Origin of the sequence: Megasphaera sp. An286 (assembly GCF_002163455.1) — a bacterium.
Lineage (GTDB): Bacteria > Bacillota > Negativicutes > Veillonellales > Megasphaeraceae > Megasphaera > Megasphaera stantonii.
On the sequence record NZ_NFIY01000016.1, the window covers coordinates 1 to 57,671 of the forward strand.

General features: G+C 53.5%; 47 protein-coding genes and 1 other RNA gene (1 of these 48 running past the window's edge). 12 read left to right on the plus strand and 36 right to left on the minus strand.

What is annotated here, in order from left to right; all coding sequences use genetic code 11:
• Nucleotides 1-184: 184 nt before the first annotated feature.
• The 8 genes from glmS to B5F80_RS08060 form a co-directional block, all read right to left on the minus strand.
• Nucleotides 185-2,014 (minus strand): glutamine--fructose-6-phosphate transaminase (isomerizing), encoded by a 1,830-nt coding sequence (gene glmS / locus B5F80_RS08025; RefSeq protein WP_087478309.1) that lies wholly within the window; start codon nt 2,012-2,014, stop codon nt 185-187.
• A gap of 275 nt (nt 2,015-2,289) precedes the next feature.
• Nucleotides 2,290-3,645 (minus strand): phosphoglucosamine mutase, encoded by a 1,356-nt coding sequence (gene glmM / locus B5F80_RS08030; RefSeq protein WP_087478310.1) that lies wholly within the window; start codon nt 3,643-3,645, stop codon nt 2,290-2,292.
• On the minus strand, nt 3,638-5,245 hold the full coding sequence (locus B5F80_RS08035) for an FAD-dependent protein (protein WP_204246371.1): 1,608 nt from the start codon (nt 5,243-5,245) through the stop codon (nt 3,638-3,640). The genes glmM and B5F80_RS08035 overlap by 8 nt, the downstream gene beginning before the upstream one ends.
• A gap of 16 nt (nt 5,246-5,261) precedes the next feature.
• A complete protein-coding gene (locus tag B5F80_RS08040) occupies nt 5,262-6,173 on the minus strand; it encodes a CdaR family protein (RefSeq protein ID WP_239386332.1) in 912 nt (303 codons plus the stop codon).
• A 1-nt stretch (nt 6,174) separates the two neighbouring features.
• Entirely contained in the window at nt 6,175-6,987 is an 813-nt protein-coding gene (cdaA, locus tag B5F80_RS08045; RefSeq protein ID WP_087478312.1) for a diadenylate cyclase CdaA, read from the minus strand.
• Between the two features lie 146 nt (nt 6,988-7,133).
• Entirely contained in the window at nt 7,134-7,613 is a 480-nt protein-coding gene (locus B5F80_RS08050; protein ID WP_087478313.1) for an Rrf2 family transcriptional regulator, read from the minus strand.
• Nucleotides 7,614-7,745: 132 nt separating this feature from the next.
• A complete protein-coding gene (locus B5F80_RS08055; RefSeq protein WP_087478314.1) occupies nt 7,746-8,735 on the minus strand; it encodes an inorganic phosphate transporter in 990 nt (329 codons plus the stop codon).
• Nucleotides 8,728-9,357, minus strand: coding sequence for a DUF47 family protein (locus tag B5F80_RS08060; RefSeq protein ID WP_087478315.1), 630 nt, complete (start codon nt 9,355-9,357; stop codon nt 8,728-8,730). Before B5F80_RS08060 ends, B5F80_RS08055 begins: the two co-directional genes overlap by 8 nt.
• Nucleotides 9,358-9,729: 372 nt before the next feature.
• On the opposite strand from B5F80_RS08060, the gene B5F80_RS08065 reads away from it, so the two are divergent.
• From B5F80_RS08065 to B5F80_RS08080, 4 genes are all read left to right on the plus strand, one after another.
• Entirely contained in the window at nt 9,730-11,145 is a 1,416-nt protein-coding gene (locus B5F80_RS08065) for a PTS mannitol transporter subunit IICBA (protein ID WP_087478316.1), read from the plus strand.
• A 64-nt stretch (nt 11,146-11,209) separates the two neighbouring features.
• Nucleotides 11,210-13,309 (plus strand): PRD domain-containing protein, encoded by a 2,100-nt coding sequence (locus tag B5F80_RS08070; RefSeq protein WP_239386333.1) that lies wholly within the window; start codon nt 11,210-11,212, stop codon nt 13,307-13,309.
• Between the two features lie 13 nt (nt 13,310-13,322).
• Nucleotides 13,323-13,742 carry a PTS sugar transporter subunit IIA gene (locus tag B5F80_RS08075; protein ID WP_239386334.1) on the plus strand — a complete coding sequence of 140 codons (420 nt, stop codon included), beginning with the start codon at nt 13,323-13,325 and terminating at the stop codon, nt 13,740-13,742.
• Between the two features lie 62 nt (nt 13,743-13,804).
• Nucleotides 13,805-15,070 (plus strand): zinc-binding dehydrogenase, encoded by a 1,266-nt coding sequence (locus tag B5F80_RS08080; protein ID WP_087478319.1) that lies wholly within the window; start codon nt 13,805-13,807, stop codon nt 15,068-15,070.
• A gap of 91 nt (nt 15,071-15,161) precedes the next feature.
• Here B5F80_RS08080 and B5F80_RS08085 read toward each other — a convergent pair whose 3' ends face one another.
• From B5F80_RS08085 to B5F80_RS08115, 7 genes are all read right to left on the minus strand, one after another.
• On the minus strand, nt 15,162-15,806 hold the full coding sequence (locus B5F80_RS08085; RefSeq protein WP_087478320.1) for a cyclase family protein: 645 nt from the start codon (nt 15,804-15,806) through the stop codon (nt 15,162-15,164).
• Between the two features lie 107 nt (nt 15,807-15,913).
• Complete coding sequence (gene tpiA, locus B5F80_RS08090; protein WP_087478321.1) at nt 15,914-16,675, minus strand: triose-phosphate isomerase; 762 nt, start codon at nt 16,673-16,675, stop codon at nt 15,914-15,916.
• 34 nt (nt 16,676-16,709) lie between these two features.
• Nucleotides 16,710-17,891, minus strand: coding sequence for a phosphoglycerate kinase (locus tag B5F80_RS08095; RefSeq protein WP_087478322.1), 1,182 nt, complete (start codon nt 17,889-17,891; stop codon nt 16,710-16,712).
• Between the two features lie 83 nt (nt 17,892-17,974).
• Complete coding sequence (locus B5F80_RS08100; protein ID WP_087478323.1) at nt 17,975-18,997, minus strand: sugar-binding domain-containing protein; 1,023 nt, start codon at nt 18,995-18,997, stop codon at nt 17,975-17,977.
• 63 nt (nt 18,998-19,060) lie between these two features.
• Entirely contained in the window at nt 19,061-20,584 is a 1,524-nt protein-coding gene (gpmI, locus tag B5F80_RS08105) for a 2,3-bisphosphoglycerate-independent phosphoglycerate mutase (protein ID WP_087478324.1), read from the minus strand.
• Nucleotides 20,585-20,740: 156 nt separating this feature from the next.
• Complete coding sequence (gene gap, locus B5F80_RS08110; protein WP_087478325.1) at nt 20,741-21,769, minus strand: type I glyceraldehyde-3-phosphate dehydrogenase; 1,029 nt, start codon at nt 21,767-21,769, stop codon at nt 20,741-20,743.
• A gap of 138 nt (nt 21,770-21,907) precedes the next feature.
• Nucleotides 21,908-22,663, minus strand: a complete 756-nt coding sequence (locus tag B5F80_RS08115; RefSeq protein WP_087478326.1) for a YdcF family protein — start codon at nt 22,661-22,663, stop codon at nt 21,908-21,910.
• 243 nt (nt 22,664-22,906) lie between these two features.
• On the opposite strand from B5F80_RS08115, the gene ssrA reads away from it, so the two are divergent.
• Nucleotides 22,907-23,259: a transfer-messenger RNA gene (ssrA, locus tag B5F80_RS08120) on the plus strand.
• Between the two features lie 63 nt (nt 23,260-23,322).
• On the opposite strand, the gene B5F80_RS08125 is transcribed toward ssrA, so the two are convergent.
• Nucleotides 23,323-23,745, minus strand: a complete 423-nt coding sequence (locus tag B5F80_RS08125) for a rhodanese-like domain-containing protein (protein WP_204246372.1) — start codon at nt 23,743-23,745, stop codon at nt 23,323-23,325.
• Nucleotides 23,746-24,120: 375 nt separating this feature from the next.
• On the opposite strand from B5F80_RS08125, the gene B5F80_RS08130 reads away from it, so the two are divergent.
• Together B5F80_RS08130 and B5F80_RS08135 are read left to right on the plus strand one after the other, a co-directional pair.
• Entirely contained in the window at nt 24,121-24,762 is a 642-nt protein-coding gene (locus B5F80_RS08130) for a lactate utilization protein (RefSeq protein WP_087478328.1), read from the plus strand.
• Nucleotides 24,763-25,073: 311 nt separating this feature from the next.
• Entirely contained in the window at nt 25,074-26,597 is a 1,524-nt protein-coding gene (locus tag B5F80_RS08135) for a lactate permease LctP family transporter (protein WP_087478329.1), read from the plus strand.
• A 62-nt stretch (nt 26,598-26,659) separates the two neighbouring features.
• Here B5F80_RS08135 and B5F80_RS08140 read toward each other — a convergent pair whose 3' ends face one another.
• The 8 genes from B5F80_RS08140 to B5F80_RS08175 form a co-directional block, all read right to left on the minus strand.
• Nucleotides 26,660-27,256: a nitroreductase family protein gene (locus B5F80_RS08140; RefSeq protein WP_198643554.1), complete on the minus strand. Its 597-nt coding sequence runs from the start codon at nt 27,254-27,256 to the stop codon at nt 26,660-26,662.
• A 105-nt stretch (nt 27,257-27,361) separates the two neighbouring features.
• Nucleotides 27,362-27,937 (minus strand): histidine phosphatase family protein, encoded by a 576-nt coding sequence (locus B5F80_RS08145; protein WP_087478330.1) that lies wholly within the window; start codon nt 27,935-27,937, stop codon nt 27,362-27,364.
• Between the two features lie 128 nt (nt 27,938-28,065).
• Nucleotides 28,066-31,599 carry a pyruvate:ferredoxin (flavodoxin) oxidoreductase gene (gene nifJ, locus B5F80_RS08150; RefSeq protein WP_087478331.1) on the minus strand — a complete coding sequence of 1,178 codons (3,534 nt, stop codon included), beginning with the start codon at nt 31,597-31,599 and terminating at the stop codon, nt 28,066-28,068.
• Between the two features lie 193 nt (nt 31,600-31,792).
• Complete coding sequence (locus B5F80_RS08155; protein WP_087478332.1) at nt 31,793-32,959, minus strand: class I SAM-dependent methyltransferase; 1,167 nt, start codon at nt 32,957-32,959, stop codon at nt 31,793-31,795.
• 22 nt (nt 32,960-32,981) lie between these two features.
• A complete protein-coding gene (locus B5F80_RS08160; RefSeq protein WP_087478333.1) occupies nt 32,982-33,821 on the minus strand; it encodes a bifunctional 5,10-methylenetetrahydrofolate dehydrogenase/5,10-methenyltetrahydrofolate cyclohydrolase in 840 nt (279 codons plus the stop codon).
• Between the two features lie 13 nt (nt 33,822-33,834).
• On the minus strand, nt 33,835-35,817 hold the full coding sequence (locus B5F80_RS08165) for a penicillin-binding transpeptidase domain-containing protein (protein ID WP_087478334.1): 1,983 nt from the start codon (nt 35,815-35,817) through the stop codon (nt 33,835-33,837).
• The gene (locus B5F80_RS08170) at nt 35,814-37,238 is read right to left on the minus strand and encodes a tRNA nucleotidyltransferase (RefSeq protein ID WP_087478335.1); all 1,425 of its coding nucleotides are present in this window, start codon (nt 37,236-37,238) and stop codon (nt 35,814-35,816) included. Before B5F80_RS08170 ends, B5F80_RS08165 begins: the two co-directional genes overlap by 4 nt.
• 98 nt (nt 37,239-37,336) lie before the next feature.
• Nucleotides 37,337-37,771, minus strand: coding sequence for a MarR family transcriptional regulator (locus tag B5F80_RS08175; RefSeq protein WP_087478336.1), 435 nt, complete (start codon nt 37,769-37,771; stop codon nt 37,337-37,339).
• A 169-nt stretch (nt 37,772-37,940) separates the two neighbouring features.
• Here B5F80_RS08175 and B5F80_RS08180 point away from each other — a divergent pair, with 169 nt between their 5' ends.
• Together B5F80_RS08180 and B5F80_RS08185 are read left to right on the plus strand one after the other, a co-directional pair.
• Entirely contained in the window at nt 37,941-38,468 is a 528-nt protein-coding gene (locus tag B5F80_RS08180; protein WP_087478337.1) for a cob(I)yrinic acid a,c-diamide adenosyltransferase, read from the plus strand.
• A gap of 18 nt (nt 38,469-38,486) precedes the next feature.
• A complete protein-coding gene (locus tag B5F80_RS08185; RefSeq protein WP_087478338.1) occupies nt 38,487-39,746 on the plus strand; it encodes an amidohydrolase in 1,260 nt (419 codons plus the stop codon).
• A 110-nt stretch (nt 39,747-39,856) separates the two neighbouring features.
• On the opposite strand, the gene B5F80_RS08190 is transcribed toward B5F80_RS08185, so the two are convergent.
• Nucleotides 39,857-41,053 (minus strand): multidrug effflux MFS transporter, encoded by a 1,197-nt coding sequence (locus tag B5F80_RS08190; protein ID WP_087478339.1) that lies wholly within the window; start codon nt 41,051-41,053, stop codon nt 39,857-39,859.
• Nucleotides 41,050-41,727 (minus strand): HAD family phosphatase, encoded by a 678-nt coding sequence (locus tag B5F80_RS08195; RefSeq protein ID WP_087478340.1) that lies wholly within the window; start codon nt 41,725-41,727, stop codon nt 41,050-41,052. Before B5F80_RS08195 ends, B5F80_RS08190 begins: the two co-directional genes overlap by 4 nt.
• A gap of 183 nt (nt 41,728-41,910) precedes the next feature.
• Between B5F80_RS08195 and B5F80_RS08200 the strand changes: the two genes are divergently transcribed.
• On the plus strand, nt 41,911-43,092 hold the full coding sequence (locus tag B5F80_RS08200; RefSeq protein ID WP_087478341.1) for a cation diffusion facilitator family transporter: 1,182 nt from the start codon (nt 41,911-41,913) through the stop codon (nt 43,090-43,092).
• A 78-nt stretch (nt 43,093-43,170) separates the two neighbouring features.
• On the opposite strand, the gene B5F80_RS08205 is transcribed toward B5F80_RS08200, so the two are convergent.
• From B5F80_RS08205 to phnX, 4 genes are all read right to left on the minus strand, one after another.
• Nucleotides 43,171-45,453: a molybdopterin cofactor-binding domain-containing protein gene (locus B5F80_RS08205; RefSeq protein WP_087478342.1), complete on the minus strand. Its 2,283-nt coding sequence runs from the start codon at nt 45,451-45,453 to the stop codon at nt 43,171-43,173.
• The gene (locus B5F80_RS08210) at nt 45,450-45,917 is read right to left on the minus strand and encodes a 2Fe-2S iron-sulfur cluster-binding protein (RefSeq protein WP_087478343.1); all 468 of its coding nucleotides are present in this window, start codon (nt 45,915-45,917) and stop codon (nt 45,450-45,452) included. The genes B5F80_RS08205 and B5F80_RS08210 overlap by 4 nt, the downstream gene beginning before the upstream one ends.
• Entirely contained in the window at nt 45,917-46,699 is a 783-nt protein-coding gene (locus tag B5F80_RS08215) for an FAD binding domain-containing protein (RefSeq protein WP_087478344.1), read from the minus strand. Before B5F80_RS08215 ends, B5F80_RS08210 begins: the two co-directional genes overlap by 1 nt.
• Before the next feature lie 157 nt (nt 46,700-46,856).
• Nucleotides 46,857-47,624: a phosphonoacetaldehyde hydrolase gene (phnX, locus tag B5F80_RS08220; protein ID WP_087478345.1), complete on the minus strand. Its 768-nt coding sequence runs from the start codon at nt 47,622-47,624 to the stop codon at nt 46,857-46,859.
• 236 nt (nt 47,625-47,860) lie between these two features.
• Between phnX and B5F80_RS08225 the strand changes: the two genes are divergently transcribed.
• Together B5F80_RS08225 and B5F80_RS08230 are read left to right on the plus strand one after the other, a co-directional pair.
• Nucleotides 47,861-48,619, plus strand: a complete 759-nt coding sequence (locus B5F80_RS08225) for a DeoR/GlpR family DNA-binding transcription regulator (protein WP_087478346.1) — start codon at nt 47,861-47,863, stop codon at nt 48,617-48,619.
• 82 nt (nt 48,620-48,701) lie between these two features.
• Complete coding sequence (locus B5F80_RS08230) at nt 48,702-49,784, plus strand: BMP family protein (RefSeq protein ID WP_087478347.1); 1,083 nt, start codon at nt 48,702-48,704, stop codon at nt 49,782-49,784.
• 74 nt (nt 49,785-49,858) lie between these two features.
• On the opposite strand, the gene B5F80_RS08235 is transcribed toward B5F80_RS08230, so the two are convergent.
• The 6 genes from B5F80_RS08235 to B5F80_RS08265 form a co-directional block, all read right to left on the minus strand.
• Nucleotides 49,859-51,172, minus strand: a complete 1,314-nt coding sequence (locus B5F80_RS08235; RefSeq protein ID WP_204246373.1) for an L-serine ammonia-lyase, iron-sulfur-dependent, subunit alpha — start codon at nt 51,170-51,172, stop codon at nt 49,859-49,861.
• A 104-nt stretch (nt 51,173-51,276) separates the two neighbouring features.
• Nucleotides 51,277-52,539 carry a peptidase T gene (gene pepT, locus B5F80_RS08240; protein ID WP_087478348.1) on the minus strand — a complete coding sequence of 421 codons (1,263 nt, stop codon included), beginning with the start codon at nt 52,537-52,539 and terminating at the stop codon, nt 51,277-51,279.
• 27 nt (nt 52,540-52,566) lie between these two features.
• Nucleotides 52,567-54,132 carry an AbgT family transporter gene (locus tag B5F80_RS08245; RefSeq protein ID WP_087478349.1) on the minus strand — a complete coding sequence of 522 codons (1,566 nt, stop codon included), beginning with the start codon at nt 54,130-54,132 and terminating at the stop codon, nt 52,567-52,569.
• 210 nt (nt 54,133-54,342) lie between these two features.
• The gene (locus B5F80_RS08250; RefSeq protein WP_158099967.1) at nt 54,343-54,579 is read right to left on the minus strand and encodes a DNA translocase FtsK; all 237 of its coding nucleotides are present in this window, start codon (nt 54,577-54,579) and stop codon (nt 54,343-54,345) included.
• A gap of 627 nt (nt 54,580-55,206) precedes the next feature.
• Nucleotides 55,207-56,415, minus strand: coding sequence for a radical SAM protein (locus tag B5F80_RS08260; protein ID WP_087478352.1), 1,209 nt, complete (start codon nt 56,413-56,415; stop codon nt 55,207-55,209).
• Nucleotides 56,416-56,428: 13 nt separating this feature from the next.
• Nucleotides 56,429-57,671: the 3' portion of a radical SAM protein gene (locus tag B5F80_RS08265; protein WP_158099968.1), read on the minus strand. Its footprint extends 299 nt past the window's final position; the window shows 1,243 of its 1,542 coding nt (coding positions 300-1,542); its start codon lies beyond the right edge, outside the window; its stop codon occupies nt 56,429-56,431.

The window sequence follows — 57,671 nt, forward strand, 5'->3', positions numbered from 1 at the left end:
GACTCGCCCGGGCTTGTCAAGCACTTTTTTGAAGTTCTTTTCAAGCGAACCGGCTATCCGGCCTGCCGCGGCGTCCTGCCGCAACAGCTTGTTTAGTATATCCTCTTTTCGCCCTGTTGTCAAGAGATTTTTTATAAAAAAAAGAAAGCAGAGAGCAATTCTCTGCCTTCTTCGCCTTTATTACTTATTCTACGGTAACGCTCTTCGCCAAGTTTCTCGGCTTGTCGACGTCGTTGCCCCGGCTGACTGCAATATAGTAGGACAACAGCTGCAGCGGAATAATCGCCATAATAGGTACGACAAAATTATCCGAAGCCGGAACGGTAATCAACGTATCTACAGTCTTCCGTACTTCCGTATCGCCTTCCTGCACTACGCCGATGACATAGGCGTCGCGGGCCTTGACTTCCTTGATGTTGCTGATCATTTTTTCTTCCACGTCTTTTTGCGTAGCCAAAGCGATGACGGGAACGCCTTCTTCAATGAGGGAAAGCGTGCCGTGCTTCAATTCGCCGCCGGCATACGATTCGGCGTGAATATAGGAAATTTCCTTTAATTTTAAAGCGCCTTCCATAGCCAAGCCGTAGTCCATGGACCGGCCGATAAAGAAAACGTCTTCTTTGCCTTCGAAGGAACTGCACATCGCCTTGATTTCGTCAGCGCAGTCAAAAATCTTACGGCACAAATCGGGAACAGCCGTCAAGTCATGAAGAATGCGGGACTCTTCATCGGCAGTCAGCGTTCCGTTCAAACGTCCCATATACAGAGCTAGCAGCAGCAATGTTACAAGCTGCGTCGTATAAGCCTTGGTCGACGCGACAGCAATTTCCGGGCCGGCCCAGGTATAGGCTACCTGATCGGCTTCGCGGGAAATTGACGAGCCGACGACATTCGTAATCGCCAGGGAACGCGCACCTAAGCGCTTCGCTTCTTTCAGCGCAGCCAGCGTATCAATAGTTTCGCCGGATTGGCTGATGACGATGCACAGCGTCTTGCTGTCTGTCAGAGGATTTCTATACCTGTATTCCGAAGCGATATCTACTTCAACGGGAATACGGGCCAATTTTTCAATAAAGTATTTTGCCAGCAAACCAGCATGATACGCCGTGCCGCAGGCCGTAATCATAATCTTGCCGATAGACGTAACGTCTTCCGTCGTCCAGTTCAGTTCTTCAAACTGCACGTGCGAGCCGTCTTCGGAAATGCGGCAGCCCATCGTATCCTTAATGGCTTTCGGCTGTTCGTAAATTTCCTTGAGCATGAAATGTTCATAGCCGCCCTTTTCGGCTGCTTCCGCATCCCAGTTGACTTCAAAGACTTTTTTAGAAATGGGATTTCCTTCCAAATCGGTAACCCATACGTTGTCTTTTTTTACGATGGCAATTTCACCGTCATTCATGATATAGGTCTTGCGCGTATAGCTCAAAATGGCTGGAATATCCGAGGCGATATAGTTTTCGCCTTCGCCGAGGCCGACGATAAGGGGATTGTCTTTTTTGCTGCAAATGATCTTATCCGGTTCAAAACGGCTCATGAACACGAGGGAATACGAGCCGCGCAGCCGGACCAGCACGCGCTGTACAGTCCGCGTAAAGTCGCCGTCATACATGTCAGCGCATAAGTGGGCTACGACTTCCGAGTCCGTTTCCGACTTAAAGCGATAGCCTTTTTCCAGCAGCTCTTCCTTCAGCTCCATGTAGTTTTCGATAATGCCGTTGTGAACGATAGCGAAATTGCCGGCTTCATCCGTATGCGGATGAGCGTTGAGATCCGACGGTCCGCCGTGCGTAGCCCAGCGCGTATGGCCGATGCCGACCGTTCCGACGACAGGATGGGCCTTCACTTCTTCAGCCAGGTTCACAAGGCGGCCCTTCTTCTTGCGCACGGCAATAGCGCCATCATGATACACGGCGATGCCGGCAGAATCATATCCTCTGTACTCCAGCTTCGTCAAGCCGTCCATCAAAAAATCAGCTGCTTCTCTTCCTCCAATATACCCTACAATACCGCACATACATATAACCTCCTAGTGTGTGTATTTGCTTCCCACGACGACATTGTCCATTCCGTTGCCGCAATGCTTTTCCGCCATGTAACGACTGAAGCTGCCGAGAGGCATCCGCTGACATGTTCGATACTCCTCTTCCTCGTCCGCCCGCCGTTGCCGGCGGGCACTAGCGCTATCCATTTTACGAAGGATTTCCAAACGCCTGTAAAAAAAACAGGAATGAAGCGAACTTCATCACTTCATTCCCACATTCTAATATATTTTATCACCTAGGTCAATACCTACTTGGAGGGACCCATTTCATGCTCTACGACGACGGCAATATCGTCGACGATACGCTGAAGCTGTTCCAGGTCGGGCCCTTCCGCCATAACCCGAATCAGCGGCTCCGTGCCGGACGGACGGACCAGGATACGGCCTTCGTCGCCCAATTCCGCTTCTCCCGCTGAAATAGCCGCCATGATGAGATTGTTTTCTTCCCATCCCGATTTTGTCTGCACAGTCACATTCTTTAAAATCTGGGGATAACGGGTCATGAGGGCCGCTAATTCTGACAGCGGCTTATTCTGCTGCTTCATGATGCTGAGAAGCTGCACCGCCGTCAGCAGTCCGTCGCCTGTCGTATTATAGTCGAGGAAAATAATATGGCCTGACTGCTCGCCGCCTAAGGAATAGCCGTCCTTGCGCATTTTTTCCAGGACATACCGGTCGCCGACAGCCGTCGTTTCCGTACGGCATCCCATGTCTTTCAAGGCCTTGTGGAAGCCGATGTTGCTCATTACCGTTCCTACGACCGTATCCTGCTTCAAGCGGCCTTCTTCTTTCAGTTTCAGCGCGCAGAGCAGCATGATCTGGTCGCCGTCCATCTCCTGCCCCTTTTCATCGACGGCCAGACAGCGGTCGGCGTCGCCGTCATTGGCAATGCCGATATCGGCGCCGCAGCGCAGCACCGTTTCCTTCAAATCTTCCAAATGGGTGGAGCCGCAGTTGTCATTGATATTCACGCCGTTCGGCTCCGTATGAATGGCAATGACTTCGGCTCCCAGGCGCTTCAGGATTTCCGGTCCGATAGAATAGGCCGCGCCATTGGCACCGTCGTACACGACCTTTAAACCCGATAAATCTACATTTGTCGACTTGCATACGAAATCGGCATATTCCTGCTGCAAATCCGTCCACAAGGAAATCGTGCCGATGCCGGCGCCTACAGGCCGGCTCTGCAGACCGGCTCGTTCGTCGCGGAGCATGTATTCTTCAATCCGGTCTTCCATTTCGTCGGGAAGTTTGTACCCGTACCCGTCGAAGAACTTAATGCCGTTGTATTCAAAGGGATTGTGGGACGCCGAAATGACGACGCCGGCATCCATGTGATGGGTCCTTGTCAAATAGGCGACGGCCGGAGTCGGAATCACGCCGGCCATATAGCATTCGCCGCCGGCAGACGCGATGCCCGCTGCTAAAATGCTGGCCAGCATGGTGCCGGAACGGCGCGTGTCGCGGCCGATAAGAAATGTCGGATGTTCCTTATTTTGTCCAAAAATATACGCGGCGGCCCTGCCTAAATGATATGCCAATTCCGGCGTCAGGGAATCGTTAGCAATGCCCCGCACACCATCAGTACCAAACAATCTAGCCATTTACAACTACCTCCAAAGGTTGATATTTACGAATGATTTCATTTGCCGTTTCCAATCCGTCGAGAAAAGCGCTCATAATGCCGCCGGCATACCCTGCGCCTTCTCCCACGGGATACAGTCCCGCCGCATCGACGGCCATGCGGTCTTCGCCGCGCACGATGCGCACGGGAGCGCTGGTTCTCGTTTCCACGCCGGTCATGACGACGCCGTCGTCGTCAAAGCCGCGAATCTTGCGGCCGAAGTAGGGCAAGGCCTGCTCCAGCGTATGGGTCACGAAGTCCGGCAGCACGTTATGCAAATCTGTCCAGGTCACGCCAGGACGGTACGTATGCACCGCCCCTTCTGCCGGCGAGGAACCCTTGAGAAAGCTTCCTACGGTCTGCGCCGGCGCGCGGTAATTACTGCCTCCGGCCTTATACGCCAGCTCCTCGTACTGCCGCTGAAACTCGATGCCGGCCAGGGGCCCGCTGCCGACGTCGTCTGTCGTCACGTTGACGACTAAGGCGCTGTTGGCCACGCCGCTGTCGCGCCGATACAGGCTCATGCCGTTCGTCACAACCCGTCCTTCTTCAGACGCCGCCGCCACGACGGCTCCGCCGGGACACATGCAGAAGGAATAACACGACCGGCCTTCCGGGCTATGGTACACCAAAGCGTAATCAGCCGGGTCCAATCCCAATTCCGCCGCGTCGCAGCCGTATTGCCCGCGATCGATAACCTGCTGGTCGTGCTCGATGCGCACGCCGACGGCAAAGGGTTTCTTTTCCAGGACAACGCCTTCGTCGTGCAGCATGTAATACGTATCGCGGGCGCTGTGCCCAATGCCTAAGACGACGACATCCGTCTCATATTCATCCTCACCGTTGACGATAACGGCGCATACCCTTCCCCGTTCATCCCGGCGTATGGAAGTCACGCGGCTCTGAAAACAAACCGTTCCACCTGCCAATTCTATCATATGACGCATATTTTTTACAACGTTCCGCAAAATATCCGTCCCTACGTGGGGATTATAGGCATATAAAATTTCCGGCGGCGCTCCCGCATCGACCAGGGTCTGAAGGATATGGCGCAGGAGCGGATGATTCACCCGCGTCGTCAGCTTGCCGTCGGAAAACGTGCCGGCTCCGCCTTCGCCGAACTGCACGTTCGACTCGGGCCGGAACGTTCCGCCGTTCCAGAATTCTTCCACATGGGCCGTCCGCGTATCTACGTCGCAGCCCCGTTCAAATACGATCGGCTTATACCCGCCGCGCGCCAAGGCCAGCGCCGCGGCTAATCCCGACGGCCCCGTGCCTACGACGACAGGACGATGGCGCAGCACGACGTCGCCGGGCTGCGGCGGAACATACGCAGTTTCCGCAATCCGGCGGACATCCTTGGCGTCGCGGCAGCGCCGCCATATTTTTTCTTCGTCATGAAAGGCGACGTCTACCGTAAATACCAGATAAATATTCGGCTTCCGCCGCGCGTCTACAGAACGCCGCACGACGCAGATATGCTCTATATCTGCCGGGCTGCAGCGAAGCTTTTTAGCTACCAGCGCCTCTATGGATTTCTTCATAGGCACGCCGGTGCGGATATTCATTACCCTTAGCACGCAATTCGCTCCTTTACTATTCCACGTCTACGGCAACTTCGATCGTATCGGGTTCGAAGATGACGCCGTTTACAGGCGATACGATAATCTTCCATTTCTTATCTTGCTTCAAGCCTGAAATATCGATAGGCGGCAAGTCGATGCGGGACAAATTCTTGAGAATATTCGCGTCTCCCTTTACGGCAACCGTATTCGGATTTATTTTGATTTCTTTCAGCGATACAGACGGAGACACGTCCCCTTCCGTCGTCACGTAAACGGGAATGTCTTTCGTCACGGCATTATGACCGATGGATATGCGGATATTGCTCTGCCACGGCGTCATTTCCAGTCCTTCGACGCGGGAACCGTCCGCTGCCACCAGCCGGATAGGCGCCATGATAGAAAAGTCGTCTATCCTGTCTTCGATCGGAATTTCCACGACAGCCTGTTCCACTTGCTTGACAAGACGGCGAGCGCCGCTGATGACGACCTTTTCCGGCACGACCTTCAGGCTGCTGACGAAAATATCGTTCTTCGTCTGTCCTACCAAATGCGGCGTCAGTGCCAATTCCCGCACGGTGTATACGTCGACCATAATGTCAGCCGAGGTCATGCTCTGCTTTTTCAGCTCCGTCCCCGCCGGAATTTCTATGCGGACAGGGGCGCTCATTTCGCCTTCCTGGGCATCGGACAAATCAATATAGGCTTTAATATCCGACGGCCCTACGTTGATAATCGTGTTGCGCGGCCCGGACAGGCGTACGTAGACCGTCTTCGGCACGTTCGACGTAATGTACTGCGAGTCGAGGTTTTCCACGACGATCGGCACCGTATAGCTGCCTTCGCTCATGGGATTCTGTTCGTTAATGATAAAGAACCACAGCACGATCGCCATTAACAGACAAATAATCTTTAATTGCCATTTTTTGTCAAGCTTATTCATCATATCACGGCCTCCACTTGAAAATATTGGCTAAGCCCTGAGGCGTCTTGTTCAAGAAGGTCTTCAGCACGTTGCGCAGGGCGTTGCTGTCCAAGTGACGGTAAATATGACCGCCGTACGTATATGAAATAGAGCCCGTTTCTTCGCTGACGACGACGACGACGGCGTCGGCCATCTCGCTGAGGCCGATAGCCGCGCGATGCCGCGTCCCCAGCTCCGTAGACAAGGAACGGTCCGCCGTGAGCGGAAGCAAGCATCCTGCCGCCATGATGCGGTTTTCCCGAATAATGACAGCCCCGTCGTGAAGGGGCGTATTGGGAATAAATATATTTCCCAGCAGCTCCCGCGACACGACGCCGTCGATGGGAACGCCCGTATCGATGTAGTCGTTCAAGCCCACTTCCCGTTCAAAGACGATCAGCGCGCCGGTCCGCGTTTTGGACATCGAATCGGTAATCGCCACGATTTCATCGATAAGCCGCTCCAGCTCCTTGGCGTTCAGCACATGGCCCGACTGCAGAAACCGGCCTCTCCCGATTTGTTCCAGGGCACGCCGCAGCTCCGGCTGAAAGACGACCGGCAAGGCAACCAATATGACCGTCATGCCCTGCTGCAGCATCCAGTTGATGACGTGCAGATCCAGGACCCGGCTGACGACCGTCACGGCACCGAGCACCAGCAGCCCCTTGATCAGGGCCACGGCCCGTGTGTTGCGAATCAAAATGAACAGTTTATACAGCACAAAGGCGACAAGCAGAATATCCAATATGTCAAGCAGACGAAAGCTGCTGATAAACCCCTGAATAGATACGCTCATGTTATTTCTCCATTACGACAACAAACTAATCATGGTTAAGTAAATTCATTGTACACTATTTTTACTTCAAAATAAAGTCGCAGGCCCGTACAAAAACAAAGCCGCAGCCAGGAGCTCTTGTCTCCGCTGCGGCTTTTCCACATCAATTATAATTCGTTCGACGCCGCTTTTTCCAGCGGCCCGTCGCCTGCAGCTCCGCATGCTGCCTGAAGCTGCGATTCCTGGCGGGCGAGTTCGGCAAAATCAATGGCCTTCAATTTTGTTACCAAGTCCCGCTGGATATCGGCAAAGGCATTGTAAATAGAGCACATGCCGCTGCAGCCGCGGGAACACGAGCTGATGTCATGCAGACAGCGCTGCAGTTCCGTCTGGCCTTCTACGGCTTCGATGACGTCAAACAAGGTGATATCTTCCGGCGAGCGCTGCAGGGCAAAGCCCCCGTCGACGCCGCGGTACGATTTCATGATGCCGGCAGCCGTCAAATTTCTCATGATTTTTAATAAAAAACGCTCGGGGATATTTTGTTTTTCTGCTAAGGCAGCGCCGGTTATTTTCGTGCCCTCCGGCAGCGACGCCAGGTACAGCACCATGCGGAAAGCATAATCAGTCGCTTGATTTAATCTCATTACTCTAATCCCTCCTTGCATGTGTCTATTATACAATAAGTCACTAAAAAAGTGTAGTTTAAAATAAAAAAAAGAAAAGGTCCTGATGACGAATGCCTGTCATTCATCATCAAGACCTGTATTACATCGCCCTTACAAGGCGTCGATAATCAAAAAGATAACTGCCGACAATGCAGCACTGATCGGTATGGTAACGCACCAGGCAATGACCATGCTGCGGGCTACGCCCCAGTGGACGGCGCGAACCCGTTCGGCCGAACCGACGCCCATGATAGAGCCCGATACGACGTGCGTCGTACTGACCGGCAAGTGCAGGAACGTCGCGGAAAAAATAACTAAGGACGAATTCAGGTCGGCAGCAAAGCCGTTGATGGATTCCATCTTGAAGATCTTCGTCCCCATCGTGGAAATGATACGCCACCCGCCGGCAGACGTGCCCAAAGCCATGGACGTGGCGCAGGCCAGCTTTACCCACGTGGGAATTTCCATCGTATCGATGTATCCGCCGCTCAGCAGGGCCAGGGCGATGATGCCCATCGCTTTCTGGGCGTCGTTGGAGCCGTGCGAAAAGGCCATGAGGCTGGCCGACACGAGCTGCATCTTGCGGAACTGGCGGTTTAAGGCGATAGGCGAATACTTGCGGACAATCCAAAGGATGGCGATCATGACGAAATATCCTGTCGCCAAGGCGATGACCGGCGATAAGATCAGCGATAAGATGATCTTTTCAATACCGCCCATATCCAAAGCCGCCGGGCCTACGCTGATGCATACGGCGCCGATAACGCCGCCGATGAGCGAGTGGGACGAGCTGCTGGGTATACGGTAATACCACGTCGCGATATTCCAAATGATAGAGCCGATCAGGGCGGCTACGATGACTTCCAAACTAATCTGGGCCGGATTTAACACCAAATCCCCGCCAATCGTCTTGGCGACGCCTGTACTGACCATCGCGCCGGCAAAGTTCAGCACAGCGGCCATCATAATCGCATGGCGCGGCGTAATGGCCCGCGTCGACACGCTGGTAGCAATGGCGTTAGCCGTATCGTGGAACCCGTTGATATAGTCAAACAGCACGGCCAGCAGCACAATGGCCCATATTAACCAATGCTCAGGCATACTTTAAGACGACCTTTCTGAACGTAGTAACCAGATCTTCGCATTCGTCGGTAATATCTTCGACAGATTGAAGAACTTCCTTCCATTTGATGATTTCAATGGGATCTTTGCATTCCGAGAATAATTTGGCCATTTCCTTATGATACAAATCGTCGCAGTCCTGTTCCAGCTTCAGCACCTTGTGGCTGCGGGCTTCGACCTTGAGGTAATTTTTCTTTAAATCCTTCATGTAGCCGATGGATTTACAGATTTCCTTCATCGCTTTGGCCGTGATGACGGTCATCTGCTTAGCACCCTCCGTCGCCTGTCCGATTTGGTACATGCACATCTTATCCATGATTTCGCTGATATTGTCGATGACCGCATCCAATTCGTCAATAAGCTGCTGGATGTCTTCGCGGTCCATCGGCGTGATGAACGTTTTTTGCAGACGCTTCATGGTCTCCAATACGAGCTCGTCGGCTTCATCGGCCAGGGAATCGATTTTTTCCAGCGCTTCCTCTTTAGGAATCTGGTCGTTCATGGCCTGCCGCAGCAGATCGGCTGCCTGATAACTCAGCATCGCGTGCTGGTCTAATAATGCGAAAAACTTTTCTTCTTTGGGCTTTAAGTGGAATGCCATACTAATCAGTTCTCCTTGTCTGCAAACACATTTTTTACGTAATAATTACGCACTGTTTACCTATATTTTACATAGCTGTGTCTTTCTGCATTATACCATATACGACCTCATTATTCTAGAAAAGGCGTTGCCAATATGGCATATTCTACATGAATTTTTTTATAGGCGCAGCGGGCCGTCTTTGCGGGTGCACTGTCGGAGCGTTAAAAGATTTAAGGCTATGCATTCTCCAGATATTGTCATTTTCATGGGTGACAAAGTTACATTACTATTTGTTGCGTTTGCCCCATCCTGCCGATATACTTAAGCTATCAGAAACACAAGCAGTCCGGAATGCAGCGTGCGCACTGAATCACTTTAGGAGGTACAACAATGAAAGCAAAGATTCAATCGTTCGGCCGCTTCCTCAGCGGTATGGTCATGCCGAACATCGGCGCCTTCATCGCCTGGGGCCTTATTACGGCCATGTTTATCCCCTCAGGCTGGCTGCCGAATGAAAAGCTGGCCGCCATGGTCGGACCGTTCCTGACCTACGTCCTGCCCCTGCTCATCGCCTATCAGGGCGGCAAGGCCGTCGGCGGCGACCGCGGCGCCGTCATCGGCGTCATCGCGACGGTCGGCGTCATCTGCGGCACATCGTACACCATGTTCATGGGCGCCATGGTCATGGGTCCCTTGGCAGGCCTGGTCATCAAAAAGTTCGACGCCGCCGTAGACGGCCGCATCAAGCCTGGCTTTGAAATGCTGGTCAACAATTTCTCCGTCGGCATCATAGGCATGCTCTTATCCATCGTAGGCTTTTATCTCATCGGCCCGGTCATGGGTATCCTGCTCACCTTCCTGACAGCAGGCGTTCAGATTCTCGTCACCTACGGCGTCTTCCCCCTCATCGGCCTCTTCGTCGAACCGGCAAAGGTACTGTTCCTGAACAACGCCATCAACCACGGCATCTTCACGCCCCTGGGAGCCGAGCAGGTATCACAGGCCGGCAAGTCAATTTTCTACATGATTGAAACGAACCCCGGCCCCGGCGCAGGCGTCCTCATCGCCTACTGGCTGTTCTCTAAGGATAAAATGACGAAGCACTCCGCTCCCGGCGCGCTCATCATTCACGCCTTAGGCGGCATCCACGAAATTTCCTTCCCCTACGTCCTCATGAATCCCATGCTCCTGCTGGCTACGATCGGCGGCAGCGTATCGGCGTTGTTCTACTATTCGCTTCTCGACCTCGGTTTATCCGGCCCGCCCTCTCCGGGCAGCCTCATTTCGTACCTGGCAATGGCGCCTAAAGGATCTACGCTGTCCGTCATCATCGGCATTTTCATCGCCGCCGGCGTGTCCTTCCTCATCGCTTCGCCTATCATCCGCATGTCCGGAGCCAAATCGTCGGACTCCCTCGCCGAAGCCCAGCAGAAGATGAAAGCCATGAAAGCCCAGTCCAAGGGCATGGCAACGCCGACGGCCGCCGAAGTGCCGGCAGTCAACATGAAAGAAATTAAAAACATCGTCTTTGCCTGCGACGCCGGCATGGGTTCCAGCGCCATGGGCGCCGCCGTCCTGCAGAAGCGTCTGAAAAAAGCCGGCCTGACGGACATCAAGGTCAGCCACGCGTCCGTTTCGGAAGTGCCGAAAGACGCGCAGCTCGTCGTCTGCCATCAGGACCTGGCGGACCGGGCCAAAGCCAGCGCGCCCCAGGCCCGTCTCATTACGATTACCAACTTTATGGCCGCGCCTGAATACGCGACGCTCGTAGAAGAACTGGCTTCGGTCCAGCTCCCGCCGTCGTAAAAACCTGCCGTGTTATCGCACGGGGTTCCCGTCACGCAGAGGAGGTGATACTACGGAATTCACATTGCGCATCCAACAAATTTTGTCTATCCTGCTGCGGCATCAAGATTTTCTGCACGAACAGCAAATCGCCGACGAGCTGGCTATCAGCAAGCGCACGGTCCAGCGCGAGTTGGATTACATCACGACGATTCTCGCGCCGTACCAGCTGACGCTGACGCGCAAAAAAGGAGCGGGCCTCCTGCTGGCCGGCACGCCGCAGGCAAGGCAGCGCCTGGCCGACGCCTTAAACGCCTCGGGCCGGTCGGATTGGTCCGATAAAAGGGAACGGCGGCGCTACCTGTTGTTCGAACTGCTGCGGGACCGGACGCCAAAAAAGCTATACCATTACAGCCGGCTCCTGGGCGTCAGCGAGTCGACAGCCGCTTCCGATTTGGAAGCTCTTGGCCCCTGGCTGCGGAAAAATAATTTATCCATCTTGAAAAAGCCCGGCTTCGGCGTCGTCCTGAACGGTACGGAACAAAATTACCGCGAAGCCATGCGGCGCTTCATCAGCGAAACGGCTCCCGTAGACAAATTAAAAGAAATTACCGATCCCCACGCCGCCCTGGCGAAAGCCGTCATGAACGTAACGGACAACGGCATTTACCGCCTGCTCAACAGCCGCACGATCCAGCGCATCGACGCCCTGCTCGGACAGATGAACGAACCCAAGCTCCGCCAGTTCACCGACTCGGCCTATATCGGCCTAATCATCCATATCGCCATCAGCGTCGAACGCATGCAGCAGGGCAACGTGCCGTCAGACGAGCAATCCCTGCCCTTGGAGGAAGACGGCGAAGACCTGCGCCTGGCACAGCGCATTCTCCAGGCCATCGAAGAAGAATTTCACCTGCATATGCCCGAGCTGGAGCTGTCCTATCTGCTGCTGCACATCAAGGGCGCAAATATGCATTACACCAACGTGCCCGATGAAACGGTGCCGACAGACCTGAACGGCAAAAAACTGATCAACCTCATCGACGCCATGATAGACGCCTTCGATTCCCGCCAGGCCTATATGCTGCGCTGCGACGAAGAATTTATCCGCGGGCTCTTCGTCCACCTGCAACCGGCCATCGTCCGCCTGACCAATCATCTCAACATCATCAATCCCCTGCTGGACGATATCAAGGAAGAATACGCCGACACGTTTCAAAAATCCAGCCGGGCGGCCCGCGTACTGGAAAAGGCCATCGGCGTCGCCGTGTCTGAAGAAGAAATCGGGTATTTGACGATTCACTTCGGCGCGGCCCTGGAACGCATGAAGGGGAAGACGGCCTTTACGCGAAAGGTTTCCGTCGGCATCGTCTGCGCCAGCGGCTTCGGCGTCGCCCGCCTGATGATGACGCGGCTGCGCAACAAGCTGTCCGCCGCCGTCTCGCTCAAGACCTACGGCAAGGGCGACCTGACGCCGGAGGTCATCAAAGCCACGGATTTCTTCGTCAGCAGCCTGCCCCTGAACCGTCCGGATATCGACGCCGTCCGCATCTCGCCGCTCATCACCCAGTCCGATATGAGCCGCATCCAATGCAAGATCGAAGAATACGCCCACATCCGCAAGAGGGTCCATCGGGAAGAAGGCGAAAAACAGCCTGATGATTTCGTACAGGAGCTGGCAGAAGCCCACAAGTCAGCAGAAGAAATCGCCTATATCCTGAAAGGCTATGCCATGTATACTGCCGATGCGTCCCTGCCTTTCGACCAAGTCGCAGCCTGGCTCTGCAGCCAAGTCGCCGAATCAGAATCGCAAAGCCGGCAGCTGTATGAAGATATTATGAAACGGGAACATCTGAGCAGCCAAATCTTTCCCGACCAGGGCTTCGCCCTGCTGCACTGCCGGACCTGCGCCGTCAGCCACGCCGCCTTTTATACCTGCATGCCGTCGGAAAGCAGCTTCGCCGACCCATACTTTCAAGGCGTCGGCATGGTCCTGCTCATGACGATGCCTGCTGCCGGCCCTACCCGCCTGTACACGGACTTACTAGGCTTCATCAGCAGCTCCCTGGTCATAGACGACAGCTTCAACGAAGCCGTCCTAAGCCGCAGCGAAGGCCTCATCCGGTCCGAGCTGCAGCGCATCCTCAAATTGTATTTCAATACATTGCTCATAAAAATTACATAAGGAGAACATCATCATGGAAATTTTACAGAAAAAGAACATCATCCTCAACTGCCAGCCGAAGGCCAAAGAAGACGTCATTAAGGAAATCGGCAAGATTTTCTGTGAAGACGGCTACACGACAGAAAAATATACCCAGGCCATGCTGGACAAGGAAACGGTCTTCAATACGGCCATCGGCAACAGCGTAGCCATTCCCCACGGCATCGAAGAAGGCAAGATCGAAGTGCAGCACGCCGGCTTGGTTATCATGACCTTTCCCGAAGGCACGGACTGGAACGGCACGACGGTAAAATTGGTCATCGGCATCGCCGCCGCCGGCGACGAACACGTCGATATCCTGAGCAATATCGCCGTCACCTGCTCCGACGAAGACGACGTAGAAGACGTCGTCCACAGCTCCGTCGACGAAATCTATAACATGTTCGCTAACTAAGAGGTCAACGTATACTCATATACAGCACCATATATAAGCATTATACTCAGGAGGTATATACGATGAAAACAAAAGCAGTCAGAATGTACGGTACGAGAGATTTGCGCCTGGAAGAATTTGAACTTCCGGAAATCAAGGACGACGAAATTTTAGCCAAAATTATTACGGACAGCATCTGCATGTCTACGTATAAATTAGTCGAACAAGGCAAAAAGCATAAACGGGCTCCCCAGAACATCGACACGAACCCCATCATTACGGGCCACGAATTTGCCGGCGTCATCGTCAAGGTCGGCAAGAAATGGCAGGACCAGTTCAAGCCGGGCATGCGCTTCGCCCAGCAGCCGGCGCTGAACTACAAGGGCAGCCTGGCTTCGCCGGGATATTCCTATGAATTTTTCGGCGGCGACTGCACGTACTGCATCTTCCCCCACGAAGTCATGGAATTAGGCGCTCTGATGCCCTACGAAGGCGAAAGCTTCTTCGAAGCATCCTTGGGCGAACCGATGAGCTGCATCATCGGCGGCTACCGGGCCAACTACCACACGAACAAGCACAATTATAATCACGCTATGGGCACGAAAGAAGGCGGCAATATCATCATCCTCGGCGGCTGCGGCCCTATGGGCTTAGGCGCCGTCAGCTACGGCATCCGCTTTGAAAACAAGCCGAAACGCATCGTCGTAACGGACATCGACGAAAGCCGCATCAATCGGGCGAAAGAAGTCATTTCCCCCGAATACGCCGCCCAGTACGGCGTCGAACTCCACTACATCAATACCGGAGCCATGGACGATCCCTATGAAGAGCTCATGAAGATCACCGACGGCCATGGCTACGACGACGTCTTCGTATATGCGCCGGTCCGCGCCGTCGCCGAGCTGGGCAACAGACTGCTGGCCTTCGACGGCTGCATGAACTTCTTCTCCGGCCCGACGGACAAAAACTTCAGCGCTGAAATCAACCTGTACGACTGCCACTACACGAGCACCCACATCATGGGCACGACGGGCGGCAACAACGACGACCTCATCGAAGCCAACAACCTGGCTGCCAAAGGCATCATCAACCCGGCCGTCATGGTAACGCACGTCGGCGGCATCGACAGCATCATCGACACGACGCTGAACCTGCCGCATATCAAGGGCGGCAAAAAGCTGGCCTATACGCAGTTCGACATGCCGATGACGGCTATCGAAGATTTTGCCAAATTAGGCGAAACAGACCCGTTCTTCCTCGAACTGGACGCATGCTGCAAAGCCCACAACGGCCTCTGGAACGCCGAAGCGGAAAAAATGATCCTGAAACACTTCAACGTAGAACTCTAACCGTTCACCTTCTCTTTTCTCTTCATCCGGCAGATTCTACGAATACAATAATCCCCTCGCGCAGGCCTCTTTCCTGCCGAGGGGATGTTTTTTATTCGAACCAGGCGACAGCCCGGACGGGCGAGCCGTCGCTTTGACGTATCTTTAACGGAAAGCATCCGAACCAAAATAAGTCGCTGCCGCACAGATGAAGATTTTTCAAATTTTCTATATTGATCATTTCCCGGTTCTGAAACAGCTTCCTGTGCCGCGTCAGCTCTTCGTCGCCTATGGGGTCGATGCCGAACGTATCGAATCCGATGCCTTTATAGGGCCCGGCGACGACGTATTCCAATACGAAATCGTCTATGCAGGGATAGTCGCCGAAGTATCGGGGCGTCCCCCAATAGGCATCCCAGCCCGTGTGAAACAGGAGGAAATCCGCCTTTTCTGCCTTGTCTCCATAAGGCCGCAGGCAATCCATGGTAATCGCCCCGCCTTCCTTTATGCGGCGGCAGTCGACGACCAACGCCTTGCCGATAAACTGGCCCGCATCATACTGATCTAGCGTCGTGCCGCCGTCCCATACGTGAGCCGGCGGATCTGCGTGGGTACCGACGTGCGTGCAGATAGAAATCTTCGTTTCTCTGAAGCCGTCCGTTTTGCAGGTACTTACCGTCTGCAGGGACGGCTCTTCCGTTCCCGGAAACACGGGCATGTGCTCCCGTATGGTATGAGTCAAATCGATAACCTTCATAATAAAACGCCTCCTCGCTATGTCTATAGTATTCATCATACTATGAAACGGCGCAAAAAAAATACCGTCGGCAAGGTCTGCCAACGGTATTTTCGCGCGAAATGCGATTATTTTACAACGGCGTTGTCGATGATAGCCATGAAGTCGTCGACTTTCAGGCTGGCGCCGCCGACGAGACCGCCGTCAATATCGGGAGAGCCCGTCAATTCGGCTACGTTGCCGCCTTTTACGCTGCCGCCGTAGAGGACGGACACGCTGTCGGCAACGTCGGCGCTGTAGAGGGCAGCGATTTTCTTGCGGATAATGGAGCAAACTTCCTGAGCCTGCGCGGCCGTAGCCGTCTTGCCCGTGCCGATAGCCCAAATCGGTTCGTAGGCGATGACGACCTTCGCCAAGTCGTCGGCGCCGATGCCTTCGAGGGCCTTTTCAATCTGTCCTTCAATCCAAGGCTGCATAATGCCTTCTTCGCGCTGTTCCAGCGTTTCGCCGCAGCATACGATAGGCGTAAGGTTATGAGCCAAGGCGGCTTTCGTTTTCTTATTGACCGTTTCGTCCGTTTCGTTGAAATACGTACGGCGTTCGGAATGGCCGATAATGACGTGGGTTACGCCGATATCGACGAGCATAGCCGGAGATACTTCGCCCGTAAAAGCGCCGCTTTCTTCCCAATGCATATTCTGCGCGGCTACGTGAATCGGCGTGCCTTTCGTCAATTCCACAGCCATCGGCAGATACGGAAATACGGGAGCAACGACGACTTCGGCTTTGACGTCCTGCGCTACGCGGCCGACGAGGCCCGTAATCGTTTCCTTGGCGTCCTTGCCAGTATGATTCATCTTCCAGTTGCCGGCAATAATAGTTTTTCTCATGAGAGCATCCTCCTATCTGAAATATGATGGTATATTATTTATCGCTCAGCGATTCGACGCCGGGCAGTTTCTTGCCTTCGAGATATTCCAGGGACGCGCCGCCGCCGGTGGAAATATGGCTTATCTGATCGGAAAGACCCGTCTTGTTGACAGCCGATACGGAGTCGCCGCCGCCGACGATAGATACGGCATCCGAAGCAGCTACGGCTTTCGCAACGGCTTCCGTACCTTTCGCGTAGTTTTCCATTTCAAATACGCCCATAGGGCCGTTCCAGACGATAAGTTTCATAGAAGCTAATTCTTTGGCAAAGAGTTCCTGCGTCTTCGTGCCTACGTCGAGGATCATCCAGTCGGCCGGCACGTCGGCAACGTCTACGACCTTGTGGTCGGCGTCGTTGTCAAAGGCAGCTGCTACCATGACATCGACGGGAAGGAGAAGCTTCGTTCCCTGTTCTTGAGCCTGGGCGATGAGGCTCTTCGCCAGATCGATTTTATCGGCTTCGACGAGGGATTTGCCGATGCCGTAGCCCTGTGCGGCCAGGAACGTATTGGCCATGCCGCCGCCGATGATCATGAGGTCGACCTTCGGCAGGAGATTGGAAATGACTTCGATTTTATCGGAAACCTTCGCGCCGCCGATAATCGCCGCAAAGGGATGGGCCGGATTGTCTACGGCGCCGCCGATGAAGCGGATTTCCTTTTCCAGCAGGAAGCCTGCAGCCATAGGCAGGTACGCCGTAATGCCGGCAACGGAGGCATGCGCCCGGTGGCAGCAGCCGAAGGCGTCGTTTACGCCGACTTCAGCCAATTCGGCGAGCTGGCGGGAAAATTCGGGATCGTTCTTTTCTTCTTCCTTATGATAGCGAAGGTTTTCGAGAAGCAGGACTTCGCCGGGCTGGAGCGCTTCGGCCATGGCTTTCGTTTCCGGGCCGACGCAGTCCGGAGCAAATTTTACGGGGATTCCCAGTAATTCGGAAAGGCGTTCGGCAACGGGTTTCAGCGAATACTTGGGAACGGCTTCTCCCTTCGGACGGCCGAGATGGCTGGCCAGGATGACTGCCGCGTGATGGTCGAGCAGATACTTAATCGTCGGCAGCGTTTTCTGAATGCGCGTGTCGTCCGTAATACGGCAGTCGCCGTCGAGGGGCACGTTGAAGTCCGCTCTGACGAATACCCGTTTGTTGTCCACTGTAATATCTGTAATTGTCTGTTTCATGGAAAAATCCTCCTCCATATCGTAACGATATATATATATATATATACTCGTCAGCGTCTGCTAGACGCTGGAAAAACCTCGTATTAAATCATTTTCATCATCTTTTCTGCCGCGCCTTCGTCCGTCACGAGGATGCCCGTCCGGCACGTGCGCATGACGGCTACGATCGCCTCGGCCTTGCTCGCTCCGCCGGCCACGGCGATGACGTGGGGATGATGCTTTATATCTTTCAAGGAAATACCGATGTTGTTGCTGCCGTACAGGATGCGCCCGTCCAGGCTGCAGTAACAGCCCAGCGATTCGCCGCGTGCCCCCAGCGTTTCCAGTGTCTGCCGCTGATGCTCCGTCATGCCCCGCTGCTTGGCCATCTTATCGGCGCGGCCGATGCCGAAGACGACGACCTGGGCCTGGGAGGTCATGGCGACATTTTCCCTGGCCTGGGCGTCCGACTCGAACATCAGCCGCAGGGCCGATTCGCTTACGCCTTCAGGCAGGTGAATCATGCGGTACGAGCTGTGCGTCTTGGCGGCGACAGCAGCCGCGATATAGTTCGCCTGAAATTCCACGTGGTTCCCCATGCTGCCGCGGGCCGGCAGTATGGTCGCGCCGGCGTTGCTTTCCGGAAGCATGCGGGCGATTTCCGCCATGGTCGAGCCGCCGCTGATGGCCACGATGCTGACGCTGCCGAGCAAATCGTTGAGCAGCAGCGCGCCCTTGCGCCCCAGCTCCTCACAGGCCGTCTTATCCGTATCGCTGTCTCCGGGAACAATGTACACGTTCTTCAAGCCCAAGGCCTGCCGTATCTGCCGCTGCATATCGTCTAAATTGTTCAGGCGCAGGAAGCATTCCAATAAATCCGGCATGAGGGCCTTTCCTTCCGGCTCCATGGAAATGCCCATGGTCGTAAACCGTACCAGCCCGCTGCGCCGGAGCACGTCTACATGGGAGCGCACCACCCGTTCGGACAGCCCCGACAGGCCGGCCAGGGTGCGCCGTCCTACCGGTTCTGCGTCGGAAATATGACGCAGCAGCAAATATCGTTCTTTAATCGTCCCCATGATATCAGGCGCGATTTTTTGAAAGATACTGAGCGTGTCTTGTTCCATCTTTACCTCCATCTAAAGACATTTGCTGCTTCGCCGATACAACCACTGTGTTCATCGGCGGCATCAAAGGTCGATCAAGCATTTTCCCGTCATATCGGCGGGAATGGCCATGCCGGCCATCGTCAGCAGCGTCGGCGCGACGTCGGCTAAAATGCCGTCGTGCAGCTTGGCGTGCTTATAAGTTTCGCTGACTAAAATGCACGGCACGTGGTTCGTCGTATGAGCCGTATAGGGCGAGCCCGTTTCCGGATCAGCCATCTGTTCCGCGTTGCCGTGGTCGGCGATGATCAGCAGCTGGCCGTCGACAGTCTTCAGGGCGTCTACGATGCGGCCGATGCACGTATCGACGGTTTCCACCGCCTTGACGGCGGCTTCAAACACGCCCGTATGGCCTACCATGTCGGCGTTGGCAAAGTTGAGCATGATCATGTCGTATTCGCCGCTTTCAATCCGTTCGACGACCTTATCCGTGACGATGGGAGCATTCATTTCCGGCTGCAGGTCGTACGTAGCGACCTTCGGCGACGGCACGAGAATTCGGTCTTCGCCGGCGTTGGGCGTTTCTTCGCCGCCGTTGAAGAAATACGTCACATGGGCGTATTTTTCCGTTTCGGCAATGCGCAGCTGCGTCTTGCCGGCCTTGGCCAGCACTTCGCCCAGCGTATTGGCTATGGTTTCCTTATCATATACGACGTGAACCGGCAAATCGTCTTCATAGCGGGTCATCGTAGCGAAGTACACGTCTAATTTCTTCGGCCGGTCAAAGCCGTCGAAATCGTCGCAGACAAAAGCCGTCGTAAGCTGGCGGGCCCGGTCGGGGCGGAAGTTGAAGAATACCACGCTGTCGCCGTCTTCTACAGGATGTTTATGAATAACCGTCGGAACGACGAATTCGTCGGATACGTCGGCAGCGTAGGAATGCTTCAGGCACGTCTGCGCGTCCGATTCTTCATGGCCCTGGCCCAGCGCGACGGCATGGTACGCCTTTTCTACCCGATCCCAGCGCTTGTCGCGGTCCATGGCGTAATACCGGCCGCTGATCGTCGCGATTTCGCCGACACCCAGCTCGGCGCATTTATCTTCTAATTCCTGCAAGTATTCGCCGGCGCTGCGGGGCAGCACGTCGCGGCCGTCGAGAAAGGCATGGACATATACCTTGCGGAGGCCGTACCGCCTGGCCATTTCCAGCAGGCCGAACAAATGCTGCTCGCTGCTGTGCACGCCGCCCGGCGATACGAGGCCCAGCAGATGCAGGGCCGAATCGTGTTTCCTGACGTTTTCCATGGCTTCGACAAGAGCGGGCTTTTCAAAAAACGCGCCTTCGCGGATATCCTTGGTGATCTTCGTCAGGGCCTGATAGACGATGCGGCCGGCGCCGATATTCAGATGGCCGACTTCGGAGTTGCCGATCTGGCCGTCAGGCAGGCCTACGTCTTCACCCGACGCGCCTAAATGAGCGTGAGGATATTCCTTCCAGAGAGCCGGCAGGACCTTTAAATCGGCCTGCGCCACGGCGTTGTCCTTTTGGATATCGCTGCAGCCGAATCCATCCATAATCACCAGCATTACAGGTTTCTTTTTTGTCATATACTTCTATCTCCTTCTTTACCTTTACAGCCCGGCTGTGAAGAAAAGAAAAAGCAGGGAAATTCGCAATCCCTGCCTTTTCATTGTATTTCTATTTCGGTCTTGAATATTTGTAACGGGAGGCTGTTTACCCGTCGGGAAATGCGTCGCTACAAATTAGTTTTTGCTGTTGTAGTCGTTCATGACGGCAATGAGGTCAAGAACCTTGTTGGAATAGCCGATTTCGTTGTCATACCAGGAAACGACTTTTACGAATGTATCTGTCAAAGCGATGCCGGCTTTCGCGTCGAAAATAGACGTGAGCGTGCAGCCGAGGAAGTCCGACGATACGACGGCGTCTTCCGTGTAGCCGAGGATGCCTTTCAGTTCGCCTTCGGAAGCTTTCTTCATAGCGGCGCAGATTTCATCGTACGTAGCCGGTTTTGCCAGGTTGACCGTGAGGTCGACAACGGAAACGTCCAGCGTCGGAACGCGCATGGACATGCCTGTCAATTTGCCGTTCAATTCAGGAATAACTTTGCCTACGGCTTTCGCTGCGCCCGTGGAGGACGGAATGATGTTGCCAGCTGCAGCACGGCCGCCGCGCCAGTCTTTCAGGGACGGGCCGTCGACAGTTTTCTGCGTAGCCGTCGTGGAATGTACCGTCGTCATGAGGCCTTCTTTAACGCCGAACGCGTCATTGAGGACCTTGGCGATCGGAGCCAGGCAGTTTGTCGTGCAGGAAGCGTTGGAAACGATCGTCTGGCCTTTGTATGTATCGGTGTTTACGCCGCATACGAACATATCAGCCTGACGGCCGTCTTCGCCCTGTTTGGAAGGAGCGGACAGAACGACGTATTTAGCGCCGGCCTGGAGGTGTTTTTCAGCCAAATCCATGGTGAGGAAGCGGCCTGTCGATTCGACGACGTATTCAGCGCCGACTTCGTCCCATTTGAGGTTTGCCGGATCCATTTCAGCCGTTACGCGGATAGCTTTGCCGTTTACGATAAGGCGGCTGTTTTCAACGTCGGCTTCAATCGTGCCGTCGAACTGGCCATGCATCGTGTCATATTTGAGCATGTATGCCATGTAGTCTACAGGGCAGAGGTCGTTGATGCCTACGATTTCGATATCGTCGCGAGTCTGGGCAGCGCGGAAAACAAAGCGTCCAATACGGCCAAAACCATTAATACCAACTTTAATCATTGTCGATACACTCCTTTTTACAAAACCTATTCAAATTGACTAACTCGTTTAATTCACCTTACACCCATAGTATGCCACACTGGGTACATTTTTGCAATAGCTTGGGCGAAATTTGTCCCGATATTTTTTTCACCGTAATTATTGCAGCCCAGCCCTGGCCGCCGCCAAGCCGACATACTCTTTTATAGCCAGGCAGGAATCGGCCAGCACGCTGGCCTGGGGAACAAAGGAATAGAGAGATATTCCCGTTCCGGCGCGGTAATCGCAAGGATACGGCGTGATGTCCAGGCCTTCGCGGCGGAACAAATAGGCCGCCCGCTCCATATGAAAGGCACTGGTCACGACGATAGGGCGACGCCAGCCGTTGGCCTCGCAGATGGCTTTGGAAAAAGCGGCGTTCTCCGCCGTATTGCGGCTCTCTTCATCAGTATAAATCATAGATTCCGCCGCACCCAGGGACAGCAGCATGCGCTTGGCGACGGCGCTCTCACTGGCGTCGTCGGGCATCACCTTCCCGCCGGACAGCAGCAGCGGAAGGCCGAGGGCACGATGCAGGCGCAGGGCCGTTAAAAACCGATTGGCCGCAGCGCCGCTCAGCTGTCCTTCTCCATCTACATCGGGCACGCCGGCTAGCACTCCGCCGCCCAGCATAATGATGACGTCGCCGTCCAGCGCCTGCGCCGCAGGCTGCTCATACTGCTGTTCCAGAGGCCGCAGCAGCCAATTTGACACCGGCGCAATCGACAAGGCGTACAATACGAGAACGACGGCGGCCAGCCATTTGACGCCTGCCGACTGGCGGCGCCGCTGATACGCGGCAAGAAGCCCCAGGGCCAGGACAATGCCGCCCAGCGGCAGCAGCCATGAATAGATCCATTTGACAATATATAACAAAGGGCCGTCCCCTTTCCTTTAAGCATTTTATTAGAATACGCTTTTTAACACATTTATTATAGCATAAATTACGTATTTTTCCCGTAAAGCCTCCGTAAAAATCAACATATTTTCTGCAACTAGTATATATTTTATTTGCAAATCTTTCAAGACTCTTTGCCGCATACTCTTTCTGTTTCGCCGCCTTGTCAAAAATAAAGAATTGTCAGAACCCATAGGGTATGATATACTATATGAATCCATGGGGATGTAAAGGTTTCGACGTGGATGGTTGTATCATGAATAGCGAGCCGGCGTTTCATCAGGCCGCAAAACGGTGAACCTTTAAATTAAACGCAAAAGAACAAAACTTTGCTTTAGCTGCCTAATCGCGGCTAACGTCTCTTGCTGCTAATCCTGCGGGCAGTTTGCAGACGTCACTTAGCGGGATACCCTGCGGCATGGGTCTGGCCGCCGCAGTGGGAAACTCACAGGCTGGAACAGCGTAGTTTGTCCTTGTACGACAACTGTTTGAGACAATAAAACAAGGTCTGCGCTCGGAGAAGTTCATGGGGCGGCATTTACGGACAGGAGTTCGACTCTCCTCATCTCCACCATACCAAAAAAGCTGATTACGGGGATCATACACTGTAATCAGCTTTTTTATTTTCCTATTTTGATTATTTTACGACCTCATAGGGCCAGTCCATGATGCCGCCGATGCTGTAGACGTTGGTATAGCCCTGTTCTGTCAGCGCCGCTGCCGCGCGGCCGGCGCGCTTGCCGCTGCGGCAATATACGAAGATTTCCGCGTTTTTATCCGGCAGGACCTTGGCGACGGAATCAGCCTTCGCTTCAATCTGCTCTACCGGCAGCAGCACGGCGGAAGGAATATGGCCTGCCACATATTCTTCCTGAGTGCGCACGTCGACGACGACGAGATTTGTCTGCTGATCCATCTGCAGCTTTGCTTCTTGCGGCGTCAGCGTCCGATACGGGACGGCTGCCGCTGCCGCAGAAGCCGCGTTTAGCCCATCAGCGGCAAGGCAGGCCGAGGCCGCTGAAAATGCTGCGATAGCAATACATACCAATAGTTTTTTCATGTTCATCACTCCTTGTGCATCAATATATCTATTATTATAAAAAGTATAAAATTACTATGTCAACGGCAAAACGGCTCCTTCTCATCAGATACGCCGATACCGCACTGCGCAGTTACGCCCGTTGCCGCCATGCAAAATGTTTGTCGACCTCTTTCCTCCCATTGCCAGCATCATGGTATCGGTCCATCCTACTAAAAACACGACCAGTGGAACTTCGCTTCGCAGCCGTCTCAGGAAACTATCGACGCAACGCGCGCATTGCCGCGCAGCATCAAAAATTTACGGAATTCAGACAAATATCTTCATTGCCAAGAATAAAAAAATAGGCTACTCTTAATATATACAAAAGGTATGTATTAAGAGGAGGTTATTATTATGGATCGATCCGATATGATGTACGTAATGTACGATAAGAAAGGCCCGAAAGTAGCGGAAAACTTTGCTAAGCGCGGATTTGAAGCCTATTACTGTCCCACCAAGGAAGAAGCGCTGCAAAAAGCGCTGGCCCTCATTCCGGCAGACCACGTCGTGTCCTGGGGCGGTTCCGTTTCTATTAACGAAATCGGCCTGCGGCCCTATGTGCTGGAGCACTACCAGGTCATCGACCGTGACGCCGCCGGCTCGCCGGAGGAACGAGTCGAGCTGATGCGCAAGGCTCTGCTCTGCGACACCTTCATCATGGGAACGAACGCCGCAACAGAAGACGGCCAGCTCTATAATATCGACGGCAACGGAAACCGCGTCGCCGCTCTGGTATACGGCCCGAAACAGGTCGTCGTCATCGTCGGCATGAACAAGGTCGCGCCGACCATGGAAGACGCCGTCGTCCGGGCCCGCACAGTGGCCGCTCCCATTAACAAACAGCGCTTCGCCGCTCCGACGCCGTGCATCGTCACGGGCATGTGTGCCGACTGCAACAGCGAAGGCAGCATTTGCAACCAATTCGTCCGCACGCGCCGCTGCAGCCCAGCCGGCCGCATCAAAGTCATTCTCGTCGGAGAAAACCTCGGGTTTTAATTATCCTGCGTCCCTTTGGATGCTGCAAGCCGCCATGTCATTGCACATGGCGGCTTTTTTATATTCCCTGCTAGCATACCTATGACAAATGCGTATACCTCCTTTTTTATCCATGCCATTTATGAATCGTATTATGTATTGATTAATTCTATAAATCTATAGTAGAATATAGTTATTGTTTTCACGAATAGTTTTTCATTTTTATCTATGCGAATAACGAATGAAACTATATTTTAAGCGTGAAACGCATTCCTATCTCTCCTTATTTAAGGGAAAAATTTCACATACTATAAGAAAGGATGGAACGTATTATGCTAACCTTCGTATTAGCCTTGTCTCCTATTTTATGGCTCATCGTTTCTCTGGGATTTCTCAAAATGCAAAGTTTTAAGGCCTGTCCTATTGCCTTGCTCCTCTCCTTTGCCGTAGCGCTTTGGTATTATCATCTGCCGGCGCTCCATGCCGGCACGGCGGCTTTAGAAGGCGTCGCATTAGCTTGCTGGCCTATCTTATTAGTCATCATCGCCGCTATTTTTACATATAATTTGACGTTATATACAAAATCCATGGACATTGTAAAACACATGCTGACGACGGTAAGCAAAGACCAGCGCGTCCTGGCGCTGCTCATCGGCTGGGGATTCGGCGCGTTCATGGAAGGCATGGCCGGTTTCGGCACGGCTATTGCCATTCCGGCCAGCATGCTCGTCGCCATGGGCTTCAATCCTGTAAAGGCTATTTTGCTCTGCCTGATTGCCAATTCTGTACCGACGACATATGGTTCTATCGGCATCCCGGCCAGCACGCTGGCAAATTTGACCGGCCTGGACCCTGTCCAATTGTCTACTTACATCAGCTTGCAGCTCTTGCCTCTCAACATCATCTGTCCATTTCTCATGGTCATAATCGTCGGCGGCTCCATCAAGGCCTTAAAAGGCGTAACGCTGCTGACGCTGCTGTGCGGCTTGGGCCTGGCTGTGCCGGAACTGCTCATTTCAGCTGTTGCGGGTCCGGAGCTGGCCGTTATGATTTCATCTGTCGTCATCATGGGCATCATCGTCCTGTACTCCAAATACCGTCCTTCCCAGGATGAAACGTACCACATGGACATCCATCCGGCCCACGTACCCTTGCACGGCGGATTCTTAGCCTGCCTGCCCTTTATCCTCATCTTCGTCTTCCTTCTGCTGACTTCTAAATTCGTCCCTGTCATCAACGTTCCCTTAAGCGCTATCAAAACTTCCGTCGTCATATATACCGGCCCCGGCGCTTCTCCTTATACCTTCGTTTGGTTAGCTACGCCGGGCGTGCTTATTTTCCTGGCTGCATTTATCAGCGGATACATACAAAAGGCTTCATTCAGCGAAATGTTCTTTGTGCTGCTTCAAACGATCCGCGGCCTGCGCAATACGATCATCACCATTATCGCCGTTATCGCCACGGCTAAGGTCATGGGCTACAGCGGCATGACGTCGGATATCGCCAGCACGGCCGTCGACGTAACCGGCAACTTTTATCCCTTCATCGCTCCGATTATCGGCTCTGTCGGCACCTTTATTACCGGCTCCGGCACGTCGAGCAACGTATTATTCGGCAACTTGCAGACCGATGCCGCCAAAGCTATCGGCGCCAACGCGGCCTGGCTGGCAGCGGCAAATTCTGCCGGCACATGCGTCGGCAAGATGATCTCGCCGCAAAGCATCGCCATCGCCGTAGGCGCTATTTCCCTAGTAGGAAAAGACAGCGAAATCCTCAAAGCTATTATCAAAGTATACGTTCCGTACGCCATTATTTTAGGCTGTATCGTATATTTCGGACAACTCTTTATTAGCTAACTGAACAATACAAAAAAACGCATTCGCAGCAACCGTTGCGAATGCGTTTTTTATATGGCGTCTTATCTTAGAATCTTCACCCGTTCTTCTACAGGGACTTTTTGAATCGGCTTCGGAGCTTCCAACACCTGTCCGAAGGGCATCTGGGCGATGAGCTTCCACGATTCCGGCGCATGGACGAGCTGTTTTACTTCGTCGTCAATGAGGGGATTATAATGCTGTATATTTACGCCCAATCCCAAATCAGCCAGGGCCGTCCAGACAGCAAACTGCATCATGCCGTTAGCCTGCTGGGCCCAAACGGGAAAATTATCGGCGTACGTCGGAAATTGCCGGGCCAGGTCATCTACGATGGACGTGTCGTCAAAAAACAAGACTGTCCCATAGGCCGCGGCGAAGGAATGGATTTTTTGTTCTGTCGCGGCAAAATTGGCCGGCGGCACGATAGGACGCAGCGTATCCATCGTAATATCCCATATCCTGTCGTGCACGGCGCCGAGGGCCACGACGACCTTGCCGGACTGCATGTTGAATGCCGACGGGACCTCCCGTACCACCGTCTGAATCGTCTCTACAATCTGCCCTTCTGAAACGGGGATTTCTTTCCCCAAAGCATAATTCGTCCGTCTCTGCTTAACGGCATCTATAAAATTGGCCATGCCGATCATCTCCTATCATGATTTTCAAGCAATAATAATTATTCTTTACTATTGATTTCATCATATCATGGGAGACAGCATAAAACAACACTATGATAGTACATTTTACATGAAGATTTCTATGATTTGTCCGTTGCGGACCGGCTCGCTCCGCCGGAACGAAGCCATGCACTGCTCTGCCGTCCATTGCGGATGCTCATACGCCAGAAGGAAATTGCGTATAAACTGCGCATGAGTAAACAGGAGGATAAATTGCTCAGGCCGCCGCTGCAGGAGGCTTATCGTCGTCTGAATCCGCTCCATAAGCTGCCGGTAGCTTTCGGCGCCTTCGCCGTCGACATAGTCGGGGTCCAGCTTCCGCCAATAGGCGATGACCCGGGGACGCCGCTGGGCAAAGGTCGTGCCGACGCAGGTCGCCGGCGCCAGATACACAAATTCATGAATGCAGTCCCAAATCCCCGTATGGGCCTGTGGAAACCGTCCAATCGTCGGCATCGCCGTCTGCTGAGCCCGCAAAAAAGGAGACGTGACGATTAACTCGGGAGCCGACGGGATGGCAAGAGCCAGCTCCTGGGCCTGCTGAAGCCCCTTTTCCGACAACGGGATAGCCGCATGGTCCTGCGTCGGTTCGCCGGCATTGGCAATACTCTCGCCGTGCCGGATAAGCCAAATTTTTTTCATACGTATCACCAGCCTTTTCTTGTATGTATTGTACCATGAGAAGCCATAAAATGAAACGAGCTGCCGCGACACCTCGTGCATCGCGGCAGCTCCGTCGTCACAGATACTATACTCTAAGGATCGTCGAGTTATTTATCTGCTAATTCTTTATAGATTTCATACTTCTTCTTGGCAAATTCTTCGGCCTTGGCGAACAGTTCGTCGGCAATATCCGGGAAGGTCCGGGTCAAGGCAGCGTACCGCGTTTCACCCATGAGGTATTCGCGGAACGATTCCTTCGGTTCCTTCGAGTCGAGGATGAAGGGATTCTTGCCTTCTTTTTCCAGCGAGGGGTTGTACCGATACAGGTGCCAGTACCCACAGTCTACGGCCCGCTTCATTTCTTCCTGGGCGTTGCCCATGCCGCCGCGGATGCCGTGGTTGATGCACGGCGAGTAGGCGATGATGATGGAAGGCCCGTCGTAGGCTTCCGCTTCCTTGATGGCCTTGATAAGCTGGTTCGGATCGGCGCCGAGAGCGACCTGGGCGACGTAGATATGGCCGTACGTCATGAGCAGGCGTCCCAGATCCTTCTTGTTGAACTTGCGGCCCGACGCGGCGAACTGCGCCACTGCGCCGACAGGCGTAGCCTTGGACGACTGGCCGCCCGTATTGGAATATACTTCCGTGTCGACGAGCATGACATTCAGGTTGGCGTTCATAGCCATGACGTGATCCAAGCCGCCGTAGCCGATGTCGTAGGCCCAGCCGTCGCCGCCGTACATCCAAATCGTCTTTTTGATGATATGTTCTTTATGGGCTAAGATGTATTTCTGCAGATCGGCAGCTTCGCCGGTCAGTTCAGCTTCGCTCAGCGCTTTAATATATGCGCGGCTGATGCCTTCCGTGACTTCGCCTTCGTTTGCAACACCGATGGAGTCGAGCCATGCCTGAATCGCGTCGTGCAGCGCGCCGTCCGTCAGCGGCAGAAGCTGTTCCGATTTGATGCGGATATCGTCGCGCTGCTGCGTCATAGACAAGGACATGCCGAGGGCAAATTCAGCGTTGTCTTCAAATACGGAGTTGGACCAAGCCGGACCGAAGCCTTCACTGTTCGTCGTATAGGGAATGCTCGGCATCGCAGAGCCCCAGGCCTGGGTACATCCCGTCGCGTTGGCTACGAGCATGCGCGGCCCAAACAACTGGGTCAAAATCTTCATGTACGCCGTTTCCGCGCAGCCTGCGCAGGCGCCGGAGAACTCGAGGAGAGGCTGGTTGAACTGGCTGCCCTTGACGGAGAACTTATCGAGGCCCGTATCCTTCGGCGCAATCGTCTGGGCGTAATCCCAGTTTGCGCTTTCATGGCGCTGCGTGTCGAGAGGCTTCATGACCAGCGCTTTTTCCTTAGCCGGGCAGACGTTGACGCAGGTGCCGCAGCTGTAACAGTCGAGAGGCGATACCTGCATGCGGAATTCATACCCTTCCAGGCCTTTGCCGACAGCCTTCTTCGTCGTAAAACCGGCCGGAGCCGCCTTCTTTTCATCGGCCGTTACCAAGTACGGGCGGATGGCAGCGTGCGGGCAAACGAGAGCGCAGCGGTTGCACTGGATGCAGTTTTCAACGATCCATTCCGGCACGGTCGAAGCAATGCCTCTCTTTTCATATTTCGTCGAGCCCAAGGGATAGGAACCGTCGGCATACTGTACAAATTCGCTGACGGGAATCGTATCGCCCAGCTGGGCGTTCGCCGGTTCGACGATTTTCGTAATGAAATCGGGCAGGCCGCTTTCGGCTTTCGGCGGATCCGCCGGCAGGTCCTTCCAGCTTCCCGGCACGTCGACGGCGACGAGGCCCGTAATGCCCCGGTCCACGGCGGCCTGGTTCATGGAAATGACGGCTTCGCCCTTTGCCAGATACGTCTTGGCGATAGCTTCTTTCATGTAGCGGACGGCGTCTTCGATAGGCAGGATCTCCGTCAGCTTGAAGAAGGAAGCCTGCAGAACCGTATTGGTCCGGTTGCTGCCGAGGCCGATTTCTTCGGCGATCTTCGTCGCGTCAATCGTGTAGAAGCGCAGTCCCTTTTCGGCTATCTGCCGTTTTACCTTATTGCTCAGATGCTGGTCTAATTCTTCGGGGCTCCAGCTGCAGTTCAGCAGGAAAATGCCGCCGTCTTTTACTTCGCTGACGATGTCGTACGAATCCATGTACGCCTGTTTATGACATGCCAGGAAATCAGCCTGCTTGATGTAATAGGTTGAGCGGATTGGATTCTTGCCGAAGCGGAGATGGGATTTCGTCACGCCGCCCGATTTCTTCGTATCGTATTCAAAATAGGCCTGAACATACATATCCGTATTGTCGCCGATAATCTTGATGGAGTTTTTGTTCGCGCCAACTGTACCGTCCGAGCCGAAGCCCCAGAACTTGCAGCTTACCGTGCCCTGGTCGTCAATCTGAATGGGTACGTCCGGCAAGGACAGGTGCGTTACGTCGTCGATGATGCCCAAGGTGAAGTGCTTCTTCGGCTGCAGCGATTCCATATTGCGGAATACGGCGTGAATCGACGCCGGCGGCACGTCCTTGGACGACAAGCCGTAGCGGCAGGCCATGATAGGAATGTAGCGTCCCGTATGTTCTACAGCAGCGCAGACGTCTTCAAACAGCGGTTCGCCTAAGGCGCCCGGTTCCTTCGTCCGGTCCATAACGGTAATGGAGCGAACGGTTTCCGGCAAAGCCTGCATGAAGTGTTCCAGCGAGAAGGGGCGGAACAGGTGTACCTGCACGTAGCCGACCTTCTTGCCCTGGGCATTCAGCGAATCTACGACCTCCTGAATCGCACCGGTAACGGAACCCATGGCGACGACGACGTGCTCTGCTTCCGGATCGCCGTAGTAGTTGAATAATTTATACGTACGGCCTGTCAGCTCGCTGATCTTGTCCATATAGTCTTCTACAATGTACGGAAGGCGGTCGTACCAGGAGTTATTGGCTTCGCGGGACTGGAAGAACATGTCCGGGTTGGTGACGGTGCTGCGGATGACCGGATGTTCCGGATTTAAGCCGTGATGCTTGAAGTCATACAGGGCGTCTTGATCAATCAGCTTTTTCAATTCGTCTTCCGGCAGCATGCTGATTTTCTGGATTTCATGAGACGTGCGGAAGCCGTCGAAGAAGTGCATAAAGGGAACGTGCCCCTTAATCGCCGACAAATGAGCCACTGCCGCCAAATCGGCGCATTCCTGCACGCTGGCGCTGCACAGCATGGCCCAGCCCGTATTGCGGCAGCCCATGACGTCGGAATGGTCGCCGAAAATAGACATGGTATGAGTCCCGACCGTACGGGCCGCCACGTGGAGGACGACGGGCTTCAATTCGCCCGATAAGCGGTGCATGACAGGAATCATGAGCATGAGGCCCTGAGACGCCGTAAAGGACGAACACAGGCTGCCCGTTTCCGACGCGCCGTGAACGGCGCCGATAGCGCCGGCTTCGGACTGCATTTCTACCAGCCTGACCGGCTGGCCAAACAAATTCTTTCTTCCGTTAGCCGCCCATACGTCGACATGCTCCGCCATGGGAGACGACGGCGTAATAGGATAAATCGTAGCTACTTCCGTAAAAGCGTATGCTACATCAGCCGTTGCTTCATTTCCATCTACGGTTTTAATAATCTGCTTAATCATATAGTACACTCCTTTTCTGATAAACAGCCTCACAATAGATTTCGCGAAATTCGTATAACGTTTAACTTAATTACAGTATAATCTCATTTATTATAAAAGTCAAGCATAGGACATTTGCGTTTTATACATGCATAAGCATAAAAAATGCGCTTTCCTTCACATAAAGAAAAGCGCATTTTTTATGCTTATGAAATTAATACCAGCGAGTCATGGGCAATTCGTTGTTGACGCCCTTGGTCATCAGCACTTGATGCAGGTCGATGTTGCCGATGTAAAACGCCGCGGCGCAGCCGCAGAGATACAAATCCCACATGCGGACAAATTCTTCGCCCCGTTCGGCTGCAACCTGATCATGGACCTTCTGGAAATTATCATACCAGCACATGAGGGTCTTGTAATAGTGACGGCGCAGGCTTTCGACGTCGATGACCCGGAAATCGCAGTTGTAGGCAACGTTGATGATTTCACGCAGCGACGGCAAGGTACCGCCGGGGAAAATGTACTTGCGCATCCAGGGATTGCCGACGCTTTCGTCGAGGCCGCTGATGTAATGGAGAAGGAACAAGCCGCCGTCCTTCAGCAGGTGATCCGCCGTTTCCATGTAGATGGAATAATTGGAACGTCCTACATGTTCCAGCATGCCGACGCTGACGATGCGGTCATAAGTCCGGCCTTCTTTAATCAGGTCGCGGTAGTCGATCAGGTCGATTTGCACCTGCCCCTGCAGTCCCAGTGCTTCAATGCGTTCCTGCCCCTTTTTCCACTGTTCGTGGCTCAGCGTGCAGCCATAGCCCTTTACGCCGTATTTCTGCGCCGCTTCGATGAGCAGGTAGCCCCAGCCGCAGCCGATGTCGAGGAGGCTCATGCCCGGCTGCAGATGCAGCTTTTCCAAAATATAGTGGACCTTATTGTGCTGGGCCTGTTCGAGCGTATCGTCTTCCTGCTTGAAATAAGCGCAGGAATAGCTCATGGACGGGTCAAGCCATAATTGATAAAAATCGTTGCCCAAATCGTAGTGAGACGAAACCTGCTGCTTCTGATAGGACTTAGATTCCGGCGTATATAAAATCCGCTTCAGCGCGCTCTTGTCCAGGGAAAACTGGCTGGTCTGGCTCAAAATGCACTGCAGGGCCGTGAACAAATCGCCTTCGATTTCCAAGTCCTTGCGCATATACGCTTCGCCCAAGGCCAGGGACGTAGAGGACAGCAGCTCGCGCTTGGGAATATCCTTATGAATGACGACGTTAAATAAGGGCTGACCGCTGCCAATGGTATACTTTTTATCATGCAGTTCTACTGTAAAGCAGTACTTGTCAAACCGATGTAAATAATGAATTAAAAACGTATCCAAAATATGCATTTCTTCCACCTCACTTCAAATCTTACATGCTGTGCACCGTTCCGCCGATAACGTTTGCCAAGACCATCATGGTCGTCACCGCTCCGACGCCGCCAGGTACGGGAGTCACCGCTCCGGCTACGCCTGCAACCTCGTCGAAAGCAACGTCGCCTACGGTTTTGCCGTCTACGCGGTTGATGCCGACGTCGATGACGACGGCTCCCGGCTTAATCATATCGGCCGTAACCAGCCCGGCCTTGCCTACAGCGGCGATGACGACGTCGCCCCGTCTCGTCACGGCTTTTAAATCCGCCGTGCCCGTATGACACTGGGTGACCGTAGCGTTGCGGGCCAGGCACAGCTGAGCCAAAGGCTTGCCAACGACGGCGCTCCGGCCGATGACGACGACTTCCTTGCCGGCCAACTCGACGCCGTAATAATCCAGAATCGCCATGACGGCCTGGGGCGTGCAGGGCACAAAAGCCGGCCGCCCCGTAAATAAGCGCGCCACATTGCAGTCCGTAAGACCGTCTGCGTCTTTGTCCGGACGGATCGCGTTGACGACGCGCTGGGCGTCGAGATGCGGCGGCAGGGGCATCATGAGCAAGATGCCGAACACGGAACTGTCAGCATTGCACTGTTCTATACGGGCGATTAGATCCTCCTCCTGCACCGCCGCCTCATATTGATACACATCTGCCTGTAATCCGACGGAACGCGCCGTCTTCTGCATAGACGCGGCATACATAGCCGACGGCTTGTCGCCGCCTACTAAAAAGATAACCAGTTTCGGCTGGATGTGCCCCTTCTGCAGCTCAGCGATACGGCGCTCTATACGGCTGCGGTGAAACGCAGCCACTTCCTTTCCGTCCAACAGCTTCACATCCACTCCTCCTTTAACGCATAAATGTTACTGTGACATTGTTCCCCGGAGGAACGTAGCTTCCTCCCTGCGGAACCTGATATACGGCATGTCCCGTGCCGTTCGGTACGAAGCCAAGGCCGGCCTCGTTCAGCCAGTCGTTGACTTCGCGGCTGTCCCAGCCTATAAAAGACGGAAGCAGGACGCCTTCATCAGTCCGATGAATCGGCGGTATGTCCCGCGTCTTCTTCGGCTCGCGCGGCTTCTTGCCCGCTTCTATCATCCATGCTACAGGCTGGGACGGGCGGATGCCCTTGATGCGGACGATGTCCGTCATCATCTCCTTAAATACGGGAGCTGCCACTTCCGCCCCGTAATAGGCCCCTTTCGGATTATCTACGACGATGAGGACGACGTACTGCGGATCTTCCAGCGGGCCGAACCCGACGAAGGAACCGATATACTGCCCTTCGGCGTACCCGCCATGCACCGGGTCCAGCCTCTGGGCCGTACCGGTCTTGCCGCAGAATTCGTATCCATCAATCTTCGCCGTCTGGCCGCCGCCGGAAGAAATTTCCTCCGCCAATATCTTGCTGATTAACGAAGCCGTTTCTTCCTTAATAGGCCGCCCGACTTCCTGAGGCTCCGTCTTTTGGTATACGCTGCCGTCGGGATTGTCGATTTCCTTGATAATAAAAGGCTTCATCATATGGCCGCCGTTGGCGATGGCTCCGAAAGCCTGCACCATCTGCAGCGGCGTGACGGCGATACTCTGGCCGATAGCCATAGTCGCTTCGTCGACTTCGCTCATATCGTCGGCATCAAACAGGATGCCCGACCCTTCGCCGGCCAGCTCGATGCCCGTCGCCTTGCCGAAGCCGAAGCGCTTGGCGTAGTCGATCATCGTCTGTCCGCCTGTGGTCAGCCCCATTTTAACCATACCTGTATTGATAGAAAATTTCAATATATCCTTTACCGTAACGTCGCCCAGGCCCTCTTCGTCCCAGTTCTGAATCGTCCGGTCGGCAACCTGAATATACCCGACGTCGTGATATACGCGGTTTACATCCCATTTTCCCGAATCGATAGCCGCGGCGGCCATAATCGGCTTGAACGTCGACCCCGGTTCGTACAAGTTGACGACGGCCCGGTTGCGATACTGTTCGGCGCTTCCCTTGCCGAATTCGTTCAAATTATACCCGGGCCGGCTGGCCATAGCCAGGATTTCGCCGGTCTTGGGGTCCATGACGATGACTGCCGCGCCTTCGGGACGGCTCCGCTCCATGATGCCGTCCAGACTTTTTTCCGCCAGGAATTGAATCGTACTGTCCAGCGTCAGCCGGACAGACCGTTCCTTGTCGGGCAGTATCTTTTCCAGGGCCGAATCAAAAATAGGAATGTTATTTTTATCGGTCATGAGCCGGAAGGTCTGCACGTTGCCCCGTATTTCTTCATCCAAAATCATTTCGATGCCGTCCAGGCCCTCGTCGTTTTCCCCGACGAACCCGATGACCTGCGCGGCTAAGCCGTTATTGGGATAAAAGCGGTGGTTTTCGTCGATAAACCGCAGCCCTTCCAGCTTCTGCTCCTTGATGACCTGGGCCGCGCCTTCGTATTTTTCGTGGTCCATAGTCCGCTCCAGCCACACGAAAGCCGTATCCTCTTCCAAGGCCTTTCGGATGTCCTCCTCCGGCATGCGCAAATACGGCGCCAGCATGCGGGCGATATCGGCAGGCGGCTTATTGAGCATCGTCGGGTCGGCGTATAAGGATTTCGCCATTTCGCTGATGGCCAGCACCTTGCCGTTGCGGTCAAAAATCGTGCCCCGCGGCGACTGGAGCTTTCGATCCGTTTCGGCCTGGCTGTCGGCCATCTCCGTGAGCTCTCCCCGCTGGACGACCTGCAGATATACGAGACGCATGCTGATAAAAGCGCAGAATACAAACAGCACCAATACGCACGTTCCTATACGTTTTCGAATCTTTTTGTATTGCTTGATATCCTTATCTTCCGTCATGTACTATCTCCAGTATGGCGCTTGAGCCACTTCTCCGCCGCCTCAGCCAGTACGTCGGCGTCATTCTGCAATTCCTTATTCTGCACGCGCTTGAGCAGGACGCGCAGGCATTCTCCCGTCCGGCGGCCGCAGGTGTCCGGTATGCGCCGGTCGTAGCGCAGATCCTTCGTGCCGACCGGCATCTGGCTGGCTAACAAGGCCATGTACTCGCCGAACGATTTGGTGCCGCTCGTATCGGCTTCCCGATGGCCGCAGCCCAGGACGTCGCCGCAGGCTACGGCCGTCGCCTGCCGAACGGCTTCCATCAGCTCGTCCGTCCGGCGAAATGGCCCTTCCAGCGCTTCGCGCCGCAGCCATTTATCTACGTCGCCCTGCCCCGTATTGGCAAAATAATGAAATTTCATATGGGTCTTTACCAGCCAGGCTACCCGCTTGGCAAAATCCGGCGGCTTGCGCCACCTCAGCAAAACAGCCTCGGCCACTTCGGCACCCTTGGCATCGTGGCCGTAGTCCGTATAGCGGCCTTTGTGAACGCCCCGTATTCCCGGCATGCCCTTGGCGACATCGTGGAAAAAGGCTCCGTAGCGAATAGTCAAATCCGGCGGCGTATGGGCCACGACGGCCAGCGTATGAAACCAGGCGTCGAACAGGTGAAAGGGACGCGACTGGGGCGTCGACGGCAAATGGCTGCACTCCGGCAAGATGGGCACGTCTTGATACGCGCCGTTTTCCCTGCGCCGGCAGCTGCAGGCGCCGAGACCGGTCCGCACCAGCACGTCCAGTCCTTTATAAGCCGCCGGCGTCGTCATGAGGCGGTCGATTTCGCCGACGACCCTCTCGACGGACAGGCCGGCAACGCGGTGAAATGCCTCAGGCATCGCTTGTATCAGTTCTTTATCGGGAAGGAAATCAAGCTGCCCCGTAAACCGGCATGCCCGGAACAGGCGCAGCGCGTCTTCCTGAAACCGCCGCCGCGCGTCGCCGACCGTAGCCAGCCGTTTCTTGCGGATGTCCTTCTGCCCGCCCGTATAGTCGTAAATATGGCCGTCCTTATCCATAGCCAGGGCGTTAACGGTAAAGTCGCGGCGCAGCACGTCCTCGCGCAGCGTCGAAGCATACCAGACCTGCTCGGGACGGTGGGCGTCGTCGCCGTAGGCCTCGCCGCGAAAGGTTGCCGTTTCGATCGTCATGCCGTCGACGACGAGGACGACGATGCCGAAGCGCTCGCTTTGTATCTCCGCCGTATGCCAGCCCCGGGCCGCTGCAACGGCCCGTATTTCCTCAGGCCGGGCCGACGTCGTCACGTCGTAGTCATGAGGCCTTCGCTTCATGAGCAAATCCCGGACGGCGCCGCCGACGATATACGCTTCATACCCGGCTTCGTTCAACGCCTCCAACACGCTGCGTACGACAGGTTCCACAGCCGACGCCCCCTTTCCATTAGTCCTGTTAATTTATGTATTATACCACGATTACACCTTGATGAGTAGCTTAGAACGGAATCCGGCCCAGGCAGTCCTCAATACCGTTCATCCCATTTTTTCTGATTGCGGATAATCTTGTGGAACACGTTCATAAAGCACCGGCGTTCCTCGTCGGATATTCCCTGCCAGCCCTGTCCGTCGATATCCCGCATGACCGACCGCACCCAGGCGGCCTTTTCCTTTCCCGCGTCCGTCAAATAAATGCGGGCGCACCGCAAATCGTCCTGATGAAACTCCTTGCGGATGAGTCCGATCTTTTCCATGCGCTTCAGCAGGCTCGTCACCGTCGACTTATCCAATACGCAGCCCCGGCTGATTTCCTTTTGGTTGCAGCCGTCGTTGGAGCTTAAAAATTCCAAAATCTTAGGCTGTCCCGGCATCAGCCCGCTGTTCGTCGTTTGCTTCACGATTTCCCTATTGGAGCGATAAAAGCCCAGCATCAAGAGAACGTGCAGTTCGTTTTCGTCCATAAAGCCTCCTCTTGTAAAAATGTAATTAAGACATTATAGAATTCTTTTCCCTATTTGTCAAAATTACCTGCAAATTTCAGCTATGCTTTTTTCTATGAGAAAATAGCGTAATATGCTATACTGGAAACTATAAAATTTTATTCTTGACTATCCTATGAGGAGACCTGTTATGGACACCGGATTGATTCATATATATTGCGGCGACGGCAAGGGGAAGACGACGGCCGCCGTCGGCCTGACTATCCGCTGCGTCGGGCGGGGAGGCCGCGTCGTATTCGCTCAGTTTCTCAAAACCAGAGAAACAGGCGAGCTGGCCGTCCTGCAGCAGCTGGACGCCGTCACGGTGATGCGGGGCGAAGGCCCTTCCAAATTCACCTTTCAGATGACGCCGGACGAGCTAGAAGAGACGAAACGGCAGCAGCGAGCCCTGTTCCATGAAATCGTCGAGCACTGCCGCCGGGAAACGCCGGACATGCTCGTACTGGATGAAGCCCTGCCGGCGTGCCGTCTGGGACTACTCCCGGAAGACGAACTGCTTTCCTTCCTCCGTACCCGGCCCGATACGCTGGAAGTCGTCCTGACCGGCCGCGACCCGTCAGAGCGCCTGCTCGCCCTGGCCGACTACGTATCGGAAATCTGCAAGCGCAGGCATCCCTACGACAGGGGAATTGCAGCCCGTGCCGGCATTGAAGAATAACCCAAAGGAGTGTTGACCATGCATCATATATTACAAGCAGTACAGCAAGAAGCGGCTGAATTGACAGCCATCCGCCGCCGCTGCCACGAACATCCCGAGCTGTCCCGTCAGGAAACGCAGACGATGGCCTATATTCAGGAAAAGCTTGCCGAATACGGCATCGCCAGCCGCCATATAGAGCACGGCGGCATCCTCGGCTGGATAAACGGCCAAAATCCGGGGAAGACCCTGCTCCTGCGCGCCGATATCGACGCCCTGCCTATCGAGGAAAGCGACTGCAACCTGTCTCAGCAGCGCAGCTGCCGGTCCCATACCCCCGGCGTCATGCACGCCTGCGGCCACGACGGTCACATCGCCATGCAGCTCGTCGCCGCCAAACTGCTGAACCAGTGGAAGGACCGCTGGAACGGCAAAATCATCCTCATGTTCGAGCAAGGTGAAGAAGAATCGGGCCCTTTGGCCTATCTCCTTCACTATATAGAAGAAAAAAGCGGCTGGCACATCGACGCCTGCTATGCTACCCACGTGCGCTGGGACATTCCGACGGGAAAAATCGCCGTCTGCCGCGAAGCGCCCATGGCCGGCGGCTTCGGCTTCGAAATCAGGATCAATGGCCACGGCGGCCACGGCTCCCGTCCTGATTTGGCCCAAAGCCCTATCGACTGCTTCCACGCTTTTTACAGCGATCTGCAGGCCCTGCGCATGCGCGTCGTGCCGCCCCTGAGCGGGCTTACCGTATCCATCGGCTCACTCCACAGCGGCAGCGCCCTCAACGTCATCCCCAATGACCTGACCTTTGCCGGTACGTGCCGCTTCTTCAGTTACGACCAGGCCGGCAAACGGTTTTACGAAGAATTCCTGCGCATCCTTGACAACGCTTGCCGCACCTACGGCTGCACCTACGATATCCTGCACATGCCCAAGCCCTTATTTGAGGTACAGAACAACCCGGTCTGCGCAAAACTCGCCGAACAAGCCGTCGCTTCCTATATCGGCCCTGGTGCCCTGGCTGACTGCACGCCCTGGATGGCCTCGGAAACCTTCGCCATCACAGCCCGCCTCTACCCCGGCGTCCTGACCTTTACGGGCATTGCCAACGCCGACAAAGGCTGCGGTGCCAACCACCACACGCCGGAGTTCGACCTCGACGAAGATGGCTTGATCTATGGAACCACAGCCTGCGTAGGCTACGCCTTGGACTACTTGACCCAGGCACCGGATATTTCCTTCACGCGGCCTGACGAGCCGCTGGAAGTCCTCGCCTCGCGGAATATCTAATACAATTTCACTGCATCATCATAAAAAGCTGCCGCTGAAGAAAATCCATGTTTTCTTCAGACGGCAGCTTTTGCTGCATTGCGGTTCTATTAGTTATTTCTTGTACGGCTTTACCATTCATTCTTATGAGCCGGATAAATCAGCCCGTAAAACGACAGCAATGCCCCCAGTTCTCCCACTACCATGACGACGCCCATGGGAATGGCCGTATAACTGCCGGCAATGCCGACAACCGGGGCCATGACGGCTCCCGATATCATGGAGAAGAAGCCGATGAGGGCCGACGCGCTGCCGGCGTTGCGGCCCTGGGACTGCATGGCCAGGGAAAAGCTGCTCGTCCCCAGAGCCGATAGGGTTGACACGGTGATGAAGAGGACGACGACGATTACAGGCAGCGGCGCCTGCGCAAAGAAAGAAGCCAGCAATACGGCGCTGCCGACAACGGCAATCCACAGCGACGCCCGCAGCGTTTTCCAGTCGGCTACCGTGCCGGCCAGGCGGCCTGTCAACGCGCCGCTCAGCATGAGGCCGATGCCGTTCGTGCCGAAGATGAGGCTGAATCCCTGCGGAGACACATGATATACATTTTGAAACACGAAGGACGACCCCGATATATAGGCGAAAAAGGCGGCAAAAGCAAAACACTGCATCAGGCAGTGGCCCATAAAATAGGACTGGCGAAACAATCCGCTAAAGCCTTTCAGACTGGACAGGACGCCGCCGGCAGCCCGCCGCCGCGCCGGCAGGGTTTCTCCCATGGCAAACGCACCGGCAGTTAACGCGGCCCCGATGAAGGCCAGCAGGACAAACACGCCCTGCCAGGCCGAAAACCGCAGAATCTGCCCGCCGATAACCGGCGCTAAAATAGGCGCCAGCCCGTTGACCAGCATGAGCATGGAGAAAAACCGCGTCAAGGCCGGCCCCTTGCACACGTCGCGGGCAATCGCCCTGGCAATGACGATGCCGGCCCCGCCGGAAAAGCCCTGTACAAAGCGAAAGGCTAAAAAGGGATAAATAGACGAAGAAAAAATGCAGCCTATCGTAGACAGCGTAAATACGGCCATACCGATGACGAGGGGCTTGCGCCGCCCCATATCGTCGCTGGCCGGTCCGGCAATAATCTGTCCGGCCGCCATGCCGGCCATAGAGGCCGTCAGCGTCAGCTGAATCATAGACGGCGTGACGGAGAAATCCTCCATCATGAACGGAAGGGCCGGCAGATACATATCCGTCGATAACGGCGCAATAGCCGCCAGCATACCTAAAAAGACCGTCAGGAAGGCCATCATTTTCTTTCGCTGCATCATAGGCTCTCCACCGCCTTTTCTTCCGCTTCCAACAAATCCGGCACGTCGGCCAGCGTCCGGCAGCGCTTCCAAGCCAGCGCCGCAACGTCGTCGGAAACGGGAGCGATGTCGGGAATAAAGACCGACGGAATATGAGCCTCATTGGCGGCCAGCAAGCCGTTTCTCGAGTCTTCCAGCACGAGAGCCTGCTCCGGCTTCGCGCCGGACTGGCGGCAGGCTTCCCAAAAGATATCCGGAGCCGGCTTGCCATGAGCTACGTCTTCGCCGCTCTGGACGACGGAAAAATACGAAGCGACGCCGGCCTTTTCCAGCAAAAAGCGAATCTGCGATTCCGGCGAAGACGACGCGACGGCGCAACAGCTGCCCGCCCGTTTCGCATACGCCAGTATTTCCCGTAATCCAGGCTTTACAGGAATAACATGATCTCTATAATATTGCAGCTGATCAGCTACTTTTTTCTCGCGAATCGGCTCGTACGGAAAATCGGGTCCAAAGTATCGTCCGAACACGGCGGCGATGCGCCGGTTGTCCATGCCGATGACGCTGCGGAACACGTCTTCCGGCAGCTCATATCCGTATTCCCTGCAAACGTCCCGCCAGCATATATAAGAAATCTGTTCGGTGTCAAACATCGTTCCATCCATGTCAAAGATAAATAATTTCGGTATATGCATAGGCATTCTCCTTTCTTTTATGCGATGTATACTATTATATGAAAACAATTTTACCATTTCAAGTCTTCGCCGTTATACCTGGAAGCTATTTAGTTCATTCTCAAATTCTTTCTCGTTTCCTCTTGTTTCTTTTGCAGAATTTGTTACAATAGTACGTAAACGTTTGAAGAAAGGTGACCTCATATGATAGAGTCAATCATACGCCTCTGCATAAAAGATTATGAAAATACGGCAGATAAAAAGGTCCGGGAAAAGTACAGCATTCTCGGCGGCCTCTTGGGCATCATCTGCAATCTCTTTTTATTTGCCAGCAAATTTGCCGTCGGCATGATGTCCAACAGTATCGCCATCTTATCCGATGCCTTCAACAACCTGACGGACATGGGGTCGTCGGCCATTTCCATTATCAGCGCCAAGCTGAGCAACCGCCCGCCCGATAAGGATCACCCCTTCGGCCACGGCCGGTTTGAATATTTAGCGTCCCTGACGATCGGCATGATTATCCTCGTCGTCGGCTACAAACTGTGCGAAACGTCGATTGCCAAGTTCTTCGCGCCGGAGCCGATGGAAATTTCCTACTGGAGCATCGGCGTCCTCATCTTGTCTATCGCCGTAAAGGGCTGGATGTACTGCTATAACCGCTACATCGGCAAAAAAATCAACTCCGGCGTCAACGAAGCCACGGCAGCCGACAGCATCAACGACGCCATCGCCACGACAGGCGTCCTGGTCGCGACGATTGCCCAGCAATTTACGACCCTGCCCGTCGACGCCGCCGCCGGGACGCTCATCGGCCTCATGATCATCTACGCCGGATACGGCATCGTAAGAGAAGTCGTCAACATTCTCCTCGGCCAGGCTCCCGATGAACAGCTCGTCAAGGAAATCGTCCAGATGGCCCTGCAGTGCGATTACGTCGTAGGCGTCCACGACATCAAGATCCACGACTACGGCCCGGGGCGCATGTTCGGCTCTCTTCACGCTGAAATCCCCGACACGGCTGATTTAGTCGAAGTCCACGCGGCTTTAGACGTACTGGAAGACGAAATCCAGGAAAAATTCCAAATCGAGTTCAGCATCCACATGGACCCCTTGTGTACGGACCAGCAGGTCATCACGCAGACGCGCCGCTTGCTGGATACGTTCATCCAAAAGGAATACCCCCAGTACCATACGGACAACCTCCGCATCACGTCGGGAAAGGTCCGCCTCAACATCATCTGCGACCTCCATATCCCGCCGCAGGAATACACGAAGAAGCACATCCGCGCCATACGGAAGCACATTTCCGAAGCGATGAAGCAGTACGGAGAACGGTACCACATCGTCCTGGCCCGCATCCTGCCGGAAGGACAAACAAAATAATATACAAACATACGACAAAACACGACCTGTCAGCATTTCCATGCCGACAGGTCGTGTCTTTTTATGATCGTATTGATTTTATTGTTTATGCTTCAAAGCCATATATACTTTTTCCGCCGTAATGGGAAGGTCCGTAAAGCGGACGCCGACGGCATTGTATACAGCGTCGGCGATGGCCGGAGACGGCGTGTTGATGACGATTTCGCCGATAGATTTTGCACCGAAGGGGCCGTTAGGCTCGTAGCTGGGCGCAAATTCTACGCGGATGCTGCCTAAATCCATGCGGCTGGGAATGCGGTACTGCATGAACGAATTCTGCTGTATGCGTCCCGTATCGGTAATCGTCACGTCTTCCATGAGAGCCATGCCGATACCCTGAACCAGGCCGCCTTCGACCTGCACGCGGGCCAAGGCCGGATTGATGACGGTACCGCAGTCGACGACGGCGGCAAAGTCAACGAGCTCAATATGACCTGTCTCGGGGTCTAAGTCGATTTCAGCGGCCCCGGCCATATACGGCGGCGGCGACGTCGGCGAGTAATGGGATTCCGTAGCTTCCAAGGCGACTTCATTGCCGCACATGGCGCCGTTGCCCAAATCCTTTAGGGTAATGGCCTTGCCCGAAACGACGTCGACAATCGCTTCGCCTGTAAAGTCCAAATCCTCTATGGCAGCCGGCTTCAGTACCAAGGCCGCCCGTTCCTTCATGCGCTGAATCAAGGTCTGGCAGGTCTTTTCCACTGCCTTGCCGGTCAGGTACGTCGTAGACGAGGCATAGGAACCGCTGTCGTACGGCGACGTATCCGTGTCGACGCCGTACGTGACGATGTTGTCGACGGGACATTGCAGGCACTCGGCGGCAATCTGGGCCAATATAGTATCGCACCCCGTACCCATGTCCGTCGCGCCGATATTGAGGGAATAGAAGCCGTCGTCGTTGACCTTGATCGTAACGGAGGCTACGTCGACGTTGGAAATGCTTGAGCCCTGCATGGCCAGCGACAGGCCGACGCTGCGGATATGGCCGTTCGGCAGGACCTTTCTCGGATATTTTTCATCCCAGCCGATCATATCCTTTACGCGGAGCAGGCACTGATCCAGCGTACAGCTCAGGGCCGTTTCATCGAAGTAGGCCGGCATCTTTTCGCCCTGGCGGACCATGTTTTTCAGCCGCAGCTCGACGGGGTCCATCTGCAGGGCCGCCGCCAGTTCGTTGACAGCCGATTCGAGGGCGAAGATGCCCTGCGTCGCGCCGTAGCCCCGGTATGCGCCGGCGGCAATTGTATTAGTATACACCGCTTCATAGGCAAAGCGGAAGGCTTCAAATTGGTTATACAACGGAATGGATTTGTGACCCGAAAGAGTAACCGTCGTCGGGCTATGGTCTCCGTAGGCGCCGGCATTCCACAAGGATTCGACAGAAATGACGCGGATACGCCCGTCCTTAGAGGCACCGACCTTGACGTGAACGGCCGCCTCATGACGCGGCGACGATACGGTCATCGATTCTTCGCGGGTGTAAATCATCATGGCCGGCTTGCCCGTAATATGGGTAATGACAGCCGGATACACTTCCATGACGGCGGTCTGCTTTGCGCCGAAGCCGCCGCCGATGCGCGGCTTGATAACCCGGACCTGCGATTTAGGAATTTCCAGGGCCGTCGCGACGATGCGCCGCACGTGAAAGGGAACCTGCGTCGAGCTGACAATCGTCAGGCGTCCGTACATATCCTTATACGAATAGGCCCGGAAGGTTTCCATCATGGACTGCTGCACCTGCTTGGTGTGGTACGTCCGGTCGATGACGATGTCCGACGAAGCCAGCGTCCCTTCAACGTCGCCCCAGTTTTCTTCGGCCTGGGCCACGAGGTTACGCTTGTTGTCGCCGCCGACGTCGACGACGGGATTCCAGTCCTCTTCCGGATGGACGACGATGGGGTTATCCTTCGCTTTCGTAAAATCGAGAAGAGGCTCTAATACGTCGTATTCGACGCGGATAATCCGCAGCGCCTTGTCGACGGCCTCTTCGGTCACGCCGGCGACGAGGGCCACCGGGTCCCCGACATAGCGGATGTGCTTATCCAGGATGAGCTTATCGTAGGGGCTCAATTCAGGATAGGTCTGGCCGGCAATGGTAAACCTCGTATGAGGCACGTCGTCGGCCGTGACGATGCAGGCGATTCCCGGCACTTTTTTCGCCGCGTCAATCTGCACCGACTTGACCCAGGCGTGGGCATGGGGACTGCGCAGGGCCTTGACGACCAGGCAGTCCTTCGGCGCGATGTCCTCCGTATACACCGGCTGGCCCGTAACCAGGCTGACGGCGTCTTTCTTCATAATAGGCTGATTGACTGCTTTCATTCCTGCACCGCCTTTCCCTTAGCCTGCAAATAATCTCGTATCGCCCGCATGTGGCCGACGTATCCCGTGCAGCGGCACAAATTGCCGGCCAGGTACTCCTTGATTTCCTCTTCCGTCGGCGCTTCCAACTCGCGGGCCATAGCCAGGACGTTCATGACGAAGCCGGGATTGCAGAAGCCGCACTGGTCGGCGCCTTCGCGTCCCATGTACATGGCAAACTCTGTCGCTTCCTCCTGCAGCCCTTCCAGCGTCGTCACCTGCTTGCCGTCGATACGGGCAGCCAGGACGGCGCAGGACAAGACGGGCTTTTCGTCGATCCACACCGTGCACAAGCCGCAGTTCGTCGTCTCGCAGCCGCATTTTACGCTGTAGCAGCCTTTGGAGCGCAGGAAATCGAGGAGCATCGTGCCGGCTTCGATTTCATCGCTTTGTTTTATTCCGTTAAGCCAATAGGTTATGTTCATCATTTACTCTCCTCCAAGACCTGCTTCAACAGCCGGCGGCACAAGACCTCGGCCATATCGCGGCGGTACTCTGCCGAACCGCGCGTATTGGACTGGTAGGTCAGCGCGTCGGCCCATTGCCGCGCCGTTTCGTCTGCGCCGGCCCGTTCCGCCTCTTCCCGCGCCGCACAAAGAGCCTTCGCTCTGGCCGGACGGGCGCCGACGGCGCAGCGTACCTCACCGTCTGTACAGGAAACGGCGCAGGCAAGAACGGGAAAATCTGTCGCGTTGAGCCGCAGCGACGCATAGGCCGTATGCCGGTTTGTCTTAGGCACGACGACGTGCGTCAGGATATCGCTCCCCGGCCCGGCTTCGGCAAAATCAGCCAGCTTGATCTCGCCGCCTTTGTACAAGACGACGCTGGCGTCTAAGGCCAGCAGCAGCGTCAGCACGTCGGAAAAGCCGAAGCGGCCGCACAGGCTGCCGCCAATGGTAGCCAAGTTGCGGAACTGCACGCCTACGATATGGCGCAGCGCTTCCTTGGAAGCGCCCTGCGTATAGGCGGCGAAAGACGGGCAAAGCTCCAGGTCCCGCAGCGAAACCATAGCTCCGATGCGGAATTCTGTTTCCCTTTCCTCTATATCATACAGCGGCAGGGCCGATATATCGACGGCCTGCCGTATGATGCGCTGCGGCGACAAGCGCAGCCAGCAGCAGCCTCCGAGGACGACGGAGCCCTTTTTCTGATGGAGCTCCCAAGCCTCAGCCAAGGTCTGCGCTTTCGTGTATTGCGCAATATGCATATAGTTTCCTCCTAATCTAAAAGCAACGCTTCTCATTATACCTTCTTATATACATTGTAACAATAGGCACCTCGGCCTTTCAAGTCCCAGCAGGGGCAAAAAAACAAAAAACGCGGCTAAACGACGCCGTGTCCGCCATTTAGCCGCCTTCATATCCTTATTCTGCTATGCTCAATATGTCCCGTATATCGTGAAGCACATAATCTGCGCCGGCCTCTTCGTATACGGCGCGCGCCTGCTCGCAGGCCGCCTGCCGTTCGTCTTCCGTCAGGCTGTCGTACTCTTCCCGGCTCAGCCCCATGACAGAACTGCCGACAAGGATACCCGCCGTCTTAACGCCGGCATGCTTTCCTTCCAAAATATCCGTCACCGTGTCGCCGACTTTCAACACCCGGCTCGTCTGCTGCCATTTGAAATGCTCCATATTGCGGAAAATCATATACGGATAAGGCCGGCCGAAACCGGATACACTGTCCGGCGTAATCCAGAAATCCGCTTCATAGCCCTGCGCGGCAGCAGCCTTAACGACGGATTTCATCATAATATTCGTATAACCCGTCGTACTGCCGATTTGATAGCCCCGGCGTCGCAGCTCGGCTGTCGTGTCAGCCACATACGGTTTGACCTCCGTCCCCCGGGCCAATAGAGCAAGCAGCATCGGCTCAAAATCGTCGTACAACGTATCGACGTCCCAGTCCTGCGGCTCGCTACGGAACCGCCGCCGCCATTCGCCGCGGATCCGCGGCATGTCCAGCATCGCCTGAATATGATTCCACTTCAGCATGCCCATTGGCCGGCGGATTTCCTCATTTGTCACGGCAATGCCCCGTTTGGCAAAAATTTCCCGAAAGACGACGACCGGAGCCATCGACCCGAAATCGACAGTCGTACCGGCCCAATCGAAAATAATTCCTTCCCACTTCATGCGTCTGCCCCTTTCCATTTACCAATATCTGCCGTAATAGTTTCGGATAGTTCCATTTATATACTTATATTATGACATTTTTTTCTAAATTCTGCAAATAAACGGCAAAATATATGTAAATTACAGCACATTTTGTAAAATTCTCGCAAAAGGATTTTACAAAACTATCCTTGTCGCCGCAAACGGATTTGATATACAATAAACTATGACAGAGCAAACGCAAAGGAGCAGCATTCATGATTCAGGAAGAACGCAAGCATATTATTTTGCAGGAACTGAGCCGTACCTCCGTCGTCAAGCTGGAAGATTTGTCCCAGCAGCTGAACGTATCAATCGATACGGTACGGCGCGACCTGAAGGCCTTAGACCGGGCCGGTTTGGTTCAATATATACGCGGCGGCGCAAAAGCCGTCCACGAGTCTCATCAATTCGCCCATTTCAACGGCCGCAAGGTCATACACAACGAGCTCAAGCGGGAAGCCGCCCGCAAGGCCGTACAGCTTATTCAGCCCAACGATCTGGTCATGCTCAATTCCGGCACGACGACGACGATTTTAGCCGAAGAAATCGCCCAGGCCGACCTTACGTGTTCCATCGTGACCAACAACATCGCCGCAGCCGAGGCCGCCGCAGCCAATCCGAAATGCCGCATCCACCTTCTCGGCGGCGATTGGGACGGGGCGGAGCAGTCCACCTGGGGAAGCCGCTGCCTTCGCGAAGCGGAAACGTATTTTCCCGATATCTGCTTTTTGGCCGTCAATTCGCTGGATGTGCAGGCCGGCCTGACAGATTTCCGTTTCCGCGAAATCCCCATCATGCAGGCCATGGCCCGCAACGCTTGGAAAACCTACGCCGTCATGGATTCTACCAAGCTGGACCGCCTGGCCAAAAAGCAGGTCTTTCCCCTGGCGCAGACGCCTGTCGTCATCATGGACAGCGATATCGGGACAGACGACCTGCAGCGCTACAAGGACGGCGGCATTGAAATCCAATGACGAGGTAACCTACAGCAATTCGTCCGGCAGCGGGTATTCTTCTGCTGCGGACTCATCTATACTACGACAAAGAGGTGTTCCTATGAAAGTATCATTGAAAAAATCCGTACTTCTGTTAGCATGCGCAGCCTGCTTCCCCGCCTTCGCCCAAGGAGCCGTCGTCGAAACGGCCAGCCCGGAGGCGGCGACGGCTCCGGAAATCACGGTGCTCCTGCCCGGCAAGGCCCACGACAACGGCTTTATGGAAGCGGGCTACCGCGGCTACGAACGCATTGCCAAGGGCGTCACGGCGAATGTAAAATGCGTCTCCGACGTGTCTGCCACGTCCGACGCCGCCGTCCTGACAGCAGAGCTGCAGAAATTAGCCAAGGAACAGCCGAAGCTGATTATCGGCCACGGCGGGCAGATGAACGGCCCCGTCTCCGCTGTCAGCAAGGAGTATCCGCAAATCCAGTTCGTCGTCATCCAAGGCAGCGTAAAGGGCGACAACATCAGCAGCTACGTCGTCGACCAGGAACAGTCAGCCTTCTTAGCCGGCGCGCTGGCCGGCTATATGACAAAGACCGGCAAGGTCGGCCACATTTCCGGCGCCTGGCCCAAACCGGGACTCCAAGCCCGGGCAGCATTCTACAACGGCGTGAAGTACGCCAATCCCCACGCCCAGTTCTATTCGACCTTCACGGGCGACCTGGATAATATGAAGGTAAACGCTAAAGCGGCGGAAGCGCAGATCGGCGAAGGCGTCGACGTCATCTATACGATGCTCAACAGCGGGCGCAGCGCCGTCAACCAGGTCATCGCCAAGACCAACGGACAGGTATTGGAAATCGGCAACGTCATCGACTGGACGAAAGAATCGCCTATTTTCGTCGGCTCGGCCGTCGCTGACTCCAGCGAAGCCCTGTTCAACGCGGCAAAGGATTACAAAGCCGGTTCGCTGACCCACGATATTACGAAAATCGGCTTGGAAAAGCCGGATATCGTCCGCTTAGCCGTCGCGCCCTTCGTGCCGGCCGAAGCCGTCAACAGGTTACACGACCTGCACCAAAAAGTCGTGTCCGGCGAAGTGCAGATCAGCACGACCTACGACGGTCCGGAATTTGATCCGGCAACTAAAACCTTTGTCAGCCAGGATGCCAAAAACCAGCGTAGAGCTAAGAAATAAGGTTCCTGCCGATTAAAAAACGCAAACAAGCCGTCTCAAAGGAAGCACCAGCTCCCGATGAGACGGCTTTTTGTTTAGGACATACGATTTCCCTTCTGCGATTTATCCTTTAAGATATCGATCATCGTCTGCTCCGTTCCGACCATACCCGGCGAAGCAATACAGCCCATGTAGCGGAACGTGTCCTCCGGCGTCGAACCCAATACGCCGTGAACTGGGTTTACGCCGACGCCCGACAAAGCAAAGCGTACCGAGCGGAACGCCGTATCGACAGCGGTGACGCCCTTCATCGTGCAGCCCTGATTTCCGCCGTCGCAGATCATGCCTGTAATGCTGGCCGCCATATTGGCGACAACGCGCTCCATGACGGCTAAATCGCCGCCCTTCAGCCAGGCCAGGGCGCAGGCCATGCCCGTGCCGGCAGCAATAGCGCAGCCGCAGAACGCTGACAAGCGGCCGGAATATTCCTTGATATACATGGTAATCAAATAGCTCAGCGCCGTCGCCCGCAGCAGCCGCCCGGCAGAAATCCCCTGGACCTGACAGACTGCGTATAAAGGCATCGTACAGATGATCCCATGAGCTCCTGAGCCCGTAATGCTCATGGCCGGCTTGTCCAGGCCCAGGACGCGGGCCTCGATAGCGCCGCCGCACAGCAGCTGCGCCGTCGTCACCTCGTCGCCGGAAATCATCTGGCCGCCGTTCATATCCCACAAAGCCTTGAGAAAGGTCGTCCGCTCATGGCCCAGCCCTTCGTTGAACAAGGCCAGGTTCATGTCGTAGGCCTGCTGGATAAAGGAAATCTCCTCGATAGGCACCGATTGTATAAAGTTATACAATTCGGCCAGCGTATATTCGTGAATGGGCGCGCCGCCCACATCTTCCTGCCCCGGCTGCCCAGCGTCGTCTTTCTCAAATACGACGTCGCCGTTGACGACGATATTTACGATATTCGTATGCGTATGGGCAATCGTGACGGCACAGCAATCCGACGCCGTCGCCACTTCTGCGCGGATGTAAATATCCGGCGTAATCTCCCCGACCTGCACGGATACCTTTCCCCCTTCGACAAGCCCCTTCGCCGCTTCATTCGCTTGGTCGTCGACCTTCGCCAGCGCTTCCAGCCCCAGTGCCGCATCGCCAGCCACGACGCCCAACGCCGCGGCATAGGCGTTCCCTACGGCGTCGGAATGGGGAATCCCGCACGTAAACGCATTTTTATACATGCCGGAATTCAGCACGACGTCGACGCGCTCTACATCCCCCTTCACAAACTCCCGCGCCTTAGCCGCCGCAAACGCAATCGCCCCCGGCTCAGTCACGCCCAACGCCGGCTTCATGTCGTCGCGGAGCAGTTTAATCAAATCCGCTATATCTTTCTGTTCCATATACATTTCTCCTCCCATAGCCAGTCCTCTTTATTATACCAGATAAGGCAAACACTCCCCTGTCGTTCAGTCAAGGGAGTGTTTACAAGAAATATCAAGTACAGTTATTTTCCTTCGTAAATTAAATGAATCAGCGTCATCGTCATTTCATAAGATTTTTGGAGCGACGGTACTGGTAAAAATTCGTATCGGGAATGGAAATTCATGCCTCCCGTAAAATAGTTGGGAGTCAGAATGCCTTTTGTCGATATAAAAGAACCGTCCGTACCGCCTCGCATAGCAATCGTCTTAGGCTCTATATCCAGACGGCGCATGGCTTCATAAATATAATCAATGGCCTTGCGGTTGTCCTCAGTAACGGCATCGGCAATATTGCCGTATGTATCGGTAATACGGCATTCCACAGAAGCTCTCGGATCCGCCGCCTGAAGAGCTGCTGCACAATCGCGTATTTTCTGCTTCTTTGCTTCATATTTTTCCTTGCTGTGGTCACGAATATTGAGGTGTACCGTCGCCGTCGACTGATTCGACTGCACGGCCTGACACCAAATATATCCTTCCTTCCCTTCCGTACATTCCGGCGTTTCCCGGCGGTCGAACATATTAATAAAGTCTACAGCAAGAAGCGTCGGATTAATCAGCACGCCTTTCGCGCTCATCGGATGAGCGCTGACACCGTGAATTACGACTTCGGCGCTGCCGGCGTTGAACGTTTCATACACGACTTCACCGACGTCGCAGGAATCAATCGTATACGCAAAGTCGACGGGAAATTTAGAAAAGTCCATATTCTTCGAGCCGAACAAGCCGCATTCTTCGTCGGGGACAAAGGCTACGTATATATCGCCGTGATACAGCGAATCGTCGCCGGCAAGTGTTGACAAGGCAGTCATAACGTTGGCAATAGCCGCTTTATTGTCAGAGCCCAGCACGCTTGTTCCGTCTGTGACGATAATATCCTGTCCGACAAATTTCCGTAATTCCGGATGCTCCGCGGCGGCCATGACAATCTGCTGTTCTTCGTTTAAGACAATATCGCCTCCGTCATAGTTAGCAATCATCTGGGGATGAATTTCCGGCGACAAACAGACATCTACTGTGTCCATATGCGTACAAAAGCCAACCGACGGCACGGAGCCGGCAAAGCCTTCCGGCAAACGAGCCGGCAACTTTCCCGTCAGCACGCAGGCTTTGCTGATTTCCAAATCGACGAGCCCCAAGGCTTCGCATTCGGCTTTTAACAATTCAGCCATATCCCACTGCCCTTCCGTGCTGGGAACCTGTACGCCGCCGTTGTCGCGGCTCTGCGACGGAACGCTTACATATCGGTAAAACCGTTCTACTAATTCATGACGTGTATCTTTCATGATAAACCCTCCCTAAACTGCGGCAAATTAAAACATTTGCCTCGGATATACGTAATCTGCCTGGAATCCCAAGGGGATGTTAAGGGCCCAGAATACATACAGCATAACAGTCAATACGACGAGCAAGGTAATCGTATAAGGCAGCATTAAACTGCTCAGTGTACCGACACCGGTCTTTTTATAATACTTTTGGCAATAAATAATGATCAGCGGATAAAACGCAAACATAGGCGTGCAGACGTTGACCGCCGAATCGCTGACGCGATACGCTGCCTGCGTCAATTCCGGGGCAATGCCGACGGACATAAGCATCGGCACGAAAATCGGAGCCAAAATGGACCACTTTGCCGAAGCCGAAGTGATAAGCAGATTCAGCAAGGCAACAAATACGATGATGCCGAAAATAGTAATCTGCGGCGGCAGCGCCAAGGATTTTAAAAATTCCGCACCGGCAATCGCAATGAGCGCCCCCAAATTCGAAGCGCCGAAGGCATACATAAACTGCGCAGCAAAGAAATAAAAGACAATTAACTGAACCAGCGTATGCGTAATATCTTCCATAGATTTCGTAAAATCTTTAGAACTGCGGAAGGTGCCGCTAATCACGCCGTATACTATGCCGGGGATACCGACGAGCAGAAAGATAATCGCCACGATAGACTGCATAACCGGCGCTTTAAAGCTGGCAATATTGCCGTCGGGATCGCGGAAAATCGAATCCGTCGGCACGAGAGCGGCAAACAATCCGAGAAGCATTAAGACCAGCACGGCCGACGCAATGTAAAAAGCTTTGTTTTCCTGCGGCGTAATCTCTCCTACACCTTCTTCCGACAAGTCTAAATCCGCATCAATCGGACAGGCCTTGCGGCACCAAGGCTCAGTAATCTTTTCCGTAACCCACCAGCAGCTGCCAATAACCGCGAACGTCGAACCGAAGGCGTAAAAATAATTGCACAATACGTTGACTTCATAGGTCGGGTCAATAATCTGCGCAGCCATCTGCGTAAATCCCTGGATAACCGGGTCGATCGCCGATGGCGTGTAATTGGCGGCAAACGCACCGGCAATCCCTGCAAACGAAGCAGCTACACCTGCCAGCGGATGTTTTCCAGATGCGTAAAATAAATATGCTGCAATCGGAATGATAATCATATACCCGCTGTCCGGCGCTAAATGACTGAGCATGCCGACGAGAATGACAATAGGCGTAAGCAGGAACTTCGGCGTAATGATAAGGAGTTTTTTCAATCCCGTGCTGATGTACCCGGATCCCTGCGCAATCCCAATACCGAGAGTCGCGACGATGACCATGCTTAACGGCGGGAACGAAGCGAAATTGCTGACCATTTTAGTCATCAGCATGACTAACGACTGCGGCGACAGCATATTCGTAACCTTGATTTCTTCCCCTGTCGTCGGATGAATATATCCGAAATGGATAGTCGAGCAAATTGCCGACAAAATACATGTAATAAAAAAGGCTCCGATGAACAGCATCGTAATATCAGGGATTTTATTCCCTACTCGTTCAATCCAGCCCAAAAAACCGCCTACGGAATGAATCTCTGCAGACGGCTGACTTTGTTGCGACATACATATCATCCTTTCTTATATTCTAAATTCTTATAAAGTCACGTGGTATATCATACCACAAGATAGTAGACAAAACAATGTATATACAATTAAAATTTAAGTTATTCTCTATTTTTACAGTATTACAAAAAACGCCCCTTTTACAAGAACCTGCGCCGTCTTGCCAAAGGGGCCATATCGCGCTGGGCAAATTTTTTGCCTCGCGCCGCCTTATTTATTTTTATCCTGAATCATTCGCCGTATTTCCGTCTCATCCATGATAATCTTCCGCGCTTCATATCCATTCTTTCCGCTGATAATTCCCGCAGCTTCCATATGCTCAATAAGACGACGGGCCCGATTATATCCGATATGAAACCGCCGCTGCAGCATCGTCGTCGAAGCTTTTTGCTGATGCAGTACTTCTTGTACAGCCGCTTTCATGAGTTCGTCTTCAAAAAAATTCATTGTCATTCCTCCTTGCAATCTATCGATCCTTGTCTGCATATGGCAAGTATACAATATCAAAACGACACTATCTGTCGTTAGTATAAAAACTAACCTCTTCACGCCAAAAAAAGCTCTCCTATGACGATGTATAGCTAGATATACAGTGACGCCGTGCCTTGATTGCAGCACAAAAAAGACAGCATACACCCCCTGCTGCCTTGCAAAATACCCATAGCGAGACCTTCGTCTCCTCTGTTTTTCCTTATTTGTTTATGTGTTACAGTATATTTATACCCCCCCCCCCGTGAATATGTAATCTCATACGAAAGCTGAGCTATCCCGTATTTCTTTATATCTGCATAATTTCTCAACCGATGGAACATGCTAAAACTCCTCATAATAATACTTCGTTTCAAACGGCTTGCTACTACCGTATTTGATATTTGACAAGTAACATTGTACGAACGCACTGAATACGGTTTAACATGCCTGTCAAAAACGGCACGGTACACGCCTTTGCTGCCCGCGCTTTCTGTAATTAGTATACGTGCATTTTTATTAAAAAGCAATACTATACATTTGCAATCGTTCTTCAAATCTAGTAGGGGTAACATCTGTATGATACCCCTACACATTTATATCCGCTTATTGCAGACTATCTAAATCCCATACTCCGCGATAAACATCATAACAACATCTGGGATTCTTAGTATTCATACTGCCGCAAACGGAAAGGCCAAGGGGACGACAATCGTGGCAAGCAAAGCGAAATTCACAATCTTTGCAGCCTTCAATGGTACTAAAATCGAAGAACCACTTTGACATCGTCTTCTCATTATGAATAATCTCTTCTAAAGAGTCCTGTAATATATTGCCATACCTATAGTTTCTCTCGAATTCACATGGAATGACGTCGCCGTTTTCCATAATTGTAATTTTGCCGTACCAACAGGAATTTCTGCTATAATTATGATAAAATTGCTCTTTTTTTGCTTTAAAATTAGGCTTCGTTAGATAAACCTTTTGTATTACCTCTTTGTTGGTCGGTGCATGGAGCTTTTGAGTCCCTCCATGCACATTACGTATGATATCGTATCGAGAGCATTTCATGCCTAATTCACGAACATACTGCATCGTTTCGTCTACATATGCTTCATTTTCCTTCATCACGATAACTGCCGCTGAAACGGAAACGCCTTGCGCAACAAGCGCCTGCACAGCTTCGGTCGTTTTCTTAAAGCTGCCTCTCACATTGGTAATTTTATCATGAATCTCAGCAGACGGCCCATACATGGAAATTTTCACACGAATGGCATGCTTCACTACGCAATGTACTAATCGCTCTGAAAACGCCGTTGCATTTGTAAATAACGTAATATCCATCGGATACTGAGATGCGTATTCAAGGATATCCACTAAATCCTTACGGCAGCAAGGCTCCCCGCCAATGACAATTAGCCGCTTGATGTGCAAGTCCGCCAATTGATCTATGCATTTTTTCCACTGCGCCAGGCTTAACGAATTTTCAGAAGAAACATGGACATTTCCTTCATAGCAATGAATACACCTTAGATTACATCGCTGCGTTATTTCAATCCAAGCCATTTCTAACTGAATTGTCTTATCTTTACGTAACCTAAAATTCCGGGGGATAAAATTTTCAGATATCAAAAAGCATCTTTTCAATTCCGTCAGGTAGGTTTCATCAGACGGCACAGTGCTATGTTCAACGTATCGATGAATAATGCTGCAGGCCGCATCATTTACGGAATATACCTTTCCAGAATTAAAATCATAAATTGCCCCATGAACGGCCCCTGGTACAAAAATAACGTCTTGATTTATTTCGTACATTTGACCTATCGCCTCACTTCTTTAAAGGGGTAGAAATAAACATCTCGTCTAACTTTCGAATAATGGGTTTATAAACTTCTGCGTTCCTTTTCATAGACGTAATGAAATCATTCATATGATTTTGGCAATATATTATATCCTGCTGAACATATAGATAATAGAAAAATTTCTTAATTGCTTCAAATTCCCGTTCTCCATACTCATGTACTAACGGAGCATATCTTTCTGCTGCTTTATTCATATGCCTTATTAATTCAAATTTTCTTTTCAGCGTGTTGAACTGATACGTAACGGCATCGGCTGCTGGTATAAAGGTATCGGCCATAAAATCAGCAATGGGCTGTATGGAGGGATCTTTAAAACGATACGCCTGGGTATTCAAAAAGGAATACTGACGCTCTAATAAATGATCCTGTTGAAGCATGGTTTTCAACTTCGTACCATTCAATACTTGAACCCTAAGTCCACCGTAATGATAGTAGTTCGTCGAGTGTAATTCTATCAAATATTGATACGACTGACGTAAAGAATCCAATGTAGAATACGGATTAAAAAAAATCATTCCATATCTAGGAGAAATTCCAATATCATCAAGAAGTTGCAATGCCCTTTTACCTTCTTCTAAGGTAGCCCGTTTGTTATATAGCTTCCGATCCCATTCATTTCCGGCATCAATACCTAAAAATAAATGATGAAATCCTATTTTATTCATTTTTTGTAATACTTCGTAATTTTTAGGATTACAAATCGCCTTTGGTTTTGCAAATCCTGAAAAGGCCAAATTAAAATTCAGCTGCTCTATTTTTTCAAACAGCACCATGAGCCGCTCTCTGTTTTCATCTCCATCAATGTCAAACAAATCATCGTCACAGATAAAAAATTTTTTTACGCCAAAGGTCGTCGCTAAATAAGCAATTTCTTCAACAATTCGCTCCGGATCTTTATAAACCACTCTTCCTTTTCGGGAACAACAAAACGTGCATGCGCCGGTACATACGTTGGATTTAGTCATCATGCAGTGAGTCTTTTGCATATTTGCTTCTGCAGTATCCTGCGTATAATAATCAAAGCTGGCCTTTCGGTTTATGTCTTGCTCCACATTCTCCTTCTTATCTTCGATATCATGCATTGCTGCAATATTTTCATCATTTTGAATTGTTCTATTTCCATACGAATGGATAATTCTCAGCATCGGAGCTTCTCCATCACCAAGAATAAAATAATCCACCATAGGCGCATCGGAAACAATTTCACGA

Bases quoted from the DNA above. Each gene is read 5' to 3' on its own strand.
- B5F80_RS08050 (WP_087478313.1), bottom strand. From the start codon at position 7,613: ATGAGATTAAATCAAGCGACTGATTATGCTTTCCGCATGGTGCTGTAC.
- B5F80_RS08215 (WP_087478344.1), bottom strand. From the start codon at position 46,699: ATGCATATTGCGCAATACACGAAAGCGCAGACCTTGGCTGAGGCTTGG.
- B5F80_RS08260 (WP_087478352.1), bottom strand. From the start codon at position 56,415: ATGTACGAAATAAATCAAGACGTTATTTTTGTACCAGGGGCCGTTCAT.
- tpiA (WP_087478321.1), bottom strand. From the start codon at position 16,675: ATGAGAAAAACTATTATTGCCGGCAACTGGAAGATGAATCATACTGGC.
- gap (WP_087478325.1), bottom strand. From the start codon at position 21,769: ATGATTAAAGTTGGTATTAATGGTTTTGGCCGTATTGGACGCTTTGTT.
- B5F80_RS08055 (WP_087478314.1), bottom strand. From the start codon at position 8,735: ATGCCTGAGCATTGGTTAATATGGGCCATTGTGCTGCTGGCCGTGCTG.
- B5F80_RS08135 (WP_087478329.1), top strand. From the start codon at position 25,074: ATGCTAACCTTCGTATTAGCCTTGTCTCCTATTTTATGGCTCATCGTT.
- B5F80_RS08225 (WP_087478346.1), top strand. From the start codon at position 47,861: ATGATTCAGGAAGAACGCAAGCATATTATTTTGCAGGAACTGAGCCGT.
- B5F80_RS08250 (WP_158099967.1), bottom strand. From the start codon at position 54,579: ATGAATTTTTTTGAAGACGAACTCATGAAAGCGGCTGTACAAGAAGTA.
- B5F80_RS08195 (WP_087478340.1), bottom strand. From the start codon at position 41,727: ATGCATATACCGAAATTATTTATCTTTGACATGGATGGAACGATGTTT.
- B5F80_RS08125 (WP_204246372.1), bottom strand. From the start codon at position 23,745: ATGAAAAAACTATTGGTATGTATTGCTATCGCAGCATTTTCAGCGGCC.
- B5F80_RS08205 (WP_087478342.1), bottom strand. From the start codon at position 45,453: ATGAAAGCAGTCAATCAGCCTATTATGAAGAAAGACGCCGTCAGCCTG.
- B5F80_RS08155 (WP_087478332.1), bottom strand. From the start codon at position 32,959: ATGCATATTTTGGATACGTTTTTAATTCATTATTTACATCGGTTTGAC.
- gpmI (WP_087478324.1), bottom strand. From the start codon at position 20,584: ATGACAAAAAAGAAACCTGTAATGCTGGTGATTATGGATGGATTCGGC.
- B5F80_RS08145 (WP_087478330.1), bottom strand. From the start codon at position 27,937: ATGAAAAAAATTTGGCTTATCCGGCACGGCGAGAGTATTGCCAATGCC.
- B5F80_RS08235 (WP_204246373.1), bottom strand. From the start codon at position 51,172: ATGGAACAGAAAGATATAGCGGATTTGATTAAACTGCTCCGCGACGAC.
- B5F80_RS08180 (WP_087478337.1), top strand. From the start codon at position 37,941: ATGGACACCGGATTGATTCATATATATTGCGGCGACGGCAAGGGGAAG.
- B5F80_RS08140 (WP_198643554.1), bottom strand. From the start codon at position 27,256: ATGGCCAATTTTATAGATGCCGTTAAGCAGAGACGGACGAATTATGCT.
- B5F80_RS08185 (WP_087478338.1), top strand. From the start codon at position 38,487: ATGCATCATATATTACAAGCAGTACAGCAAGAAGCGGCTGAATTGACA.
- glmS (WP_087478309.1), bottom strand. From the start codon at position 2,014: ATGTGCGGTATTGTAGGGTATATTGGAGGAAGAGAAGCAGCTGATTTT.
- cdaA (WP_087478312.1), bottom strand. From the start codon at position 6,987: ATGAGCGTATCTATTCAGGGGTTTATCAGCAGCTTTCGTCTGCTTGAC.
- phnX (WP_087478345.1), bottom strand. From the start codon at position 47,624: ATGAAGTGGGAAGGAATTATTTTCGATTGGGCCGGTACGACTGTCGAT.
- B5F80_RS08210 (WP_087478343.1), bottom strand. From the start codon at position 45,917: ATGAACATAACCTATTGGCTTAACGGAATAAAACAAAGCGATGAAATC.
- B5F80_RS08065 (WP_087478316.1), top strand. From the start codon at position 9,730: ATGAAAGCAAAGATTCAATCGTTCGGCCGCTTCCTCAGCGGTATGGTC.
- B5F80_RS08085 (WP_087478320.1), bottom strand. From the start codon at position 15,806: ATGAAGGTTATCGATTTGACTCATACCATACGGGAGCACATGCCCGTG.
- glmM (WP_087478310.1), bottom strand. From the start codon at position 3,645: ATGGCTAGATTGTTTGGTACTGATGGTGTGCGGGGCATTGCTAACGAT.
- B5F80_RS08095 (WP_087478322.1), bottom strand. From the start codon at position 17,891: ATGAAACAGACAATTACAGATATTACAGTGGACAACAAACGGGTATTC.
- B5F80_RS08040 (WP_239386332.1), bottom strand. From the start codon at position 6,173: ATGATGAATAAGCTTGACAAAAAATGGCAATTAAAGATTATTTGTCTG.
- nifJ (WP_087478331.1), bottom strand. From the start codon at position 31,599: ATGATTAAGCAGATTATTAAAACCGTAGATGGAAATGAAGCAACGGCT.
- B5F80_RS08190 (WP_087478339.1), bottom strand. From the start codon at position 41,053: ATGATGCAGCGAAAGAAAATGATGGCCTTCCTGACGGTCTTTTTAGGT.
- B5F80_RS08100 (WP_087478323.1), bottom strand. From the start codon at position 18,997: ATGGAACAAGACACGCTCAGTATCTTTCAAAAAATCGCGCCTGATATC.
- B5F80_RS08165 (WP_087478334.1), bottom strand. From the start codon at position 35,817: ATGACGGAAGATAAGGATATCAAGCAATACAAAAAGATTCGAAAACGT.
- B5F80_RS08080 (WP_087478319.1), top strand. From the start codon at position 13,805: ATGAAAACAAAAGCAGTCAGAATGTACGGTACGAGAGATTTGCGCCTG.
- B5F80_RS08245 (WP_087478349.1), bottom strand. From the start codon at position 54,132: ATGTCGCAACAAAGTCAGCCGTCTGCAGAGATTCATTCCGTAGGCGGT.
- B5F80_RS08230 (WP_087478347.1), top strand. From the start codon at position 48,702: ATGAAAGTATCATTGAAAAAATCCGTACTTCTGTTAGCATGCGCAGCC.
- B5F80_RS08075 (WP_239386334.1), top strand. From the start codon at position 13,323: ATGGAAATTTTACAGAAAAAGAACATCATCCTCAACTGCCAGCCGAAG.
- B5F80_RS08200 (WP_087478341.1), top strand. From the start codon at position 41,911: ATGATAGAGTCAATCATACGCCTCTGCATAAAAGATTATGAAAATACG.
- B5F80_RS08175 (WP_087478336.1), bottom strand. From the start codon at position 37,771: ATGGACGAAAACGAACTGCACGTTCTCTTGATGCTGGGCTTTTATCGC.
- pepT (WP_087478348.1), bottom strand. From the start codon at position 52,539: ATGAAAGATACACGTCATGAATTAGTAGAACGGTTTTACCGATATGTA.
- B5F80_RS08060 (WP_087478315.1), bottom strand. From the start codon at position 9,357: ATGGCATTCCACTTAAAGCCCAAAGAAGAAAAGTTTTTCGCATTATTA.
- B5F80_RS08130 (WP_087478328.1), top strand. From the start codon at position 24,121: ATGGATCGATCCGATATGATGTACGTAATGTACGATAAGAAAGGCCCG.